The following is a 57083-nucleotide window of genomic DNA, read 5'->3' as shown; positions in this document are numbered from 1 at the left end:
GGCCGGTCGCGGAGCTGGAGGGGGCGTCAGCCCAGACGGCTCACCAGCGCCCGGTACTCGTCCCACAACTCCTTCGGTGTGTGATCACCGAACGTGTTGAGGTGCTCGGGCACGAGCGCCGCCTCCTCCCGCCACACCTCCTTGTCGACGGTCAGCAGGAAGTCCAGGTCGGACGAGGAGAGATCCAGCCCCTCCGTGTCCAGCGCCTCCCGCGTCGGGAGGATGCCGATCGGCGTCTCCACCCCGTCCGCCTTGCCGTCCAGCCGGTCCACGATCCACTTCAGGACCCGGCTGTTCTCACCGAACCCGGGCCAGACGAACTTGCCCGCGTCGTTCTTGCGGAACCAGTTGACGTAGTAGATCTTCGGCAGCTTGGACGGGTCCTTGCCCTTGGCGACATCGACCCAGTGGCCCATGTAGTCGCCCATGTTGTAGCCGCAGAAGGGCAGCATGGCGAAGGGGTCGCGGCGCAGTTCGCCGACCTTGCCCTCGGCCGCCGCGGTCTTCTCGGACGCCACGTTCGCGCCCAGGAACACCCCGTGGTTCCAGTCGAAGGACTCCGTCACCAGCGGCACGGCCGTGGCCCGACGACCGCCGAAGAGGATCGCCGAGATCGGCACGCCCTTGGGGTTCTCCCACTCCGGCGCGATGATCGGGCACTGCGCCGCCGGCACCGTGAAGCGGGCGTTCGGGTGGGCGGCCGGCGTCTCGCTGTCCGGCGTCCAGTCGTTGCCCTTCCAGTCGGTCAGGTGCGCCGGGGTCTCCTCCGTCATCCCCTCCCACCAGACGTCACCGTCGTCCGTGAGGGCCACGTTCGTGAAGACCGAGTTGCCCCAGAGGGTCTTCATCGCGTTGGCGTTGGTGTGCTCACCGGTTCCGGGCGCGACACCGAAGAACCCGGCCTCGGGGTTGATGGCGTAGAGCTGCCCGTCCTCGTCGAAGCGCATCCACGCGATGTCGTCGCCGATCGTCTCGACGGTCCAGCCGGAGATCGTCGGCTCCAGCATCGCGAGGTTGGTCTTGCCGCAGGCCGACGGGAAGGCGGCGGCCACGTACTTGGACTCGCCCTGCGGCGGGGTCAGCTTCAGGATCAGCATGTGCTCGGCCAGCCAGCCCTCGTCGCGCGCCATCACCGAGGCGATGCGCAGGGCGTAGCACTTCTTGCCGAGCAGCGCGTTGCCGCCGTAGCCGGAGCCGTACGACCAGATCTCGCGGCTCTCGGGGAAGTGGGAGATGTACTTGGTGCTGTTGCAGGGCCAGGGCACGTCGGCCTGGCCGGGCTCCAGCGGGGCGCCGAGGGTGTGCACGGCCTTCACGAAGAATCCCTCGGAGCCGAGCTCGTCCAGCACGGGCTGTCCCATGCGGGTCATCGTGCGCATGGAGACGGCGACGTACGCGGAGTCGGTGATCTCGACGCCGATGGCGGAGAGCGGCGAGCCGAGCGGGCCCATGCAGAACGGGACGACGTACATGGTCCGGCCGCGCATCGAGCCCCGGAACAGGCCCTTCTCGCCCTGGAAGATCTCCCGCATCTCGGCGGGGGCCTTCCAGTGGTTGGTCGGACCCGCGTCCTCCTCCTTCTCCGAACAGATGAACGTGCGGTCCTCGACCCGGGCGACATCGGTCGGGTCGGACGCGGCGTAGTAGGAGTTCGGACGCTTGATCGGGTCGAGTTTCCGGAAGGTGCCCTTCTCGACGAGCTCCCCGCACAGGCGCTCGTACTCGGCCTCGGATCCATCGCACCAGACCACGTTGTCCGGCTCGGTCAGTTCGGCGATCTCGTTCACCCACGCCACGAGTTCTCGGTGGGCGGTCGGAACGTTTGAAGGGGGAGCCGCGATGTCGCGCGCCACGATTGCTCCTAAATGAGGGATTTTTTGTTGGAGGCCCCGTGGGGGCTGCGACCCGGATGCTTCACGGTGGGATCTCTGGGCGCTCATCCGGTGCCGACCACACTCATTTGATCATCCGACGAGAGTGCCCATCTGTCCAGAGGGCCGCCCACGTGAGCATCGTGAGCATCGCCACTCCACCGATTTCGCCCGAGAGGTTTCCCTGTGTCACGCCCGCTTCACCGTGGGTATCCGGATGAGCGCTCGGATATCCCCATGAGCCCACCGCGTGAGACGATGGCCACTTCAGGATGCGCGAACAGACCGCATGCTCCCGTAAGTTACGGTTCCGTAGGTACGATGCAAGACATGACAGCGTCCGCCCCCGATGCGCACGCGGAGACGTCGGCCGACAGCCGCGATCCCGACGCGCGTTCCCTGCCGCATCAGATCGCCGACCAGATCACCGACGAGATCCACCAGATCACCGGTGAGATCAAGCCCCGACTCCGGGGCTGGCTCCATCTCGGCATGTTCCCAGCCGCGCTCGTCGCCGGCCTGGTCCTCACCGCCCTCGCGGGGTCCACCCGCGGCCGCATCGCCTGCGGGATCTTCACCTTCACCGCCTGCCTGCTGTTCGGCGTCAGCGCGCTGTACCACCGGGGCGACTGGAGTCCGCGCATGGACGGCATCCTGCGCAGGCTGGATCACGCCAACATCTTCCTGATCATCGCGGGCACCTACACCCCCCTGACGATGCTGCTCCTCCCGGGCGCCAAGGGTCAGTGGCTGCTGTGGAGCATCTGGGCGGCGGCACTCGCCGGCATCATCTTCCGCGTCTTCTGGGTCGGCGCCCCGCGCTGGCTCTACACCCCCTGTTACATCGCGATGGGCTGGGCGGCCGTCTTCTTCCTGCCCGACTTCATGCGCACCGGCGGCATCGCCGTCCTCGTCCTGGTGATCGTCGGCGGCGTCCTCTACAGCGTCGGCGGAGTCATCTACGGCCTCAAGCGCCCGGACCCGTCACCGCGCTGGTTCGGCTTCCACGAGGTCTTCCACTCCCTGACGCTGGCGGCGTTCATCGCGCACTACGTGGGCATCTCGCTGGTGGCGTACCAGCACGGATGACGCGTAGTCCCCTCGCCCCTCCCCGGCCACGGCTCTCCAGCCGTGGCCGTTCCCGTACGCCCGCACGCGCGTCGGCGGAGTACGACGGACACGGACTGGCGGGGGTGCCGGGACGCACGCGAACGAGCGGGGACGCCGGGACGCGCGCGGACGGGCAGGGGCCCCGGGAGCGGCGGGGCACCGGCCCTGACCTGGCCCCGTCCAGCGCCGGTGTCCGACAATGACCGCATGACGGCCGCACGCCCCACCCTCCCCACGACCTCCGCTCCCCCAGCCGACCGCCCCCGCGTCGGACTGCGTGAACGGAAGAAGATCAAGACACGCGAGACGATCCGGTCCGCGCTGTACGCACTGGTCCGGGAGCAGGGCTACGACGCCACGACGATCGAGCAGATCGCCGACCGCGCGGAGGTCTCACCGTCGACCGTCGTCCGCTACTTCCCGACCAAGGAGGACATCGTCCTCGCCGACGAGTACGACCCGCTCCTCCTGGAGGAACTACGGGCCCGCCCGGCGGACGAACCCTGGCAGGACAGCGTCCGGCAGGTGATGCGGGAGGCCGTCCGCAGCGGCGTCGAGGAGGACGCGGAGGGCGCCCGGCTGCGCACCCGCCTGATGGTCCAGGTCCCGGCGGTGCGCTCGCGCATGAGGGAGAGCATGTCGGTCACGGGCCGCGTGCTCCGCACCGCGATCGGCGAACGCACCGGCCGCGACCCGGACAGCCTGGAGGTCAGGGTCTGGGCGATGTCGCTGATCGCCGGCCTGATGGAGACGTCGCTCCACTGGGCGGAGAACGACCACCGCGACGACCTCGGCGACCTGGTGGACCGCACCCTGAACACCCTCCAGCACGGCCTCGGCACGGAAAACCCCTGAGCCTCCGCTGCTCTCGCATGCCATCCTGACCAGGTGAAACCCGCCGAGATCCGCATCGAAGTCGCCCCCGAACTGGCCCTGTTCGTCCCCTACGCCCACCGCACGGGCGCGACGCCGCTGGCCACCGACGGGGTCTCCACGCTGGGCCATGTCGTGGAGTCCCTGGGCGTACCGCTGACGGAGGTGGGCGCGCTGGTCGTGGACGGCCACGAGGTCCGGGTGTCCCATGTCCCGGCAGACGGCGAATCGGTCGCCGTACGGCCGGTGCGACGCCCCCAGCAGGTACAGGGCGCCCCGCTCCGCTTCCTCCTCGACGTCCACCTGGGCACCCTCGCCCGCCGGTTGCGCCTGCTGGGTGTCGACGCGGCCTACGAGTCCACGGACCTCGGTGACCCGGCCCTGGCCACGCTCTCCGCCGCCGAGCGCCGGGTGATGCTCAGCCGTGACCGGGGGCTGCTGCGGCGCCGCGAACTGTGGGCCGGGGCGTACGTCTACAGCACGCGGCCGGACGAACAACTGCGAGAGGTGCTGGCCCGGTTCGCACCGGAGCTGCGCCCCTGGACCCGCTGCACCGCCTGCAACGGCCTGCTGGAGCCGGCCACGAAGGAGGAGGTCGCGGACCGTCTGGAGGGCGGCACGCAGCGGTCGTACGACGTGTTCGCCCAGTGCGGTTCGTGCGGTCGGGCGTACTGGAAGGGCGCGCACCACGAGCAGTTGGAGGCGATCGTGCGGGAGGCCCTGCGGACGCGCGGCGGATGAGCGGGGAACCGGGCCCCGACCTGGCGGGTCGGCGGAGCCCCGCTCCCGCGCCAGCTCATCCGAACTGGTCGACCGCGAGTTTGATCACCAACGCGGTGACGACCACGAGCAGGACGCTGCGGACGAAGCCGGAGCCCCGCTTCAACGCGGTCCGGGCCCCGAGGGTGGCGCCCACGACGTTGCAGACGGCCATCCCGGCGCCGAGGGTCCACAGGACGTGGCCCTGCACGGCGAAGACCGTGAGCGCGCCGAAGTTCGTCCCCACGTTCACGATCTTCGCCAGTGCCGAGCTCTGGAGGAACTCCATGGACAGCAGGGCGGTGAAGCTCATGATGAGGAAGGTCCCGGTACCGGGTCCGAAGACCCCGTCGTAGAAACCCACGCCGCAGCCGGCCACGCCGACGGCCATCAGCCTCCGCCGTCCGCTGACGGCGTCGGCGGTCTCGATCACGGATCCGAAGTTCGGGCGCAACGTCACGAACGCCGCCACTCCGATGAGCAGGGCCATGATCAACGGCCGGAACCAGTCGGCCGGCAGGCTCGAGGCGGAGAGGGCGCCGATACCGGCGGAGGGGATCGCGAGGCCGGCCGCGGACAGCGCCACCGACCGGTCCAGTTTGGTGCGCCGCGCGTAGGTGACGGCGGCGACACTGGTGCCCGTGATCGCCGTCAGTTTGTTGGTGCCCAGCACGGTGGCGGGCGCCATGGTGGGAAACGCCACCAGCAGCACCGGGATCAGAATCAGCCCGCCGCCCCCCACCACGGCGTCCACCCACCCGGCCGCGGTCGCGGCCACCAGGAGGGCGGCGACTATCTCTGGATCCATCCCGGTCCTTTCGTGCCGGCGGCGGGCCCGCCGGAGAGACAGCGATAACGGCCCTCACGAAACCCTAAGGACATGACAAAGCTCCACGTCACGGGCGGGCCGTAAGGACCTGAATAGCTTGCTGCATATTACCCGCAAGAGGGAGCTGTTCGCCTTGTGGCCCATCTCCCCGGCCTGGCATCGGAGTTGGGTGGGACAGAAGTTCGACGGATGTGGTGGAACAGCGTGCGGTCGCAGCGACGGGTGGGGGTACGGGCATCGCAGCCGCCCGTGTCCGGGTCCGGCTGTTGCGGAAGGCGGGGCGCCCACGCCTCGATCCGTCTGCTTCTGTCGACCACGGACCGAAGGCGGCTAGGGCTGACCCAAGGGCCAACCGTGTTCGCCTGGCCGGTCTTCTGATCCGTAGCTCGACAGAGATCGGTCAACGGGGTTCATAGCAAGCAGGGCGGCCGTGGGGGCTCGCTACGACGAGGCATCCGGGCGCCGACACCCGGAGAGCCGGCGCCAAGCCACCAGAAGATTGATCACGAGTAGCCCCGCTCCCGCCAGGGGCCAACCCACGGATCCACCGTCACGGTAGGTCTGGATGCCCACTGCCAGCACAATGACGCCGATCACCGGACCCATCAGGTCCATGACGGCGTCCAGACGATCTGCGATCTTCGACAGGTTGGCCACAGCTCGATGGTGACAGGTCAACGCTGTGTCTTACACAGAGGCACTTTGCGACGGCCGGACGCTGTCGCAGATCCAGCGCTCTCAGCTTGGGGAGCTGTGATCATTTAGGGCGGGTAAGACCGCTGAACTGGGCGTTCGCGCCTGGGACCGGGTCATCGCCCCTGGTCGCCTTCACCGTGGTTCCCGCCTGTTCCCCGCTCCATCTGCTGCGCTTGTGGTGCGTCGGTCGTGGCCTGACCTGGTGCCGTCGACTCGTCGGCGCCGCCGTACAGATCGGCGCGGAGCCGCTCCTTGGCTGCTTCAAGGCGCGGTCCGTAGTCGGGCATGAAGATCTCGCTCAGCGTCTTGTCCAGCGTTCCGGAGATCGCGTAGATCGGCGACCAGACGGCTCTGTCGTGCACGATCCCCTCCAGGTCGTCGGACTGGAAAATGACTTGGTAGAGCCAGTCCGACAGCACGAACGCTTGATCGCGCGTGAGCCTGATGGTGATCGCTTCCTCGTCCACGCCCTCAACGTAGCCGTCTCGACTGGTGCCTCGGGCCGAGCTTCCGTTGCGGACCAACGTGCTTTCCGACTGCGTTGGTGGGTTCTTGGGCGTCGTTCGGGGCCGTTCACCTGGGCTCATGGGCGGATGGCCCACTGGCGTGGGGACGGCTCCGGGTCTCGCCTGAACGACCGCGAGCGGGGCTGAATGAGACGGAAACCGAGACGGCCGCGCTCCTCGGCAGCACCGGAGACGGCCTGTGGCCGGCTGCCGAACTCACCCCCATTCGTGGAACTAAGCCGCCTTGGGGCGCGCCGCACGCATGCCTGATGCGGGCTCCTGTGCATCGTCGTCGAGTAGGAAGATCTCGTCTTCCCTGAAGTCTGGGGCCTGGAAGGGGTTTGTCGTCGGAGGCGGCGACGCTGCAGTGGAGCAGCGGGGTTGCTCTTCCATAGCGGAGAACAGCGACGATGGCTCGATGAGAGGTCTCTCTTTCGTCACAGGTCCCTGATGGGGCCTGGCGTGCCGTGACCCGGCACAGTGGTCCTACAGCTTGGTCATCTTGGCGTACGGGCTCAGGATCCGCATGTGCGCCGAGCCGAAATCCACCAGCGCCGCGATTCCGTCCTCGATGCCGATTACCCGGCCGAGACCGTACACGTCATGTGTGACCTGGTCGTCCATGGCGAAGTGCCTGGGAGCCGGTGTGACCGGGGCCTTGAAGGGGCTGGTAGGCAAGTGACGCTTCCGCGCAGCAGGCTTTGTCATGACTCAGTATGAGCCTACGCGTATCCCGCTCGCTGTGGCCGTCGACACAAATCCGGACGAGAGTAACCACGTCATGCCACTGACCTGCGGTTTCGAGACCTGGTGAGGCGAAACTCGGCCATGGGCTCCTTCGCTAACCGTGGCTGATCTCTGCACCTGACACGGTCGGGCACGGGCCTCAGCCGACGACAGCAAGCCACGATGGTGAATGTGCCGACCGATCAGGCGCGCGGGCGCTCCAGCCCCGCCCACAGGCTGCGGTCAGCTCCCGGCTCGTGTCGTCGACCGGAGCAAGCCTCGGCGGCCGGCCCGTGAAAGCAACTCGCAGGGCGCCTGACCCGCAAGGCTCTCAGCTTGGGAAGCTGCGGGCATCGGGGCCTGCTGTGAGGGCTGCCCTGCACGAACGGCCGGTTCGCGGCTGCTGCGGCCTCGGGTGTTTTCACCGTGATCCCCCCCCCGGTTCCCCGCTCGATCTGGTGCGCTTGTGGTGCGCCCTGTGCCCGGAGTACGTGACGCAACGTGTCTCCGCGGCTGACTGGCGGGCCTACAAGTTCACCCGCGTTTCGCCGTCGCCGTGCTTCAGAAGGACGTGCGCCGGCCTGAACGGCAGACTGCGCAGAGTCGGCTCCATGACCTTGAAGAGAGCCCCGGCGTCCGGCCCATAGGCGTACACCACGGCTTCGCCTCCTCCGAACTCGTTGCCGTCGACCTCCCCGGCATCAGCGTCCTCGACCGCTGCCGCCATCGCCTGCCGAGCTTCGCGAACCAGCTCGCGTTGGTCGGCCTCGCCGAAGCCGTCGCGGGCAAGGCGGAAGTGAGCGATGACGGCATGCTCCTCATCCGCGAAGGCAGGGGCCACGGGTGTCTCCATGCCGGACAGATTCTCATCAGAAGTCGGCATCGTCACAGTGCCCAGCGCTTCTGAATCTCAGCACGTCCAACACGCTTTCCAACTGTGGTGGTGGGGCGGTGGGCATCGTACGGCGTCGTTCACCTGGGTGCATGGGTGGCTGGTCGCCGTGCCGGGATGGCTCCGGGTCTCGCCTGAACGCCGGTGAACGGGGCTGAATGAGACGGAAACTGAGACGGCCCGCCCGACGGCCGTTGTCAGCGGCCCCGCTTAGTCTCCGGCTATGAGCATGATCGGTGAGTACCTGCGTGTCACGGCTGCTGAGCTTGACCGAGCGATCCAAGACCCCGACTGGGCTCTGGACTTCGTCGAAGAGGTCCAAGACGCCGAGGAGGAATCGGAGCCTGCGCCGGCCGAAGCGCGTCACTTCAGCACGTACAAGACCTGGGACATGCTCCGCTTCCTGCTGGCGCGCGCTGAGTTCCCCGTGAACGTGATCCACGGTGAGGAGCCGTTCGCCGAGGATGAGGATTGGGGGTACGGGCCTCCGAGGTACCTGCGGCCTGAGCGGGTCCAGCTCGCGGCGGAAGCACTGCGGGCTACAAGCTATGCCCAGCTCATCAGTGGCGTGGATCCTGCTGAACTGAGCAGCGCCGAGGTGTATCCGCTCGGATGGAGTGAGCCCGGCTCGCTGGAGTGGGGGCGTCCTTGGTACGACGGCCTCACACAGTTCTTCGAGGCTGCTGCCGGGGCGGACAACGCGATGCTCGTCTGGCTGGACTGATGGGCCACGACGGCGGTGAGACCTCAGCTTGGGAAGCTAAGGGCGTCAAGGGCCTACTCCTGGCCTGAACTGCGGCGGAGGTGTGCAGAAGCCTTGGTGGACGGTCGGCTAGCTCCCCGCTGTTCCCCGTGGTTACCCGCACGATCTGGCACGCCTCTGGCACGGATGATTAGTCGTTGCACCTCTCCAGAACCAGGCTCGCGGAGCCCTCTTCAAGTCCGTTGTTCTCCTCCAGGTGGAGGTGTGCGCCATCCGGTGTGCCGTCCTGGGCGAGTGTGAGGAGGTGGCCAGCCAGAGTCTTAAGCCCCGCGGCGTTGGCCTCGATTACGATCTCTCCGCCCAGGTTGCGGACATCGATGCGTGCGCTTTCCTCCCACGTGAAGACTCTGGTGGTTCCATCGGTTACCGCACTCACGTGTGTGGTCGTCGGCGGAGCAGCGCTGGGTTCAGGGGCCATACCCAAGCATCCCGTACTCAGCGACCGCCAGGCACTGAGGCGCACGCTTCCAACTGTATTCGTGGCCCCACAGGCATTGGACGGGCCGCCCCAAGGCTCAGGACGGGTGTGCGGAAGGGCGGCAACTGTGGGGCACCTACCGCCTCACCCGCATCGGAAAGGACGGGGGGACGCCATGGGTTGGGCCATCGAGCGCACGCCCGAGCGGCCGGTACGGCGCACCGGCGACCACCGTCTCGCCGTACCGCTCCGACTGACCCGTACCGGCGGAGACCCGACAGACACCGAGCTGACACTCACCCTCGCCGAAGCCGAGCACCTGCACGCCGGCCTCCGCCGAGCCCTCGACAGCCGGCCTCCGCCACCAGCCGCACCGGACTGTCGACAGTCTGTCCGAGCCTCGCCCGACGCCGCGCACATCGTCGAGCGCGCGTAACCGACACGGCCCCGTGCCCGGCGGTTGTCCACCGGGCACGGGGGCCGATCACGCCGATGTGGTGAGCGTCAGCGGCGCTTCACATCCCCCTTCCCGCAAGCCAGACCGTCCCTGTCGCGGTCCAGCTTCAGCGGATCGTCCTTGCCGTTGACCTTCAGGCGCCCGTAGTCGTTCTCCTTCAGCCACGCGCACCGCGACGCCGTCGTCTTCTTGACCTCCGCCGGGAAGGCCGTCGGCACGCAGACGTTCGCCGTGCCGTAGTGCCGGTCACACCCGGCGATCGTCGGGCTGACCTTCTTGGACTTGGCCTTCTTCCCCGGCCCCGTGACCTTGCCCGCCGGGGCGTCCGCGAAGTCGTGGACGTGGGCCGAAGGGGCCTCGCCGGAGGCCTGCGCCAGCGCGGAGGGGCCCTGGAGGTGGACCCATTCGGCCACCGAGGGGACGCCATTGGCGTCGACCGCGAAGAGCATGTACCAGCCCGGCGGGGCCAGGTTCGGGTTGCTCGTCACGTTCAGGTCCACGTTGTTGCCGTCCACCGACAGGGGGAGATCCACGAAGCGCTGGTTCGGGTCCGAGGAGTGCGTCACCGCCGCCGGGCGGATCAGTTCCGCCTTCACGATCGGACGGTCGACCGTGATGCGTTGCGTGTCGCCGTACACCCACTCCTTGTCGATCACCGAGGTGATGGCCGGGCGGTCGCCCTTCAGGAGGTACGGCGGGGTGTAGATCGACACGTCGTGGTTCCAGGTGCCGTTGCCCGGGTTGTCGCCCGTCGTCATGACGCGGCCGTCGGGCAGGAGGAAGGCCGAGGAGTGGTAGCCGCGCTCCTCCGGGTCCGTCGCCACCTGGTCGAACGTGTTGGTGGCCGGGTCGTAGATCGACGTCTCGAAGACCGGGTCGGCCCGGTTGTGCAGGGCGCCGCCCGTCTCCAGGACCTTGCCGTCGGGCAGCAGTACGGCCGAGACGTACATCTTGCCCTGGCTGCCCGTCTGGGCGACCTTGCCGTTGCCGAGGTCCACCGTGCCCTGCGGGATCGGCGGGCCGGCGACGTACGCCGGGTTCGCGGCCTTGAGGTCGATGACGTCCGTCAGGCGGTTCGCCGCCGGGTTGGACTCGATGTTGCCGCCGCCGAGCGTGAGGACCTTCTGGTCCTGGGCCGGGGGCAGCAGCACGCTCGCGGACTGGTCACGCTCGTCCTTGTTCTGCAGGCCGGGGACGGAGGTGATGGTGTTGGCGCCGTAGTCGTAGATCGCCGAGCCCGTCCCGGGGATGTTGTTGCCGAAGACGTGGCTGCCCGAGTAGAAGAGGCGGCCGTCCTGCATGAGGATCATCGACGGGTACAGGCCCCAGTACGACCAGGTCTGGTTGACCTTCCAGAGTTCGAGCCACTTCTGCTCGGCGTCCGACCACAGTTCGGCCGTCACCGAGCCCGTGGAGTCCTCGCGCAGACCGCCGAACGAGATGACGTCACCGTTGCCGAGGATCGTCGCCGACGGGTACCAGTGGCCGTCGTTCATGTCGTTGGTCTTCGAGTACGTCTCCGTCACCGGGTCGAAGACGTACGAGTCCTTGTAGCCCTCGTAGCCGTGCGAGCCGTCGGCCGCCGGATACGCCTTGTTGCCGCTCATCACCAGCACGCGGCCGTCGTCCAACTGCACATGGCCCGCGCAGAACATGTCGTCCGGCGTCGGGATCTGCTTGTACGTGCCGTTCTTCGGGTCGTACACCGCCGAGGTGAAGGTGCCCGCCTCGAACATCTGCTCGCTGTTGCCGGAGCCGGCGATCAGCAGCACCTTGCCGTTGTTGAGGACGACCGAGTGCATGGAGCGGACCGGGTTCTTGGTGGGCAGGACGTCCCAGCGGCCGTTCAGGCACTCGTCCGGGGTGCCCGTGCACTCCGGCTCGGGGACGGGGTCGGCGACCACGTCCATCGTGTAGTCGTCGGTGGTGACGGAGCCGGTGCCGTAGACGGAGACGCCCCAGGTGATCCGGTCGGTGCCCGCCGGGATCGCGGGGGTGCGGACCGACGCCTCGGTCCAGCTCCCGGCCATCTCCAGCGTCTTGAGGTCCGTCCAGTACTGCCAGCCGGCCGTGGTGTCGTGCCGGAACAGGGTGACGGAGGTGTCCGGGGTCGTCGACTTGTACCAGAGCGACAGGTCGTACTGCTTGCCGACGGCGACCGACGGCGCGCAGGCCGCCGACTCGGTGATCAGGGCCTTGCGGTCGCCGGAGACCCGGCGGGTCAGCTCGACCTTCATGGCCTTGGAGCCCGTGTGGGCGCCCCCCACCGTCGTGAAGGTGAAGTCGTTGTCGCCCCAGCCGGACTTCTCCCAGCAGTACGGCATGTCGCCACTGCCGGCCGTCTCGAAGCCGGGGTTCTTGATGAGGTTGGCGGCGGACGCGGGCTGGGGCGAGATCAGCAGGAGGCCGGAGGCGAGTGCTCCGACCGCCAGCAGGGCGGTTCTGCGTCTGACCCTGGGTCTCGGTCCGGGTCTCCCCCGGACCGCCGATCTGCCCCAGACCGTCAAGCGGTCCTTCAGGTGGTTCTTCACGCGGCTCTCCTTGCCGGTTCGGCTGCCTGCTCGGCTGCCTTCCTCTCCTCGCCCTCCTCCTCGCCGCGCTCCCCGCGGCGGGATTTCTTGCGAGGCAGATAGACGAGCGCCTCGGTCCCCACGAAGCGCAGGACGAACGTCGTCACCAGGGCGAGCGCGGTCGCGGGCAGCGCGCCCATGCCGAACTCGCCCACGAACAGGGCGATCAGCGGGATACGCAGCAGCAGATCGGCGTTGGCGAGCAGCGCGAACCTGCCGATGCGGTCCCACCCCTTGCGGTGCTTGCGCCGCTCGCGGAAGCACAGGTGCTCGATGAGGAGGAAGTTCCAGGCCACCCCGAGCTGGTTGGCGAGGATCTCCGCCGGGACGTAGTGCATGCCGGCCGAGGTCAGCGCGTAGAGACCGGCGAGGTTCGGGACGAATCCCGTGACACCGATCAGCCCGAAGACGATCATCCGGGCGAGCGGCGAGGCCGTCCGCAGCCCCATGAGGTGGCGCAGGAACCTGAACCCCTCCTGCGCGGTCGACTTGGACTCGCCCGCGTACCGGTCCTGGAAGACGAAGGGCACCTCCGTGACCTGCCGCGGCCGGCTGCGCACGGCCAGTTCGAGGAGGATCTTGTAGCCGAGCGGCTGGAGGACGTCCGCGGTGACCGCGCTGCGGCGGATGGCGAAGAAGCCGCTCATCGGGTCGCTGATGCCGTGCAGACGGCGCGGGAAGAGGGACTTGGTGAGCCAGGTCGCGCCGCGCGAGACGGCCACGCGGTAGCTGCCCGCGAGTCCGGCCCGGCTGCCGCCCTTGATGTAGCGGGAGGCGACCACCAGACCCGCCGACGACCGCTCCCCGGTCGCCACCAGATCCGGTACCAGCGACGGCGGGTGCTGCAGGTCGCCGTCCATGACGACGACCCAGTCGGAGGTGGCCGCCTTGATGCCCTCGACCACCGCGCCGCCCAGGCCGCCGACCGGTTCGTCGCGGTGCAGCACGGTCACCGGGAACGGGCAGTCCTGCGCGGCCTCGTTGATGACCTCGGGGGTGTCGTCGGTGGAGTCGTCCACGAAGACGACCTCGCAGGGCAGCCGCCCGGGGACGGTCTCGGTGATCTGGTGCAGCAACTCCCGTACGTTCGCCGACTCGTTGAAGGTCGGGACGACGATGGTGACGGCACCCGGTTCGGGGACCTCGGCAGCCCGCACGGCCGGATCACCGAGTGTGCCGGGCGCGGTGGACTCGTAGCTTCCGCTGTTCATCGGTCGCCTCCAGCGGCCTCGGTCTCGCGGATCCGGTCGTCGTCGCCGGTGGCGTCGGCGCCACTCGTGCGGTTGTCGCCGCCGTTCTCGATCCTGCGGATCTCGATACGGTCGTCACCGGTGCCGAAGGTGGCCACCGGGGTCGAGTTCTCCATCGCGTCCTTGACGTTGGGCAGGTCGACCGCGTCACGCCGTACGGTCGGGGAGGCGACCACGTAGTCGAGGTCGCGCCAGCCGCGCGGCATCGTCTTCGTCACCGCCGGGTCGAGGTCGGCCTTGTAGAACCAGATGACGCCGAGTCCCGGCCGGTAGCCCTCGTGGACGAGGTCGAGCCAGAGCGCGTCGTCGACGAGGACCCGGGTGCCCGCCGGGTCCTCGATCTCGCTGCCGAGCCACTTCGCGGCCTGTTGGTAGGGGGCGTTGGCGTTGAAGGTCATCGCGGTGTGGTTGCCGTCGTACCAGCGGGGCACGACGTACACCGCCGCGGCGGCGGCCAGGGCGAGGGCCACCCCGTGCCGTGCCCAGGTCAGGGCCCGGTGCTCGCTCGTGCTGCGCCATCTGCGCAGGACACCGTGGGCGACGCTCGCCGTGCCGCCCGCGAGGACGAGGGCGAGGAAGGGCAGCGCCTGGAGGACGTACATCGCGGGCAGATAGCCGGGGCGCAGGGCCATTGCGGCGAGGATGGCGACGGCGAGCGCGGGTCCGGCGAGGGCCCGCGCGGTCACCGACCAGCGCCAGGTGACCAGGAGCAGCAGGGCGCCCGCGAGCCCGCCGAGCGGCAGCACCCGGTCGTAGTACAGCCAGGACTGCAGGACGCCGTACGAGCCGGTGCCCTCGCTGAGGATGAAGCCGGAGCCGGGTCGGCTCATCTGGTAGACGATGCCGTCCCAGAGGGACACATGGCCGGCGCCCGGCAGCAACTCGCCCTTGAGCAGGGCGAACAGCGGGTACGAGATGCCGATCAGGGTGCAGGCGGTGACGGCGCCGGTGATGGCGAACTTCCTGGTGTCCCGGTGGCTGTGCCGCCACATGGTGAGCAGCACGGCCGGCAGGACGAGGAGCATCGTCTCCTTGGTGAGCACGGCCGCGGCGGCGGCGATGCCTGCGCCGAAGTGGTGCCAGAGGTGACGGTTGGGCGAGGCGGCGAGGCAGAACGCCAGCAGCGTCCACATCACCGCGATGTTGTCGAGGAAGATCTCCCGCTGGAGCACCACCGACAGCGGGGACAGCCCGAAGAGCGCCATGCCGAGGCCGGCGGCCCAGCGGGGCAGCGACAGACGGCGGCCGAGGACGTAGACGAGGACGGCGCTGACCGCGCTGACCAGCAGCATCACCGCGCGCATCGAGCCGACGGTCATCGACTCGGGGGCGAGCTGGGCGGGGAGCCAGGTCAGGAGGGCGAGCTGGATCCAGCCGAGGGGCGGGTGGTCGTACCAGTAGGTGTAGTGGGCGAGGCCCCTGCCCTCCTGGACGGCCCAGGCCTGCGCGAGGTAGGTGCCCTCGTCGTCGCTGAGGGTCGGGTAGTCGGCGATGTTCCATCCCTGCACGATCATGATCGCGACGAGGAGGAGACCGCAGAGGAGCAGGTCGGGGCGCGAGTCCCGCAGGCGCTTGGGCGGTGACCCGGGCGCGGAGGAAGTGGAAGAGGAATCGTTTGTTCGACCTGTCGAACCGGCTGTGGGCGCAGCTGTCCGCTGCGCGGGGACCTTGACTTTCGTCTTGGTCGCCGCGGGAAGTGTGGAGGTCACGCAGGAACGTCCTCTCGGTTCACGTTCGCGAGATGTGCGCCGACGTGGCTGGTCAACTCCCAGTCGTTGCGGCCGCGTTGCTCGCGCCACACCGCGCGTACGGCGGCGAAGGCGAGGAGCACCTGGTAGAAGGGGCCGCCCACGACGAGCTTGACGTAGTGGACGAACCGGACGCGCAGTCCGTACTGCTTGCCGAAGTCGTGGAGTCCGACGACCTCGAACACGAAGGTGACGAGGGCGGTGACGGCCGGCAGGAAGGTGATGAAGGCGACGCCGACGGGGACGTCGAGGAAGAGCGCGATGGCGACGTTGAGCGGGATGATGACCCCGGAGACGGCCTGGAGATAGGGCGTCATCAGGGTGTAGCGGGCGAGCAACCGCTGCCGGAAACCGGGCAGTTGGCGCCAGTCCCTCTTCCGGTAGACCTGGAGGAAGCCCTGGTTCCAGCGGGTGCGCTGTTTCATCAGCGACATCAGGCTGCCGGGGGTCTCCTCCCGGGTCACCATGTCGGAGTCGTACGCGACGACGACCTTCTTGCCCACGCTCGACAGCCGGACGCCCAGGTCGCAGTCCTCGGCGAGGCACTCGGGGTCCCAGCCGTCGGCCTCGCGCAGCACATCGGTGCGGACGAAGACGGTGTTGCCGCCCAGCGGGATGAACCCTTTCTGCGCGTGCAGATGGAGCCGGGACCGGAACCAGAAGAAGTACTCCAGGCAGTTGCGCAGGCTGTACCAGCTGGAGTTGTAGTTGATGAGCTGCACCCCGCCCTGCACGACGTCCGCGCCCGTGGTGCGGAAGGCGTGGTCGACATGGGACAGCAGCTCCGGATGGACCTGGTCCTCGGCGTCGAAGACCCCGACGACATCGCCGCGGCAGTGCGGCAACGCCGTGTTCATGGCCTTCGGCTTGTTCTTCTTCTCGTGGTGGTCGACCACCACGCGGACGCGCGGGTCGCGCTCCTCGGCGTCCCGGGCCACCGCGGTGGTCTCCGGGTCGTCGTGCCCGACGATCACGATGATCTCGAAGTCGTCGTGGCTGGATTCGAGCAGTCGTTGGATGGTGTGGTCCAGCACGGCCTGTTCATGGCGTGCCGGCAGCAGCAGTGAGAACGACACATGCTCGTCGCCGTCCGGTCTGCTGAACCGGGTGGAGGCCAGCACTTCGGGCGTTCGCCACGCGTGCATCTGCCACCACAGAGTGAAGGCCGCCATCCAGAACAAGGCCAGCGAGACGACGGCTATGAAGACAGACGTCAGCAAAATAGATCCCCCCGGATCCCAATACCCCCTGTCGCGCTGGGAGTTACTCCCGGCGCGTCACTGTGGAGAGACTAGGGGGAAACTGTGAACCCTGGGGGCCCTTCCGATAAAAAGCGTGTTTCCGTTCGAGGGAACACGTAATCGGACGTGTCCGCACACCGGCCCGTATCAAGCCAGTTGTTCGATCTTGCCCCACTTCTCTGACCGGCGAGTTTCAGCCGATCGAGGCCACCCCCAGAGCCGTACGCAAACGGTCGACATCGGTCACGGGAGCGTCACATGTGAAATTACGGCAGACATACACAGTCGGTTCACCGCCGACGAGCGGACGGTCGGCCAGCAGCGGAAGCTCGTCGCTGTCCGCGGTGCCCACGGCCACCACCGCACCCGGCGCGGTCCCCAGCAACGCCGTCCGATGCAGCTCCCTCGTCCCCGGATGCCCCTGCGGTCCGACGACCGCCACCTCACGCGGCCCGTCGAGCAGGGCCTCCGCCGTGGCCAACCCCCACCCGATGAACCGGGGCGCCCTCGGCCCCAGCGCCTTCACCACGCCCAACGCCCGTTCGGCGGCTGTCCGGTGCGGCTCGGAACCGGTGTGCGCGGCATAACTCAGCAGTGCTCCCGCCGCCGCGCTCCACCCCGACGGCGTGGCGTTGTCGGTCGGATCCTGCGGCCGCCGGATCAGCTTCTCCGCGTCGGCGGCGGTGTCGAAGAGCGCCCCCGACTCCTCGTCGACGAACCGGACGAGCACATGGTCGAGCAGGAACCCGGCGAACTCCAGCCACACCCCCTCCCCCGTGACCGACGCCAGCGCCAGGAACCCCTCGGCGACGTCCGCGTAGTCCTCCAGCACCCCCGCGTTGGCCCCGACCTGCCCGTCCTTGCTGGTCCGCGCGAGCCTCGCCCTCTCGTCCAGATGCAGTCGTACGAGGAGGTCGGCGGCGGCGATGGCGGCGTCCACCAGGTCGGGGCGGTCGAAGTAGGCACCGGTCTCTGCGAGCGCGGCGACGGCGAGGCCGTTCCAGGCGGCCACCACCTTGTCGTCACGGCCGGGGGCTGGCCGGCGCGCACGCGCCTCCTTCAGCCGGCTCCTCACCGACTCGATCCGGTCGGCGTCGAACACGCCCTCCTGCTGCGGCAGTTGCAGGACGGACGCCCCTTCCTCGAACGTCCCCTCCTCCGTGACGCCGAAGTGCTGCGCGGCGAGCGCCGCGTCCTCCTCACCGAGCACCTCGGTCAGCTGCTCGGGCGTCCAGACGTAGTAGGCGCCCTCGACGTGCTTCCCGGAACCGGTCCCGTCGTCGCTGTCGGCGTCCAGCGCCGAGGCGAAACCGCCCTCGTCCGTGCGGAGTTCGCGGACCATGAAGTCGGCCGTCTCCAGGGCGACGCGTCGGGCCAGCTCGGAACCGGTGGCACGCCAGAGATGGGCGTACACGCGGCACAGCAGGGCGTTGTCGTACAGCATCTTCTCGAAGTGCGGCACGACCCACTCACGGTCGACGGAGTACCGGGCGAAGCCGCCGCCGAGCTGGTCGTAGATGCCGCCGCGGGCCATCCGCTCGCACGTGTCCCGCGCCATCTGCAGCGCGCCCTCGGATCCGGTGCGCGCCGCGTGCCGCAGCAGGAACTCGATCACCATCGAGGGCGGGAACTTGGGCGCCCTGCCGAAGCCGCCCCGCGCCGCGTCGTACTCCCGGGTGAGCCCCAGCAGCGCCTGCGCCAGCTCGTCCTCCCCGGGCGCGTCGACCGCCGCGAACTTCAGCTCCCGCCCCGCCAGGTCCCGCACGATCTTCCCGGCGACCTCGGCGACCTCGTCCCGCCGGTCCGCCCAGGCGGCCCGCACCCCCTCCAGGACCTGCCGGAAGGAGGGCATGCCGTGGCGGGGGGCGGGCGGGAAGTAGGTGCCGAAGTAGAACGGCTCCCCCTCCGGCGTCAGGAACACGGTCATGGGCCAGCCGCCCTGCCCGGTCGCCGCCTGTACGGCCTCCATGTACACCGCGTCGACGTCCGGGCGCTCCTCCCGGTCGACCTTGACGTTCACGAAGTGCGCGTTCAGGTACTCGGCGGTCTCCCGGTCCTCGAACGACTCGTGCGCCATCACATGACACCAGTGGCAACTCGAGTAGCCGACGCTGAGCAGCACCGGCACCCCCCGCCTGCGCGCCTCCTCGAACGCCTCGGCCGACCAGGGCCACCAGTCGACCGGGTTGTCGGCGTGCTGGAGGAGGTAGGGAGATGTCTCGTGGGCCAGTCGGTTCGCCATGGGCACCATCATTCCCCAGTACCCGGGAATCGCAGTTCAGCACGGGGGCGCGTCCCGCTCCCGCCCCCGACGGCCCCGCGGTCGGCCGACAGCCCGGGCCCCGCCACGGCCCCCGCTCCCCGCGCACGCGCACCCACCGCCCGCGCACACGCCCCCTCCCTGATCCACGCCCTCTCGCCTCCGCGCCCCGATCGGCCCACACTTGCCCCAGGCAGCCGTTTCAACGAAGGGGGACGTTGTGATGCGGGACAGCCACCGGGGGGAGGCCGAACGGCTGTTGATCCGGGCGGTCGAGGAGGAGGTCCGCAGGTCGGGCGGCCGTACCGACGGAGTCGTCCTGCTCGGCCGTGCCCGCGCCGCCCTGGACGCGATGGCGCAGCACGCGGCCGAGGAGTACGAGACGTACACCCGGGCACTGGACGAGTCCGAGGCCGGGCGCCTCACCTTCGGCCAGCGCTACGCGAAGGAGGGCTCCGGAACCCCCCTGCTGATCGCGGCCGTCGCCGCCGGCACGGCGGTGGTCGCCGACCTCTCCTTCGGCGTCGCCCCCGGCACCGCCGTCAGCACGGGGGTGATCGTCGGCATCGCCAGCGCCGTGGCCACCGTCCTGAAGGTCACCGCCTCCCACCTCCCCGCCGCCCACCATCACGCGGGCGCCCTGAGCCAGCCCGGCGGCCCCGAGCAGCTGCGGCTGCAGTGGCTGACGGCACTGGAGGTACGCGGCATACGCCCGTTCCTCGACCAGCAGCGCGTCCTCGCCGCGTCGACGGCGACGGCGAAGAAGAAGGCGCCCCAACTGCGCGGCGCCGACAAGAGCGCGGCGGCCCGGCGGCGCAATGTGCTGGAGCAGTCGTTCGCCCAACTCCCCGAGTCCGACGACCGGTTCGCGGGCCGACGGACGGAGATGGGGAAGATCCGCCAGTGGGTGCAGGCGGCCCGCGCGGAGACCGAGACCCGGCCGACCGTCGTCGTGCTGCACGGCGCGTCCGGCTCCGGCCGCACCGCTCTCGCCGTCCGCGCCACCCATGAACTGCGGGACTACTTCCGCGGCGCCTGCGTGGTCGATCTGCGCGCCGACAGCCCCGAGGAGCCGCCGCTGTCGACCCGGGACGCGCTGATGCATCTGCTGAATCGTCTCGGCGCACCCCGCGACCAGCTGCTCTTCCGGGAGCGCACCTCCCAGGACCAGCAGGTCAAACGGCTCAGCGAGCTGTACCACCAGCATCTGACCGCCCTGCCGGTGACGATCGTCCTGGACGACGCCTCCGATCCCGAGCAGGTCAGCGCCCTCGTCCCCGAGCGCTCCGACAGCCTCGTCCTGGTCACCGCCCGCTCCCCGCTCGCCCTCCCCGCCGACCTGCCCGCCTGGGTCCACCAGCTCCCCGTCGAGGCGCTCGACGGCGACGGCACGCACGAACTGCTGAGCACGGCGGCCCAGGACGGCTCTGCGCTGTCGACGGAAGCTGCCCCGGGTGCGGCCACGGGTGCCGCCGCCGGACCGTCCTCGGGGGCGCGGCCCGCCTCGTACGACGCGGAATCCGTCGCCCGGATCCGGCACCTGTGCGGCGGCCTGCCCCTCGCCCTGCGCGTCGCCGGCTCGTCCCTGGGACCGCGCACGCCCGGCCAACTGGCCACGGACCTGGGCGCGTACGGCCCGGTCGAGCCGATCGAGAGGGCCCTCTGGCTCCGCTACACCGACCAGTCGGAACTCTCCCGCCGGCTGCTGCGCCGACTGGCACTGGCGGGGCGGGCCTCACTGGGCGCGGCGGCGGCCGCCTCGCTCCTCGCCACCGACGAGACGGAGGCGACCCGTCACCTCACCGCGCTCGCCCGCGCCGGTCTGATCGACCACGTCCACGGCAACCGCTACCGCCTGCACGACCTGGTCCGCGCCTTCGCCCACGCCCGCCTCCTCGACGAGGAGGAGCCGAGCGAGCGCACGGCCGCGCAGGAACGCCTCATCGTCACGTACGCCGACCTGGCCGACTCCGTCCTGCGTCTCGTCGACGGCAACATGTCGACCCGCTCTGACCGCTTCGGCCAGCACGGCTTCGTGTCGCTGGAGGAGGCGCTGCGCTGGCTGGACGACGAGACCAGCTTCATCACCTCCACGCTCCGGCACGCGGAGGGCGTGAACCAGGCGGCCGTGCTCAGTCTGCTGGGCGCCCTGTGCGACTACTGTCTGCTGCGCGGCGACCTCTACCGCCTCGGCGAACTCAACGAGCTGGCGCAGTCGGTGGACCAGGGCCTGCTGACCCGCTCGGTCCAGTGGCGTACGGGTATCGCGGCCCGTCAACTGGGCGAGCTGGACAAGTCGCGTACGACGCTGGCGTCGGTGGTCAACCTGTACATGGAGACGAACCACGACGCGGGCGCCGCCCGTGCCCTGTGCTCCCTGGGCATCACCCTCCACCACCAGGGCAATCTGACCGAGGCGGCGGAGAAGCTCCTGGAGGCCCTGCAGATGCAGTCGGCCCCCGAGCTGGCGGCGGACCGCGCGTGGACGATGCACGCCCTCGCGGCGGTGGAACGCGACCGCTCCCATCTGGCCGACTCCCTGGACCTGTTGAACCGGGCCCTGGTCCTGCACCGTCAGCAGGAGTCCCTGCACGGCGAGGGCTGGGCCTACTTCCAACTGGGCCAACTGCTGCTGCGCATGGGCGAGGTACCGCGTGCGGAGACCGAACTGCGCACGGCGCTCGACCTGTTCGGCCGCACCCGCGACCCGCGGGGCGAGGCCTGGTCGATGACCCAGCTGGCCCGCGCCCGACTCGTCGCCGGTGACCCCTCCGCCGCCGTCGACGGTCTGCGCCAGGCCCTCGCCCGTCACCGCGACAACGAGGACGCCCGCGGGGAGGCCTGGTCCGGCTACTACCTGGGCCAGGCCCTGGAGGAGACCGGCACCCTCGACCAGGCGGTCCGCGAGCTGGAGCGCTCCCGCACCATGTTCTCCCGGATGCGGGACGTGTACGGCCTGGCCTGCGCCCGCCACCACTCGGCCCGCGTCACCCGCGACCAGCGGGCCGTGCAGACCGGCTCGCTGCGCAACTCCGGCTTCGCCCGCCAGCTCCTCGTCGACGCCCGCGCCGACTTCCAGCGCATCGGCGTCGCCCACGGAGAGGCCTGGACCTGCCTGGAACTGGCGGTCGTGGACGCGGGCAACACCCGCACCCCCCAGGCACTGGCCCTCTGCGAGGAGGCCACTCGCCTCTTCGCCTCCTACGGCGACCGCCGCGGCGAGGACTGGGCCCGCTTCCTCAAGTGCACCCTGCTGCCCTACGCGGCTCCCGGCGGCGTGGAGATCGGCACGGCCGTCGCCCAGGAGGACCTGGCCCATCTCTCCCGCACGGCCCACCCCCTGCGTGACGAGAAACTCACCGAGTACATCGAGGCCTACCAGCTCCTCCTGGAACGTGGCGTCAACCTGGAGAGCGGCTGGCGGGCCTGGACCCTCGGCATGGTCCCGAACCGCCATGCGCGCGAGGTGATGGGCGTGCCGGTGTCGGGCGGGCACGGGTGAGCGGAGCCGCTCCGTGCCGCGTGACCCCGCGAGGACAGGGCGTGACCGCGCGGCACCTCGGCGGTGTCGCGCGGTCAGCCCGCCAAGCCGTCGCGCCGGCGGTCAGCCCTTCGCCGGGGTCGCCTTCCCGGCCACGTCCGTCGCCGTCTCCTCGACGGAGGCGTCAGGGTCCGGCGACTCCTTGAAGTCGACCTTGCCCATGTGCTTGCTCATGGACTTCATCAGGCCCCAGACGGCCAGGGCCATCACCGCGAAGACGATGAAACCGAGGACGCCGGGGGTGACCTTGTCCTCGTCCACCTCCTTGGCGAGGGGGACGAGGTGTGTGACTGCCAGGCTTACGCTCATGCCTGGCATTGTCCCCCAGGGCTAGCGGATGCCCGCAAAGAGGTCGTCCTCCGGGAGCGAGGTGTCCACGAGGGACTTCGCGAGCTCGTACTCCTCGGTCGGCCAGACCTCCTTCTGGATCTCCATCGGGACCCGGAACCAGCCGCCGTCGGGGTCGATCTGCGTGGCGTGGGCGATGAGGGCCTTGTCACGGATCTCGAAGAACTCGGCGCAGGGCACATGCGTGGTCAGGGTGCGGTTCTTGTGGTCGGACTCGTCCCAGCGCTTGAGCCACTCGCCGTACGGGGACTCCAGGCCGCGCTCCAGCAGGGCGTTGTGCAGCGCCTCGGTGCGCGGGCGGTTGAAGCCCTGGTTGTAGTAGAGCTTCTGCGGCTGGTACGCCGGGCCGTACTCGGCCTCGGGGTACCGCTCGGTGTCCGCCGCGCCCTCGAACGCCACCATCGAGATCTTGTGGGTCATGATGTGGTCGGGGTGCGGGTACCCGCCGTTCTCGTCGTAGGTGGTGATCACCTGGGGACGGAACGCGCGGATCTTCCGGACCAGCTCACCCGCAGCCTTGTCGACGTCCTCCAGGGCGAAGCAGCCGTCGGGAAGGGGCGGCAGGGGGTCGCCCTCGGGGAGGCCGGAGTCGACGAAGCCGAGCCACTCCTGGCCGACGCCGAGGATCTCGCGGGCCTCGTCCATCTCCTTCTTGCGTACCTCGTGAATGTGCTCCTCGATGTACTTGTCGCCCTGCAGTTTCGGATTGAGGATGGAGCCGCGCTCGCCGCCCGTGCAGGTCACGACCAGCACGTCCACCCCCTCGGACACATACTTCGCCATGGTGGCCGCACCCTTGCTCGACTCGTCGTCGGGGTGCGCGTGCACGGCCATCAGTCGCAGCTGGTCAGTCAAGACTCATTCCCTCGTCACTCGGCGCCCGGCCTGAAATTCGGTGACTCGGCCCGGCGCGATCCGGTGAGTCCATACTGCCGTCCCGCTCGGACACCCGTGTGGGGCGGCCGTCAGGCGCTGGGCGGGGGCTTCTATAGTGACGGCATCGGGGGACGGGATATTCCCCGATCCGGATCAGAGAGGGCGACCATGACGACGGCGAGCACGCGGCTTCCCGAGGGTCGCTACGGCCGCTCCGCGGACGAGCGCGCCGACCGCAAGCTCAAGGTCATCGGCAGCGTCCTCGGCGCGGCCCTCCTCGTCCTCATCGGCTGGTTCGCCTACCACTACGTCGCCGACAACAAGATCAGCGTCGAGATCTACACCTTCGATACCTCGGCGACCTCGGTGGAGGTGCACCTCAGGGGCGACAAGGACGCCGGCGTCGAGGGCTACTGCACCGTGCGCTCCCAGTCCGAGGACGGCGCCGAGGTGGGCCGCGCGGACTTCCGCTTCGACGCCGCCACCACCGACATCGACGAGGTCGTCACCCTGAAGACGACGGCGCGCGGCACCACCGCCGAACTGCTCGGCTGTCACGCCGGCTGACCCCGGCCTGCCAAAGCTCCCGGCCCGAGCCGCCGACCGAACCGTCCGGCTCTCCGCATCTCCACCCTGACCTGCGTCGACGTAACGCTTGTGGTTTATGTCCTCCCCCTTCCGCCGGTGAATTGTTAGGCTCGTGGTTTCGCCCACTCGTGAAGGAACATTCTTCTGTGTAGGGCGATGCTTTGTATTCCCAGTACCTACGAGGAGCACCTGTGACCCAGACCAGCGAGAACGTCACCTGGCTGACCCAGGAGGCGTACAACCAGCTCAGGGCCGAGCTGGAGTACCTGTCTGGTCCCGCGCGCACGGAGATCGCCGCCAAGATCGCGGCCGCGCGCGAGGAGGGCGACCTGCGCGAGAACGGCGGGTACCACGCGGCCAAGGAGGAGCAGGGCAAGCAGGAGCTCCGTGTGCGCCAGCTGACCCAGCTCCTGGAGAACGCGAAGGTCGGCGAGGCGCCGGCCTCGGCGGACGGCGCGGTCGCGCCCGGCATGGTCGTGACGATCGCCTTCGACGGCGACGAGGACGACACCGTGACCTTCCTGCTCGCCTCCCGGGAGTACGCCAGCTCCGACATCGAGACCTACTCGCCGCAGTCCCCGCTCGGCTCGGGCGTGATCGGCAAGAAGGTCGGCCAGGACGCCCAGTACGAGCTGCCGAACGGCAAGTTCGCCTCGGTGAAGATCCTCAAGGCCGTGCCCTACCAGAGCTGACCGCGCGTCCCTCGCCCGACCCATGGCCCCCGGCACCCCTTCGGTGCCGGGGGCCCGGTCATGCGTGGGGACAGCAGCCGTTCACGCCGCCGCCGAGCGGTACTTCCGCACGGACAGGGTGCGGAATATGACGATGATGAGGACCGAGTAGATCAGCGAGGCCCACACCGGGTGCTGCATGGGCCAGGCGTCCGACGGCGACACCCCCGGGTTGCCGAAGAGCTCACGGCAGGCCTGGACGGTGGCACTGAACGGGTTCCAGTCGGCGACGTGCTGGAGCCAGGGCGTCATCCTGCTGGAGTCCACGAACGCGTTCGAGATGAAGGTGACCGGGAAGAGCCAGATCAGCCCGCCGGAGGTGGCCGCCTCGGGGGTGCGCACGGAGAGTCCGATCAGTGCGCCGACCCAGGTGAAGGCGTATCCGAGCAGGAGCAGCAGACCGAAAGCGCCGAGCACCTCGCCCGCGTTGGTGTGGGTGCGCCAGCCGACGAGCAGGGCGACCACGGCCAGCACGGCCAGGGTGAGGGCGGTCTGGACGAGGTCCGCGAGGGTCCGCCCGGTGAGCACGGCCCCGCGCGCCATGGGCAGCGAGCGGAAGCGGTCGATGAGCCCCTTGTGCATGTCGTCGGCGATACCGGCTCCGGCGCCGGCGGTGGCGAAGGTGACGGTCTGCGCGAAGATGCCGGCCATCAGGAACTCGGTGTAGACGTCCGGGTCGGTGGTCCCGCCGATGTTCATGGAGCCACCGAAGACATAGGTGAACAGCACCACGAACATGATGGGTTGAATAAGCCCGAAAATGACCATTTCCGGGATTCGGGACATACGAATCAGATTGCGCTTGGCGACGACCAACGAGTCCCGGACGGACCGGATGAACGGGTTGCCCGACGGTGCGACGCGCGCGGCTCCGGTGACGGCGCTCACTTGGACCCCTCCTTCCTGCGGCCGCGCCCTCTCGCCTCGGCCACCTCCTCCTGCCCCGCGGCCTCCGCCTCGCCCTTCACCTCGGCGACGTGTCCTGTCAGGGAGAGGAACACGTCGTCCAGGGTGGGGCGGCGCAGGCCGATGTCGTCGATCTCGATGCCTTCGCTGTCCAGTTCGCGGATGACCTCGGCAAGGAGCTTGGCGCCGCCGGTGACGGGCACGGTGAGCTTGCGGGTGTGCTCCTCGACGGTGGTCGCGCCCTTGCCGAAGCCGGTCAGCACCTCGACGGCGGCCGGGATGCGCTCGCGCTCGTGCACGACGACCTCGACGCGCTCACCGCCGGTGCGGGCCTTGAGCTGGTCGGAGGTCCCGCGGGCGATGACGCGGCCGTGGTCGACGACGGCGATGTCGTGCGCGAGGTGGTCGGCCTCCTCCAGGTACTGGGTGGTGAGCAGCAGGGTCGTACCGCCGGAGACCAGCTGCTTGATCACGTCCCACAGCTGCTGGCGGTTGCGCGGATCGAGTCCGGTGGTCGGCTCGTCCATGAACATCACCGGCGGCGACACCACGAGCGCGGCGGCGAGGTCGAGCCGGCGGCGCATTCCGCCGGAGTACGTCTTGGCCGGGCGGTCGGCGGCGTCGGCGAGGTGGAACTGCTCCAGCAGCTCCCCCGCGCGGATCTTCGCGTCCCTGGCCCGCATCTGGTAGAGCTGGCCGACCATCTGCAGGTTCTCACGGCCCGTCAGATACTCGTCGACCGCGGCGAACTGGCCGGAGAGGCCGACCGAGCGCCGTACGGCGTCGGGGTCCTTCAGCACGTCGATGCCGGCGACCACGGCCCTGCCACTGTCGGGCCGCAGCAGGGTGGTGAGGCAGCGGACGGTGGTCGTCTTGCCCGCGCCGTTCGGCCCGAGCAGACCCAGAACGGTGCCCTCGGGGACGTCGAGGTCGACGCCGTCGAGGGCTCTTACATCACCGAAGGTCTTCACCAGGCCTTCGGCATGGATGGCGCCTGGCATGTGTTTTCTCCACGTCTTTTCGGTTCTTTCGCAGCGGAACAACGGGACGGCGGAACAGACGGACCTGAAGTCCGAGGGAGGGGCACGAGACACACCATAACGCGATGTATCGCGTCCCTCAATGGACTTACCCGAACGGGTGACGAGTGAAGATCGAAGAGGCGCCGACCTCAGTCGATGACGGTGTAACCCGCCTCGCGCAGGGCGGAGTTGACCTCGGCGCAGTGCTTCGGGCCCCTCGTCTCCAGGTGCAGTTCGACCTCCACCTCCGTGAGCCCGAGCCGGGGGTCGGTCCGTACGTGGCTCACGTCCAGGACATTAGCGTCGACCGCTGACAACACCCCCAGAAGTGTCGCGAGGGCACCGGGGCGGTCGGTGAGGCGGAGGCGTACCTGGAGGTAGCGGCCACCGGCGGCCATGCCGTGCCGCAGGATGCGCTGCATCAGCAGCGGGTCGACGTTGCCGCCGGAGAGCACCGCGACGACCGGCCCCTCGAAGGCCTTCGGGTCGCGCAGCAGGGCGGCGACCGGGCTGGCGCCCGCCGGTTCCACGACCAGCTTCGCCCGCTCCAGGCAGAGCAGCAGGGCGCTGGAGAGGTCGTACTCCGAGACCGTGCGGATCTCGTCCACCAGTTCGGCGACGATGCGGAACGGCACGTCGCCGGGCCGTCCGACCTTGATGCCGTCGGCCATCGTCGCCGGGTTCTCCACCGCCAGGGGCAGTCCGGCGGCCAGCGACGGCGGATACGCGGCGGCGCCCTCCGCCTGGACGCCGATGACCCGCACGTCCGGCCGCAGTGCCTTCACCGCGACCGCGATGCCCGCCGCGAGCCCTCCGCCGCCGACCCCGACCACGATCGTGCGCACCTCCGGGCACTGCTCCAGGATCTCCAGGCCGACCGTGCCCTGACCAGCGATGACGTCATGGTGGTCGAACGGGTGGATGAACACCGCGCCGGTTCCGGCCGCGTACTCCTGGGCCGCGGCCAGCGTCTCGTCGACCACCGTGCCGTGCAGCCGCACCTCGGCGCCGTACTCCTCGGTCGCGCTGATCTTCGGCAGCGGGGCGCCCTTCGGCATGAAGACCGTGGACCGCACCCCGAGCAGGGAGGAGGCGAGGGCGACCCCCTGGGCGTGGTTGCCCGCGCTCGCGGCGACGACACCGGCGGCGCGTTCCTCGGGCAGCAGCCCCGCGATCCGGACGTACGCGCCGCGCAGCTTGAACGAGCCCGTCCGCTGGAGGTTCTCGCACTTGAGGTGCACCGGCGCGCCGACGAGCTGCGACAAATGCCTGCTGCCCTCCATCGCGGTGACACGTGAGACGCCGGTAAGCATCTTCTGGGCGCCTCGCACGTCGTCGAGCGTCACCACCGGAAAGGAGTCAGCCGTGCTGTAGCTCATGACCACCAGTCTCGCAGTTCACAGCGGTGGAACGCGGGTGTGACCAAGGCGCGGGACTGGTTTCAGCGGCGCCGGTACACCCCGCGCCCGGTCCGCGTACTCTGTCCCCCAACCCAGCGCCCCACGCATGAATTGAGCCTTTGGCCATGCCCACAACACCTGAAATGTCGATGGACATGACGACCGCCGGTGACAACGGTCTTCTCGACACGCTGCAGCACGAGGTCGCGGTGTTCGCACGCCGTGCCGAACAGACCCGGCTCGGCGGCGTCGGGCAGGTGCGCAACTCCATGGACCGTGCCGCGTACCTGCTGCTCAACCGCCTCGACAAGGAAGGCCCGATGGGCGTCAAGGCGCTCGCGGCGAGCATGGGGATCGACTCCTCGACGGTCACCCGGCAGGTGGCGCCGCTCGTGGACACGGGACTCGTCAAGCGCACCTCGCACCCGGAGGACGGCCGGGCGGTGGTGCTCCAGTTGTCGCCCCGTGGGCTCGCCCGCCTTGAGGAGGTACGTTCCTCCAGGCGCCAGTTGATGGCCGAACTCACCGAGGACTGGGCCCCTGAGGAGCGCGAGGCGTTCTGCTCCCTCCTCACCCGTTTCAACACGGCGCTCTCGACCCGTATGGCGGCGGCGCCGGAGGCACCGTCGCCTTCCTGACCCTTGACCGCGCGCCCGCTCCTGGCCTCATATGAGATCGGGCCCTCGTCGTGGACGGCGGACGAAGCCGTGGACGGCGGACGACACCGTACGCGGCGGAGCGAACCGTGGGCGGACGGGCCCCGTTCCCCTCAGGGTCGGCCTCAGGCGGGAGGCGCGGTGCGAGATCGGCGTGTGGTGCAAGGTGCCCGCCGGGCCCGGGAGTTCGAGGCGTTCGTCGCGGGTGCGGCGGGGCGGCTGTTGCAGACCGCCACCCTGTTCACGGCGGAGGCGCCGGACGACAACCCGCGCGCGCGGCGACTGCTGACGCATGCCCTCGCCCACACGTACGCCACGTGGGACCGGCTGCGCGGTGAGGACCCCTACGACCGGACCCGTCAGCAGCTGGCCGTCCGTTTCGCGCGCGCGGCGTGGCACCATCACGCGCTCTTCCGCCACGCGCGCGTGGGTGTCCTGGGCGTTCTCAGCCCCCAGGAGCGGCTGATCCTGGTCCTGCGGCTCTACGAGGGGGTCGCCGAGGAACAGACGGCGGCGCTCCTCGGGCTGCCCGTCGAGCGGGTACGGACGATCTGTCTGCGCGCGATGGCGACCGTTCTGCATCCGCCGCGCGAGGTCGCCTCCCAGAAGGTGGTGGAGGTGGTGCCGTCATGAGTCTGCGGGAGCGCGAGACGGCCGTACGGCGGATCCTGGAGCGCGGGCCGGCGAAGGTGCCGCCCGATCTGTGCGCGGCGGCGATGCGGCGGGGCGGGCGCATGCTGCGGCGCCGGACGGTGGCCCGTCGTCTGCTGTGGCTGGCGCTGACGGCCGCCGTGGTGGCGTTCTTCGTGTGGGCGCTGAGCACCCAGCCCTGGGTGGAGCCGCCGTCGACGACGACCCCACCGGTGGTGGACTGGTGAGCGCCCGTGGCCGGGACCGGTCCCGGCCGGGGGTGCTCAGCCGAGCGCCTGCTGGAGGTCCTCCAGGAGGTCGTCGACGTTCTCGATGCCCACGGAGAGGCGGACGAGGTCGGCCGGCACCTCCAGGGCCGAACCGGCCGCCGAGGCGTGCGTCATGCGGCCCGGGTGCTCGATCAGGGATTCGACGCCGCCCAGGGACTCGCCGAGGGTGAACACCTTGGCGCGGTTGCAGACCTCCAGGGCCGCCTCCTCGCCGCCGGTGACGCGGAACGACACCATGCCGCCGAAGGCCTTCATCTGCTTGGCGGCGACCTCGTGCCCGGGGTGCTCGGGCAGGCCGGGGTAGTAGACGCCGGCCACGCGCGGGTGCCGGGTCAGCATGTCGGCGATCTTGGTGGCGTTCTCGCTGTGCCGGTCCATGCGGACGGCGAGCGTCTTGGTGCCGCGCAGCACGAGCCAGGAGTCGAAGGGCCCGGCGACCGCGCCCAAGGCGTTCTGGTGGTAGGCCAGTTCCTCGCCCAGCTCCTGGTCGCCCACGATCAGGGCGCCGCCGACGACGTCGGAGTGGCCGCCCATGTACTTGGTGAGCGAGTGCACGACGACGTCCGCGCCGAGCCCGAGGGGCTGCTGGAGGTAGGGGGTGGCGAAGGTGTTGTCGACGACCAGCTTCGCGCCGGCCTCGCGGGCGACCTGGGCGACGGCCGGGATGTCGGTGATCCCGAGCAGCGGGTTGGAGGGGGTCTCCACCCAGACGACCTTGGTCTTGGGGGTGATGGCGGCGCGGACGGCGGCGGGGTCGGAGGTGTCGGCCACCGACCAGTCCACGCCCCACCGGGAGACGACCTTCGCGAAGAGACGGAACGTGCCGCCGTACGCGTCGTTGGGGATGACCACGTGGTCACCGGGGCTGAGCAGCGTACGCAGCAGGCAGTCCTCGGCGGCCAGCCCGGACGCGAAGGCGAGGCCGCGGCGCCCGCCCTCCAGGGCCGCGAGGTTCTCCTCCAGCGCGGTGCGGGTGGGGTTGGCGCTGCGGCTGTACTCGTAGCCGCCGCGCAGGCCTCCGACGCCGTCCTGCTTGAAGGTCGAGACCTGGTAGATCGGCGGGACGACGGCGCCGGTGAGGGGATCCGCGGTGTTGCCCGCGTGGATCGCGAGGGTCTCGAAGTGTTGGCTGGTGTGGGTGTCGCTCATGGGTATCGAGCCTAAGCGGTGCGCCGGGTGTTGGGTGCCCAATGGCTCGGGGGGCCTGTGAACGGTGGATGACAGGTGCTCGTGGCCGGTCCTGCCCACGGGGCGGGGCCGCGCGTCGGGCCCGGAACCGCGCCCCTGGCCATGGCCCGGTTTCGGGAGTTGTCCACAGGTCCGCGACCGGGTTGGGCAATTGTCGGCGGCGTCTGGAACCCTTGTGGCATGGAGATTCTCTGGGTCCTGATGGCGATGCTCATGGTCGGGTTCGTGGTGTGGCCGATCGTGGCGCGGCGGCGGGCCGGTATTCAGCAGGTCGAGGCGGGGCATCCGGACGCGGCGGACCCGGCGGACTACGGGTTCATGCGCCAGGAGCTGCTGGACGTGCGGATGCCGGGGCCCGACCAGGATCTGCTGGACGTGCTGGACGTGGTGCAGCGTTCCCAGGACTACCGCGCGGCTAAGCAGTTGCTGGCCGGTACGGAGGCGGCCGGCGAGGTCAGATGGCAGCGGGTGCAGGCGTTCGCGGGCGCGGCGGCGCTGGAGCTGGCGCAGCGTCCCGGCGGGGTGGGTGAGACGCCGGGCGGGCAGTGGTTGCGGGTGTGGCGCGCGGAGGCGCCCAAGGACGCGGGCGGCGCGGCGGTGCACGCGGAGTTCCTGGTGCAGCAGGCGTGGCGGACGTCGACGCCGGGCACGGACGACTTCCGGATCATCATGGAGGAGGCCAGGTCGGCGTGTGCCGACGCGGCGCTGTTGGCCCCCGGTGACCCGATCCCGTACATCGTCGAGCTGTCCGTGGCGCGTGGGCTGGCGTACCCCCGTGCGGAGTTCGAGCAGCTCTGGCTGAAGATCCTGGACCGGGCGCCGGCGCACATGGGCGCCCATCTCGCGGCCCTGCACTACTGGTGCGAGAAGTGGCACGGTTCGCGGGAGCTGGCGTACTCCTTCGCCGAGGCGGCCGCCGCCCGCGCGCCGCAGGGCTCGCTCCTCGCGGCCATGCCGCTCTTCGCGGTCTTCGAGCACCTGCCCGAGGTGAATCTGGTGCAGGGCTTCTACGAGAGCGAGGTCGTCACCAAGGCGATCCACGGTGCGCTGTTCGCGGTGCACGCCGCGCGTCCCGACGACCCGATGCTGGCCCATGTCCGCCATCTGCTGATCTTCTTCCTGGTCCGCTCCGAGCGCTGGTCCGAGGCCATGGACCAGCTGGTCCACGTCGACGGCCACGTGGGTGCCCTCCCCTGGACCCTCACCTCCGACCCGGCCGCGGACTACGCGATATACCGGGCGCTGGCGGTGGCGGGATACGAGGCGAACGGCGGCAGCCCGGCGACGCTTCCGCACTGATCCCGTGAGACGCCCGGCCACCCGGTAAGCCCTTGCGACCCCGCACACCCGTGCGAAATACTCCGCCCCTCACGCATTGGTCATGGACACGTCCCAGACCGACCGTTTTCACCGTATAAATGATCGTTCGCGATCTTTCCGTGGGGGGAAATCTGCCCAATGGGCGCGACCCTGCGCGCACTGCGCGCTCTCGTGCTGCTCGCCGGCTTCTATCTGCTCGGCGTGATCCTGCTCGCGGCGCTCGCCGGCGCCGACTACCTGCTCCACCTGCACGCTCCGTCCGGCGTCGCCGCCAAGCTGTACGTGGTCTCCGCACTGCTCGCGATCCCGCTGGTCCGCGGTCTGTTCATGCTGCGGACGCCGAAGGGCGAGGAACTGCCGGGGCTGCCGGTGACGGAGGCCGACGAGCCCGAACTGTGGCGGACCGTAAGGGAGTTGGCCGACAAGGTCGGCACCCGGGCCCCGTCCCGGATCGTGCTGACGGCCGATGTCAACGCCGCGGTCAGCGAGGACGCCCGGCTGCTCGGCCTGCTCCCCGGTCCGCGCCGCCTCTACCTCGGCGTACCCCTGCTCCAGGGCCTGACCGAGGCGCAGCTGCGCGCGGTCCTCGCCCATGAGCTGGGCCACTACTCGAACTCCGACACCCGGCTCGCCGCCCTCACCGTGCGCGGCCGGGCCCAGGTGCTGCGCACCGTCCGGCACTTCGAGGAGCGGGCCGACCGGACCGCCGGACGCGAGCGGGCCCGGCAGGAGAAGAAGAACGCCAAGGCCGTGGCCAAGGGAAAGAAGACGAGGGAGATCGACACCGGGCACGCGGGCGTCACGTACCGCGCGATGGCGAAGATCTACATCGGCTACGCCAAGCTGTACATGCGCGCCACGCTCGCCGGTTCACGCCGCCAGGAGTACGCCGCCGACCTCGCGTCCGTCCGCGTCGCCGGCCGGGACGCCACCGCGTCGGCGCTGCGCGAGATCCCGGCGCTGGACGCGGCGTTCGGCTTCTACATGAACAGCTACGCCACGCTCGGCGCCGAGGCGCGGCTGATGCCGCCGCGCGGCGAGTTCATCGGCGGATACGGGCGGATGCTCTCCGCCCGCCAGCTGGAACTGGTCGGCCTGCGCACCGACCTGCCGACCGAGCCGGCCTCGCCGTACGACTCGCACCCGCCCATCGCCGACCGGGTCGAGCGGATCGAGGCACTGCCCGCCGACGGCCGCGCGGACGAGGCCAGGGGCGCGGCGCTCGGTCTGCTCGCCGACCCGGACCGGACCCTGGCAGCGCTGGAGGACGCGGTCCTCACCGAGGACGTGCTGCGGTTCCGGCGCGCCGACGACTGGCAGGAGCTGCTCGACGGTTCGATGGTCGCGAACTTCGCCTCCCTCGACACCCCGCTGCACCGGGCACTCGCCATGTACACCAAGGACCACCCGACGCTCGCCGCGCTGCTCAAGGTGATCGACGACGGTCAGCTGTGGCAGCTGGCGCGGCGGCTGCCCCTGTCCGACCAGGCGGCCGAGGCGCGGGGCCGGGCCTTCCGTGAGTTCGTGCGGCCCGCGCTGGCCGACGCGCTACAGGGCATGGTGCTGGCCGAGTTGAGCGCCCACTCGCGGCTGAGCTGGGAGTTCTCCTGGTCGGAGCCGGCCGCGGTGCGGCTGGCGCCCACGCCCGACGGCACGGAGACCGACCTCGCGGCCGCGATCGACGCGGCCGTCGCCGACCACCCCGACACGCGCCCGCTGCGCATGCTGCTGCCCACCCCCCAAGGCCCCGCCGCCCGAGAAACGGACGCACCGCGATGACCGTACTGCTGTGGATCCTGGCCGTCCTGGCGGTGCCGACCCTGCTCTTCGGGCTCTGGATCGCCGGAGTGTTCCTCAAGGAGTTCTTCCGCCCCGGCGGGGACGTCGACCCGGACGTCGCCGAGGCGATGGGGCTGCTGCCCGCGGAGCGGCAGAACACCAAGTACGCGGGTCCGCTGCCCGCCGGCTGGGACGCGACGCTCGCGGCCGTGCGCGGCGGCGACTGGAAGGCGGGCGCCAAGCTGATGCAGGACATCGGCCGCGACTGGGACCGGCGCTCCCGCGCGGCGGCCCTGCTGGGCGACATCGCCGCCGATGACGACGACTGGCTGCTCGCCTGGGAGGCCGACCGCCCCGACGACCCGGACGCGGCCGTGGTCCGCGCCCGCAGCACGGTCTTCCTCGCCGGGAACCTGCGGGGCGCGAAGAAGGCCAAGTACACGACCCAGGAGCAGTTCGCCGGATTCCACCGGATGCTGGAGCGCTCCCGGGAGGAGATCGCGCGGGCCGCCCTGCTGAACCCCGACGACCCCACGCCGTACGTCACGGAGATCACGGTCGCCCTCGGGCTCGGCTATCCGCACGCCGAGATGGACCGGCTCTGGACGGAGATCACCACCCGGGCGCCGCACCACTACGAGGCCCACTTCTCGGCACTGCAGTACTGGTGTGCGAAGTGGCGGGGCTCCGAGAAGCTGGCGACGGAGTTCGCCGAGCGGGCGGCGGCGAACGCGCCGCTGGGCGGGCTGCTGAGCGTCCTGCCGCTGATCGCGCACTTCGAGCACGACACGTCGGACGACGCGGAGGCGGACCGTACGCCGAAGATGATCGGCCGGGTGGACGCCGGACTCGCGGACGCCGCCGCAGCCGACCCGACCCACCCCCGCCTCCCGGAACTCCGGCACCTCCTCGCGTACTACCTCGCCCTCCAGGACCGCGACGACGCCGCGCTCGAACAGTTCAAGCTGGTCGACGGGTACGTCAACGCGCTGCCGTGGCGCTATCAGGGCGACGGCGAGGCGATGGCCGAGTACTACTGCCGCATCCGGAACGCGACGGCACAGGCGGTGGCGGCGGCGTCCTCGACCGACTGAGCGGGCGGGCCCTGGGGCCCAGGGATGCGGGCGGTACCCGGAGAACGTTCCGGATACCGCCCGCTCGTTCACAGCCCGGCTGCGGAGCCCCGCCTTCCGCCGGGCCGTCGGGCCGCCGGCCGCAGGGCCGTCTCGCGGTCAGCCCTCCGTGCGGGCGGGCAGCCGCCATCCCGGGCGGGGGAAGTGGCAGGTGTAGCCGTCCGGGTACCGCTGCAGGTAGTCCTGATGCTCGGGCTCGGCCTCCCAGAAGGGGCCGACCGGCTCCACCTCGGTGACGACCTTTCCGGGCCACAGGCCGGAGGCGTCCACATCCGCGATCGTGTCCTCGGCGATCCGCTTCTGCTCGTCGTCCACGTAGTAGATCGCCGAGCGGTAGCTGAGGCCGATGTCGTTGCCCTGGCGGTTCTTGGTGCTCGGGTCGTGGATCTGGAAGAAGAACTCCAGGATCGCGCGGAAGTCGGTCCGCTCGGGGTCGAACAGGATCTCGATGGCCTCCGCGTGCGTGCCGTGGTTGCGGTACGTGGCGTTCGGCACGTCGCCTCCGGTGTATCCGACCCGGGTCGCCGTCACTCCCGGGAGCCGACGGATCAAGTCCTGCATTCCCCAGAAACATCCGCCCGCCAGCACGGCCCTCTGCGTCTGCGCGGTCATCGCGACCCTCCCATGCATGTCAGCTCGGTGACTCGGCGTACTCGTCTCGCACCCCGCCGCCAATCCGATGCCCACCGTCCTCAACGCGCGAGGGCTCCGAGCGATTCCGCGCCGCCCAGTGTCGTGGCACGGCGGAGAGAAGCGCGCACGGCCCTCAGGGGCCGTGTCCGCCGCCCTTCGGCTCGAACTCCGCCAGCATCCGTTCCAGTCCCGCCTGGTCCGGGCCCGTGAAGGGCGGGGCGTCGGGGGCCGTGGTGAGGGTGTCGAGGAGGGAACCGGTGATGCCCGCGGCCGGGGGCAGGTGGGTGGACAGGACGAGGTCGGGCTTGCGGTCCTTCAGGGGCTGGAAGGTCGCGAGGTACTTGTCCATGTCGACCGTCCTCACCCAGGGGCTGTCCACCGTGGCCCAGAGCAGTTGGGCGTTGCGCAGATCGTCGACGGCGACGTCCCGGACGTCGACAGCCTGGGCGAGGTCGGCCGTGGGAAGCGGCGCGCCGAAGCAGTCCGAGCTGAAGCAGACACCGGAGAGGTCGTCGAAGAAGCCGACGGTGGCGGGGTTGTCGAACAGCGGCGGGCGGAAGCCGGTGAGGGTGCGGTCGCCGATGTCCATCGTCTCGCCGGGATTCAGGAGATAGCAGCGGTCCAGGGGCAGCGGGCGTTCGCAGGAGAGGATCCCCGCGCCGACGAAGGTCGTCACGACCCGTGCGTCGGGCGCCGCCGCGAGCAGGTCGAAGAGGCCGCCCGTGTGGTCGCGGTCGGGGTGCGTGAGCCAGATCCAGCGCACGTCCTCCGGATCCAGCACCGAACCGAGCGTCTCGACGAAGTTCCGGTCGGGCAGGCCCAGGCCGGTGTCGACCACGACCGGCTGGGCGGACAGCAGGACGAACGCGTTCACCGGGATGTACCCGATCCCCGGCACCTCCAGGCTGTCGGCGAGAACGCTGATGTCCGGGCGCAGCCGGTGGACCGTGCCCGGACGGGTCTTCTGCAGGGGCATGTCGCTCACACCTCGTAAGCCCCCCTGAGGGTGATCGCGTCGCGGCCGCCTGTGTCTCCTCCGTTCCCTCCATCCTCCGGCCGTCCCACGGCGCCCGCATCCGGGCGCCGTGGTCACCGGCGGAAGGGCGTCACCGGCAGAGGGGCGCCGACGTGTCGCCGCTCAGATCGTCGAGGTGTCGATCACGAACCGGTAGCGCACGTCGCTGGCCAGCACGCGCTCGTACGCCTCGTTGATCTGGTCCGCGCGGATCAGCTCGATCTCGGCGCCGAGGCCGTGCTCGGCGCAGAAGTCCAGCATCTCCTGGGTCTCCGGGATGCCGCCGATGCCGGAGCCCGCGAGGGTCTTGCGGCCGGCGATGACGGAGAAGAGGTTGAGGGCGACGGGCTCCTCGGGGGCGCCGACGTTCACGAAGGCGCCGTCGGTCTTCAGCAGGGAGAGGTAGGCGTCCAGGTTCAGGGGGGCCGAGACCGTCGACAGGATCAGGTCGAAGGTGCCCGCCAGCTCCTTGAACGTCGCCTCGTCGCTGGTCGCGTAGTAGTGGTCGGCGCCCAGCTTCAGGCCGTCCTCCCGCTTGCGGAGCGACTGCGAGAGCACGGTCACCTCGGCGCCGAGCGCGTGCGCGAGCTTGACCCCCATGTGCCCGAGCCCGCCGAGACCGACGACGGCGACCTTCTTGCCGGGGCCGGCGTTCCAGTGCTTGAGCGGGGAGTACGTGGTGATGCCGGCGCACAGCAGGGGCGCGGCCTCGTCGAGCGCGATGCCGTCGGGGATGCGTACGGTGAAGGCCTCGTCGACGACGATCTTCTCCGCGTAGCCGCCGTAGGTGGGCTCGCCGTCCTTGCCGATGGCGTTGTACGTGCCGACGTTGCCGTTGAGGCAGTACTGCTCCAGGCCCGCGCGGCAGTTCTCGCACTCGCGGCAGGAGTCGACCAGGCAGCCGACGCCGACCTTGTCGCCGACGGCGAACTTGGTGACGCCGGAGCCGACGGCCTCGACGACACCGGCGATCTCGTGGCCGGGGACCATCGGGAAGATCGCCTCGCCCCAGCCCTCGCGGGCCTGGTGGATGTCCGAGTGGCAGATACCCGCGTACTTGATGTCGATCAGAACGTCGAACTCACCGACCTCGCGACGCTCGATCGTGGTGCGCTCCAGCGGAGCCTTGGCGGCGGGTGCCGCGTAGGCGGCAACAGTCGTGGTCATGCCGGAATTCTCCTGATCATCGTCTCGCAGCCGGCCTGCCTTCCGGCCGGCTGCGAGAACCAGCCTGCCCGAGATCCCGTACATCACCCAGGCCACGGCTTTGCGTACGTCCGCCGGTCCTACCACTGGTGGGGTCAGGCTCACCGGCCTGCTCGGTCGTACGACCGTGAATACTTGCCGTATGGACGAACAGCCCGAAGCCGCACAGGAGCCCCAGGCCGGCCTGGCCGGTCAGGCCGCCGGGGCGCTGGACCGGCGTGCCGAGCTCAGCGAGTTCCTGCGCACCCGGCGGGCCCGGCTGCAGCCGGAGGACGTGGGCCTGCCGACCTTCGGACGGCACCGCCGGGTTCCCGGGCTGCGCCGGGAGGAGCTGGCGCAGCTCGCCGGGGTGTCGGTGGCGTACTACACGCGGCTGGAGCAGGGCAACGGGCGCAATGTGTCGGCGGAGGTGCTCGACTCCATCGCGCGTGCCCTCCGGCTGAACGACGCGGAGCACGCCCATCTCACGCATCTCGCGAAGCCGAAGGCGCACAAGAAGAAGCGGTCGGCCCGGCCGCAGCAGGTGCGGGGCGCCCTGCGGCAGCTGATCGACACCCTGGACGGCGTTCCGGCGTACGTCACGGGCCGGCGCTCGGACATCCTGGTGTGGAACCGGATGGCGGCGGCGGTGTTCGGGGACTGGTCGGCGCTGCCGGCTCAGGAACGGAACTGGGCGCGGATGGTGTTCCTGCGGCCCGACTACCGGGACCTGTACGTCGACTGGGACCAGAAGGCGGCCGACATCGTCAGCTATCTGCGGATGGACGCGGGCTGTCATCCGGACGATCCGCTGCTGTCGGCGTTGGTGGGCGAGCTGTCGGTGAAGAGCGAGGAGTTCCGGCGGCTGTGGGCGACGCACGACGTGAAGGAGAAGAGCCACGGGGTGAAGCGCATGCACCACCCTCTGGTCGGTGAACTCACCCTCTCCTTCGAGACGTTCCACCTGCCCGACGACCACGAGCAGAACCTGATCACCTACCACGCCGAACCGGGCTCCCCCTCCGCCGACGCCCTGCGTCTCCTGGCGAGCTGGGGCACGGACGCGACCCGCGCGTCGACGGCGACGCCGTAGCCGCTCGGCGCGGGCGACGCCGTAGCCGCCCGGCCACGGGGTCGCCCGCCCTGCCGGTGACAGCCCTCGACGCGCCGCTCACCTGCCGAAGTACGCGTCGTGGATCGTCACCGCCGACTTGTTCCCCTTCCTGTCGGTGACCACGGCTCGCAGCGAGACGCTCTTGCCCGCCGCCGGAGCCTTCTGGGTGAACCCGCTGTTCTTCAGGGCTGCCTTCGTCCACTTCTTGCCGTCACCGGACACGTACACGGCCAGCGACTTGAGGTTCTCGCCCCTGGCCGCACCCTGCACGGTGACGCGGACGGTGCCTTCGGTGCCGGCCGGGGCGGTGCTGTCGAGGCCGAGGAACGGGGCGCCGAAGCGGACGGTGGAGACCGGGAGTCTCGTGTCGCCCGCGGTCTTCCGCGATGTGAAGGTCCAGCTCGCGTCGATCCGGGAGGAGGCCCTGGCCAGGTCGGTGGACCGGGAGATGGACGTCGTCAGACGGTAGGTGGCGAGGCCCGCCGGTACCTTGAACTGCCCGGACCCGTCCAGCGCGTCCTCGCTCGACGCGAGCTTCTCGCCGTTGCGGTGGAGGACCGTCGTGACCTTCTCGTAGAAGGAGGCACCGGCGTGTCCGCGCCCGTCGGCGAACATCGGCAGCAGGCCGTACACATGGTTCCCGTCGCGGCGGATGCCGAGGGACCCGGTGATCTTGGGGCCGATGACACCGACGTTGAAGGTCCGTGCGTACGTCCGGCCCGCCTTGAAGGTGTGGCTGTCGCCGGTCGTGTAGTACGCGTCCAGGAGCGGGAAGCCCTGTTCGTCCTCGGCACCGTACTGCTCGAAGTCGAGGCTCCACTTCACTCCGCGCACGGCGGACAGGTGCAGCGTGCGGGTACCGGGCAGCGGCTGCGGGACACCGACGGCGGGTGAGCCCGGGCTGCCGGGGAGCCAGGCCCAGGGGATGACGGCGCCCGTCTTCCCCGCCGCGGAGGAGCCGAGGCCGGTCCGTACGGTGGACAGCTCGCCCTTCTTCCAGCGCTTGGTGAAGCCGGTGGCGAGCTTCGCGACCTCGCCGCCGGTGGCGACGGCCCACTGCTCGGTGTCGCCCGCGGTCCACTGGCCCACCCAGTTCTGGCTGAGCCGGCCGCCGGTGATCTGCGGACCGAGGTGCGCGGTGCTGAACCCCTCGTACGTGTCGAGCAGCCATCCGAAGGTGTACCCGCCGCCGCCGGCTCGCAGGGTGAACTCCGGTGCCGCGAAGGCCGGTTCGGCGGCGGTGTCGGGGACGGTGATGTCCACGGGTCTCGTCTCGCGGGCGTCCAGGGTGAGGGAGGTCTTCCGGTCGACGGTGAGCGTCGGCCGGGACAGCCAGGCCGCTCCCTTGGCGTGGTCCTTCGGGTCCACGACGATCCCGGCGTTGAAGATGTACGTCCCCTCCGGCACCCGCAGTTCGACGGTGCCGTCCTTGTCGTACGGGGTGAACCACGTGCCCTCGGCGAGCCCGGAGACCCCGGTGAGGTCGAGCATGTGGTGCACGGCGGGCCCGCCGTCCCGGTCGATCATCCTCAGCGTGACGTCGTACGACTCCTCCTCGCGGTGCACGGCCGCCGCCGTGCGGACGCCCTGGCCGCCGCCCTCGGCGACCACGTACGCCGAGTAGGCCCCGTCGAGCCCGCCGCCGAGCCTGGTGTCGACGGTGACCTTCACGGTGGCCCTGCCGCGCGCCGGGACGGTGACCTTCTTCGCGCCGAGCCTGAAGAAGCCGGCCGGGGCGGGCTTGCCGTTCGGGGCGGTGCCGGTGATCGTCAGGCCGAGCGTGACGGACTTGGTGCCGAGGTTCTCGTAGGTGAGCTTCCTGGTCACCGGCTTGTCGTCGGTGTGCGGCCACTTCTGGACGCCGAAGTCGAGCACCGGGTCGGCGACCACCCGCTGCTTGATCGCCCGGTCGACGCGGATCCGGCCCGAGCCCTGCTCGAACGGCGTGTACGGGCCGCCCTTGGCGGACGCGACGAGGGCGGCCTTCAGTTCGGCGTACGTCCAGTCCGGGTGCTGTTGCTTGAGGAGGGCGGCGGCGCCCGCGACGTGCGGGGTGGCCATCGACGTGCCGGAGATGGTCAGGTATCCCTCGGGCTTCTGGCCGACCTCCTCGTCGATGACGCTGCCCGGCGCCGCGGCGGCGGTGACGGCGACACCGGGCGCGGTCACGTCGGGCTTGATCCGGCCGTCCATCCCGGGGCCCCGGCTGGAGAACGGGGCGAGCCTGTCCTTGTCGTCGACGGCGCCGACGGTGAGGGCGGCGGCCGCGCTGCCCGGCGAGCCGACCGTCCGCTCCCCGTCGCCCTCGTTGCCGGCGGCGACCGCGAAGAGGATGCCCTTCTCGGCGGAGAGCTTGTTGATCTGCGCCTCCATCGGGTCGACCTCGGGGGTGTCGCCGCCGCCCAGACTGAGGTTGACCACGTCGGCGCCCTGCTCGGCGGCCCACTCCATGCCCGCGATGATGCCGGAGTCGTCGCCGTAGCCCTCGTCGCTCAGCACCTTGACGTTGAGCAGCTCGGCGCCGGGCGCGACGCCCTTGTACCGGCCCTTGGACTTCGCCCCCGTGCCCGCCGTGATGGAGGCGACGTGTGTGCCGTGACCGTATGCGTCGGTGGTGTCGGGCGAGGTGGAGAAGTTCTTGGCGGCCGTCACCTGGCCCTTGAGGTCGGGGTGGGTGGCGTCGACGCCCGTGTCCAGGACGGCGATGGTGACGCCTTTGCCGTCGAAGCCCGCTTTCCAGGCCTTGGGGGCGCCGATCCGGGAGACCGACGTGTCGAGGCTGACCTTGCGGACGCCGTCCAGCCAGAGGTTCGCGATCCCGGTGGCGGTGGTGCCGTCGGCGTCGGTGACCGCCTTCCACAGCTCGGCGGCATCGTCCCTCGGGGTGAGCACCGCGTCGGCGTTCAGGGTCTTCAGGGTGCGCCGGACCTTGGTGTCGCCGGCGTCCCGTACGTCGGCACGGGCGCCGGCGGCGGTTCCCGAGTAGCCGACGATCAGTTTGAGGCCCTGCTTCTGGGAGGTGCGGGTCGCCGCACGGTTCAGCACGGTGACGTCGAACAGCCGCTTGTCGACCCGTCCGGTGGCGATGAGCCGGGCGGCGTCGGCCGGCAGCACATAGGTGTGGCCGTCGGCCGTGCGCACCTGCACCGGCACACCCTCACGGCCCTTGGCCCGCTCCAGACCCCGCACCCGGCCCTCGGCGTCGACGAGCACACGGTCACCGGTGACGAGGGTGATGCGGTGGCTCGCCCCGGCTCCCGCGCCTCGGGCATCGGGGCCGGCCAGGTTCGATCCGGTGGCGCTCTCGGATATCGCGAACGCCGGGCTGGTCAGGCCCGCCGTCGTCCCCAGGGTCGTTCCCGCCGTCACCAGCACGGCCGACGCCATGGCGGTCGCGGCCGTACGCGCGCGCTTCGCATGTCTGCGCAAGTCTCCCCCTTGAGCCCGCTGGTCCGGTTGATCCGATGGACCGGTTGATCCGGGTAATCCAGGCAGGGGACCGTCCGCACACATACGCGTCAATTCCCCCCGGTCTACGCAGTATGACCGGGGGTCAACTCGTGCCACATGCCTCGCGGCTGGGCGCAAAGCGGCGAACTCCGGGCCACGCACGATCCGCACGCGCCCCGGATCTCGCGCCCACGCGCCCCGCGCCCGGGGAGCGCCCAAGGCGCCCGGGACACCCGAGGCGTCCGGGAGATCCCTCGGCTCACGCCCTGGCGTTCTCCTGCACCGTGATCCGCCCCTTGCGGATCGTCGCGACCCTGGGGGCCTTCTTCGCCAGGACGGAATCATGGGTGACCATGACGAAGGTGAGCCCGTGCTCCTTCCACAGCGTCTCCAGGACGTCCATGATCTCGTCGCGCGTGGACTCGTCGAGGTTGCCGGTGGGCTCGTCCGCGAGCAGCACCTTCGGCCGCTTCACCAGCGCGCGGGCGATCGCGACGCGCTGCTGCTGACCACCCGACAGTTCGGCCGGCAGATGCCCCAGCCGCTCGCCCAGCCCCACCGACTCGAGCGCCTCGGCGGCTCGGTCCCGCCGCTCCTTGGTCTTCACCCCGAGCGGCACCAGAGCCGTCTCGACGTTCTCCTGCGCGGTCAACGTCGGGATCAGATTGAAGCTCTGGAACACGAACCCGATGTTCTCGCTCCGCACCTTCGTGAGCTTCGCCTCCGACAGCTTCGCCAGATCGGTCCCGTCGAGCTCGACGCTCCCGTCGGACGGCTTGTCCAACCCCCCGAGCATCTGGAGCAGGGTGGACTTTCCGCCGCCGGTGGGCCCCTGGATGACCAGCCGATCCCCGTCGGCGATGGTGAGGTCGACCCCGTCGAGCGCGGTCACGGTGTCCTTGCCGCGCGCGTACCGCTTGGTGACGCCACTGAGTACGTACATGTGCAACTCCCGGAAGACGTAAGAGGGTTGGTAGCTGATCCAGCCGCGGGCGGCCGTGCCGCCGGGCGCGCCTACTCCACGCGCCGCAACGCGTCCGCCGGCCGCAACCGGGAGGCGCGCCAACCTCCGAACGCCCCCGCGGTCAGCCCACCCGCGACGGCGAGCCCCACCGCCGTACCGATCGTCGTGACGCTGACGGGTGCCGTGAGCGCCACTTCCAGCGCCTTCGAAGCGGCCTGGCCTCCGCCACCGGGTCCACCCCCGCCGGGTCCGCCGCCGAACCCACCACCGGTCGCCGCGACCTCCGCCTGCAACGTCGGACTGATCGCCGTCACCACGTAGGCCCCACCGAGCCCCAGCGCGATCCCGAGCACACCGCCCACGAGCCCGTTGACGACGGCCTCACCGACGACCTGCCGGGTCACCCGCCCCGACTTCCACCCCAGCGCCTTGAGCGTGCCGAACTCCCGCACCCGCCGGGACACGGCCGACGAGGTGAGCAGTCCGGCCACCAGGAACGCGGCCACGAGCACCGCGATCGACAGCCACCTGCCGACGTCGGAGGCGAGATCGGACGCGGTGGACAGCGATCCGGAGACCGTGTCGGCGAGATCGGCGGAGGTGGTGACGGTCGTCCCGGAGATGTTCTTCTGGATGGCCGCCTTGACGCTGTCGATCTGCTGCGAGTCGCTCGCCCTGACGTAGATCGTGGTGACCTTGTCCTGGGAGTCGCTGAGCGTCTGCGCCTGCTTCAGCGGCATGTAGAGGTTGGCCGCCGCGTCCCCGCTGTCGGGCGTCGCGATCCCGATGACCTCGTACTCGACGCTGTTGATCGTGACGCTGCCCCCGACCTTCAGCTCCTTCTCCTTGGCGTACGACTTGTCCGCGACGACCACCTTGGCGTTCGTCTCGGACGTCTTGAACGTACGACCGCTGGTGATCTTCGAGGAGGTCAGCGGGCCCAGCGCGGGCTCGGTGACGTCCGTCCCGTAGACGGAGTAGTTGTCGACGTCGAACTCGGCGCCGCCGCCCTCGACCCGCCCCTGGGGCTGCCCGGTGCCGCCGTTCTGACCGGCGCCGGGTCCGCCCTGCTGCTGGCCCCCCGCCCCCTCGTCCTGCTGGAACTGCCCCTGCCGGAACTGCCCGTCCACCTTGATGACCTGGAGGCTGAGCCCACCGACGGCCTGCGCGACGCCCTCCTGCTCACCGACCTCGGTGACGGTCGAGCTCGCCAGCGTCTGGAAGCCCTGGACCCGGACGAGATCGCTGCTCTGCTGCTCGTCGGAGTCGTCGTCCTGGGCGTCGAACTCGAACCGGGGGCGTTCGCCGCCGTTCTCGCCGGGCGCGGCGGCGGCCTTGGTGACGGTCATGTCCGTGCCCAGGCCGTACAGGGATTGGAGCACTGTGCCCTGGGCCTTCTCCATGCCCGAGGACACGGAACTGACGACGATCACCAGCGCGATGCCCAGGGCGAGGCCGGAGGCGACGACGAGCGCCGCCTTTCTGCGGCGGCGCAGTTCGCGCCTCAGGTAGGTGAAGAACATGACGGCAAGCTAGGTACGCCGCGTGATGAAGGGATAAGCCCGCGATAAGAGCCTGATGAGAACCCTGTGGGCGACCCCGCGGACAGCGATGCCGTCCCCAGGGGTGGAGCACCCCCGGGGACGGCATCGACGTCGTAGGGCCGGCGATCGAAGTCGTACGGCCCCGGCGGATCAGACCGCCGAGCCCGCCTTCCAGTCGGCCCAGTTCAGGTTCCAGCCGTTGAGGCCGTTGTCCGGGGCGACCGTCTTGTCACCGGTGTTCCGGATGTCCACGACGTCACCGACGATCGAGTTGTTGTAGAACCAGTAGCCGGCCGTGCCCTTGTCGTTGGCACCCTTGGTGTCGTTCAGACCGACGCAGCCGTGGCTGGTGTTCACGTTGCCGAAGACGGAGTCGGCGCCCCAGTAGTTGCCGTGGATGAACGTCCCGGACGTGGTGAGGCGGATGGCGTGCGGCACGTCCTTGATGTCGTACTCGCCCTTGCCGTCGTCGTCGGTGAAGCCCACGGTCGCGCCGTTCATGCGCGTCTCCTTGAACTTCTCCGACATCACCATGACGCCCTTGTACGTCTTGTTCTCGGGCGAACCGGCGGAGATCGGGATGGTCTTGACGACCTTTCCGTCCTGCATGACCTTCATCGTCTTGGTCTTGGCGTCGACCACGGAGACCTGGTTGCGGCCGATCTTGAAGGTGACCGTCTTCTGCTGCACACCGTAGACGCCCTCGGCGCCCTCGACTCCGTCGAGCGCGAGCTTCAGGGTGACGGTGGAGTTCTCCTGCCAGTAGTCCTCGGGGCGGAAGTCGAGGCGGTTGGCGTTGAACCAGTGCCCCACGACCTCCTGGCCGGAGCTGCTGGAGACGGTGATCCCCTTCTGGACCTCGGCCTTGTTGGTGATCGCCTTGTCGAAGTTGATCGAGACCGGCATGCCGACGCCGACCGTGGAGCCGTCCTCCGGCGTGAAGTTGCCGATGAAGCTGTTGGCCGGGGAGACCGTGGTGAACGAGGAGTTCTCGTGGGCCTCGCGCCCCTCGGAGTCCTGGGCAGCGGCCGTGATCTTGTAGCTGGTGGACCGCTCCAGCTGTGCGCTCGGGGCCCAGCTCTTCTTGTCGGCGGATATCTCACCCTCGACGGCGGCGCCCTCGGAGGTGGTCATCTTCACGTCCGTGAGGGTTCCCTTGCTCACGGTGACCTTGGCCGAGTTGTTGATGGAGGCGTTGTCCGAGCCGTCCTTCGGCGTGATCTTGATGTCCGCCTCGGAGGTCTTCTCGGCCGCCGCCTTGTCGGCCTGAGCCTGCGAGGAGTCCCCACTGTCGTTCCCGGACCCGTTGTCGCTGTCACCCCCGCTGCACGCAGAGAGCACCAGCACCCCGCCGAGCAGTGCGGACGCGACCGTGAGGCCCCTGCGCCGCTTACTGTTCGTCATCACACGCTTCTCCATCGTTGCCGAATCCCCAAAACCCCGAAGATCCCCGTAAGCACTTAAACACCACTACGGCACTGAGCCGTTCCGCCGGAGCGGATATGTGGGATACGCCACTCCACCCGCAACGGATCGACGGCGACCCGGCGGCGGTGCGCTAGTGACTGGTGCGACTCATGAGACGAAAGAACCCCGGGTGGCGGTTGCCGCCCGGGGTTATCAATCTCCCAAGCCGCTCAGCCGAGTCCGTCTTCCTCCTCGTCCTCCCGATCATCATCCTCGTCGAGACCCCATTCCGGCGAATCGGGGTCGTAGTCGATACCTTCGCTGCTCCAGGAGGCCTGGGCGAGTTCGACCCCCGGCACGTCTCCGACCAGGTCGAACGGGTCGACCAGATAGGCGAGGGCCTCCGCAGTGTCCTCCGTCACCGCGCTCTCGGCGTGTACCCGCTCATCGGCGGGCATATCGGAGTCCTCCGCGATCCGTCGCAATGCGGCCCCGGTGATGGCCTCGACGTTCTCGACTTCGACCACCAACTCCACGCGAAGGCGGACAAACTGTGATGTCTCCGTAGTACTCATGCTCCGGAGCGTACGGCTCACAGGTCACGCGACTTTCCCACGACCCGCGCCTTTCATTAGCATCGCTCCCTACGGCCAATTCGCCAGCGCCACAAGGGGATCGATATTCCGTGTCCGTCGCACGTCGCGCGTCGTCCACCGCCCGCCGATCGCTGCTGACCGCCACCGCCGCGGGCACCCTCCTGGGTGCCCTCTGGTTCGTGCCGTCCGCCAACGCGACCCAGGACGAGGCGGCCATACGCGACCGGACGACCACGACGACCGACACATCGGCCGCCGGTGACGAGGACGCGGACGCGAGCAGCGGCGAAACCCGCGAACTCGCCGACACCGGCAGCCCGAACACGACCCCCTACGTCATCGGCGGCACCGCCATGCTGGGCGTCGGCGCGGGTTTCCTCGCGTACGCGATCCGCCGCGAACGCGAGGATTTCGGCCCGGTGGGCGGCGTGTAACCCTCTGCCGTCCCGGTCGGGTTGGCTCGTCATGAAATGCACATGAAAACGCAGGGGGGGCGCAGCCCCTGCGTTTCAGGGGCGCGGGGAACTGCGCGAGAACCCCCACGAACCCGCACCCGAAGAACACACCGGGGCGGGAAACTCAGGCGAGCACCCCGGTGACGGACTCCGCGGCCTCCACCAACCGCCCGTCCCGCACGAACCCCTCGGCCAACGCCAGATCGGGCGCGAGGAACCGATCCGGCCCGGGCCCCTCGACCCCGGCCCCGCGCAACGCCTCCACCACGGCCCGCGTCGCCGGCGCGGCCACCAGCCCCTCCCGCAGCTCCACGCCCCGCGTCCCCGCGTACAACTCGACCGCCAGCACCCGCGCCAGGCCGTCCACGGCGGTCCGCAGCTTCCGCGCCGCCGCCCACCCCATCGACACATGGTCCTCCTGCATCGCGGAGGACGGGATCGAGTCGGCCGACGCCGGCACGGCCAGCCGCTTCAGCTCGCTGACCAGCGCCGCCTGCGTGTACTGCGCGATCATCAGCCCGGAGTCGACCCCGGCGTCGTCCGCGAGGAACGGCGGCAGCCCGTGCGACCGGTTCTTGTCGAGCAGCCGATCGGTCCGCCGCTCGGCGATCGACGCGAGGTCCGCCACCGCGATGGCGAGGAAGTCGAGGACATACGCGACCGGCGCGCCGTGGAAGTTCCCGTTGGACTCCACCCTGCCTCCCCCACTCTCGGCTTCGCTCGAGCGGGAGGTGCCCCCAGGCAGGACCACGGGGTTGTCGACCGCCGCCGCCAACTCCCGCTCCGCGACGAGCCGGGCGTACGCGACGGTGTCCCGTCCGGCCCCGGCCACCTGCGGGGCGCACCGCACGGAGTAGGCGTCCTGGACCCGGGGCGCGTCGTCCTGGTGGTGCCCGGTGAGCCCCGACCCCTTCAGCACGGCGAGCATGTTGGCCGCGGAGGCGGCCTGTCCCGGGTGGGGGCGAATGGCGTGCAACTCGGGTGCGAGGACCCGGTCCGTGCCGAGCAGCGCCTCCAGCGAGATCGCGGCGGTGATGTCGGCCGACGTGTACAGCAGCTCCAGGTCGGCGAGCGCCATGACCAGCATGCCGAGCATGCCGTCGGTGCCGTTGAGGAGGGCCAGCCCCTCCTTCTCGCGCAGCTCGACGGGCGCGATGCCGTGTTCGGCGAGCAGCTCGCCGGCCGGCCGTACGACGCCGTCCGGGCCCTCGGCGTCGCCCTCGCCCATCAGGGTGAGCGCGCAGTGGGAGAGCGGCGCCAGGTCGCCGGAGCAGCCGAGGGAGCCGTACTCGTGGACGACGGGGGTGATGCCGGCGTTGAGCACGTCGGCCATGGTCTGCGCGATCTCGGGCCGTACGCCGGTCCGGCCGGAGCAGACGGTCTTCAGCCGCAGGAACATCAGTGCGCGGACGACCTCGCGCTCCACGCGCGGCCCCATTCCGGCCGCGTGGGAGCGGACGATGTTGCGCTGGAGCCGGGCGCGCAGCTCCTGGCTGATGTGCCGGGTCGCGAGGGCGCCGAAGCCGGTGGAGACGCCGTAGACGGGCTCCGGCTTGGCCGCCAGCGCGTCCACGATCTCGCGCGCGGCGGCGAGGGCCGCCACCGCCTCGTCGGAGAGTTCGACCCGGGCGCCGGCGCGCGCCACGGCGAGGACGTCCGCCGCGGTGACCCCGGACGTCCCGAGGACCACCGTGTCCACAGAGTGCATATCCATATTCAGGATCGTAGGGACTGAATCGCCGAATGTCACGACCGAACGCCGGAGGGGCTCCTTACCCACCGCTTTCCGCAATCCGCGTAGATCGGAATCCGCTCCGAGAACGATCGGAGATTTATCCGGGATCGCTCAGAGATTGATCAGAATCCCCAGGTCAGAGCCTTGGCGGTCCTGATGCGCGAGTAGGGTCGAGGCATCGGACGAAGCGGGCCGCACCCCTCACCGGACCACGTCCGACCCTCGCACCGTCCTTGCCCGCCCCTCCGACCTCGGACCGGCCCACGGCCCACTCCCCCCCTTGGCCGTGGGCAGCCCAGGTCCGCGCGCCGACTCGACCCGACGCGCGGCCCGCCCTAGGACCGGCGCCCTCGAATGCGGCGCCGGTCCCCCGGGTGCGCGGGGTCGACCGGCGGGGGCGGCCGGTCGGCGAGACTCACCACCGGATCCTCGGCGCCCTCCCCCTCACGTCCCGCGACGACCGGTTCGACGGAGCCCGCGGCCTTGGCCCGGTACTGCGCCGCGTCGGCCAGCCGGAAGAGCCGCCGGGCCGAGCGCAGGGGCCCGATCGCGTCCCCGGTGGACGCGACCCCGCAGGCGACGCCGTCCCCCGGCTCCAGCTCCCGCGCCCGCACGCACAGGTCGCCGGCGACCCGCACCACGTCGTCCGACGACGGCCCCACCGTGAGCAGACAGAACTCGTCCCCGCCCAGCCGCGCCACCAGCACACCGTGCAGTTCGGCCGCGCACCGCGACAACACGGAGCCGAATCGCTCCAGCAGCTGATCGCCCATCGCGTGCCCGTAGGAGTCGTTGACCTTCTTCAGCCCGTTGAGGTCGCAGACGACGAGGCTGATCACCGTGCCGTCACGCCGGTGCGCCTCCATCGCCTCGTCGAGCCGGAGGTCGACCGCGCGCCGGTTGCCCAGCCCGGTCAGGGGGTCGGTGAAGGCGAGCCGCCGGGCCTCCTCCAGCCGCTCGGACTGGGCGAGCCCGGCCGCCACGACCGAGGCGAGCACGGTGGCGAACGCGGCGTCGTCACCATGGAAGACGGGCTCCCCGGCGGGCCTGGCCACATACAGTTCGCCCCACGCCCGGCCGTTCAGCACGACGGGCGCCACCACGCAGCAGCCGCGTCCACGCCGGCGCAGCGCGGCGACCCGCTGGTGGCAGTAGCCGCCGGGCCGCCGCCCGCCGACCGGCCCCGCGGCCGTCTCCACCCAGGCGTTGGGCTCACCGCCCTCCAGCCACCGCTCGTGCAGGAACTCCGCGATCTCCGGGAACTGGTGCACGGGATATGTCTCGTCCTCCGGAAACTCCTCCTCGTCCGCCGCCCGGTTCCCCACGTTCACCAGCACCCGCAGCAGCCCACGCTCCCGCTCCCACACGGACAGCGCGGCGAAGCTCCCCGACAACGCCCGGCACGATCCGTCCGCGGCCGCCCACCACGTCTCACGCGGCGTGCGCGCCCCCGCCATCCCCCGCGCCAACGCCACCACGGCCCTCAGCCGCCTGTCCTCTCCCATCACCCCAGGCTAGGTAGCTTTGCCCTGATTCGGGACGTTAGTGGGGCGAACAGGGGTACGGACCACGAGCGCCGAAGCCGGAACGGCGGGGTGCGGGGCCCTCCCCGCACCCCGCCGGGGCGCACGGCCCCGTGCCACCGCCTCCGCACGCCCCGGTTCCACCGCCTCCGCACGGCCGGCGAGCGCCGCTCACGCCCCCCGGCACGAAGCGCACCTCATCCGCCGACCGATGACATCCGAGCCGCGCCGGGCCGAACACCCACTTCCACGGCAGTCGGACCTTCCCGACCGCACCGCACTCCCGCACCGCACTCCCGGCCCGCCCCGGCACGCTCCTCCGCTTCCGCCGCCACACAGATGCCCCGCCATTGCACCCCCGGCGCGCCCGGCAGGCGCTCGCTCACTCCCCCGGCCAGGCCGGCTTGCGCTTCTCGTTGAAGGCGGCCACGCCCTCGGCCCGGTCGCCGGAGAACGCGACCGAACGCCAGGCCGCGTCCTCGACCTCCAGACCGGCCCGCAGATCGAGGCCGTGCCCCAGCCGCAGCGCGCGCTTGGCCGCGCGCAGCCCGACGGGTGAGTTCGCGGCGATCCGCTCGGCCAGTGCCAAGGCCTCCGCCCGGTCCTGCCCCGCCTCCACCAACTGGTCCACGAGCCCCAGCTCCCGCGCCTCCTCGGCCTCCAGCCGCCGCGCGGTGAAGATCAGCTCGGCGGCCCGCGCGGCCCCCACCCGACGCGGCAGCAACTGCGTGCCCCCGCCGCCCGGGATCACCCCCACCGACACCTCGGGCAGCCCCACCACCGCCGTACGGTCGGCCACGATCAGATCGCAGGACAGGGCGAGTTCGAAGCCACCGCCCAGCGCGAAGCCGTGCACGGCGGCGATCGTGGGCATCGGCAGCTCCAGCACGCCGGTGTACGCGCCCCGGGCGACGGGCCGCTGCCGCACCAGGTCGGCATCGCTGAAGGAGTTCCGCTCCTTCAGATCCGCGCCCACGCAGAACGCCCGCTCATGCGTCGACGTCACCACGACGACGCGGACGTCCCGGTCGGCGGCGAGCGCGTCGCACGCCGCCGCGACCGAGCGGGCCATGTCGGTCGACACGGCGTTCATGGCCTTGGGCCGGTCCAGCGCGAGTTCGGCGACATAGCCGTGCCGCCGCACCACGACGAACTCCCCGAACCGCCGCTCCCCCGCCTGCCCCGCAGCCGCACCCGCACCCGCACCCGCACCCGCACCCATGACACCCTCCCGGTTAACGACAGTTAACAAACGTCACCTCGATCATCCCAGCCACCCTCGGTGGACGAAACCCTGCCCGACCGGCGGACACGTCGGGCCCGGCAGGCACTCGGCGGTGGTGTCACCCGTGAGCCCTGCGGCCACCCCAACGAGAGCCCCAGGGAAGCGGCCCATTGACAAACTCTGGCGACCTTTTCCCCGTACGGGTGACAGCCGGGCCTTCTCCGCCCACACCCCCCATCCCGGCGCATAACCTGCGCTCCGCCATAGGCGCACCGAGGGACGGGGGCGCGCAGGGGAGGGACGAACCATGACGACGACCACGGCTACCCGGCCGACGCAGACCACACCACGGGCGCCACAGCCACCGCAGCCACCGCAGCCACCGACGCGAGCAGTGCCCCCCGCGGCAGCGCAGACGGCCCCACCGCGCTGGCAGCCGTCCGCAGCGCCGGCCGACCGCACGACGCCCTTCGCCCCGACCCTGGCCGGGACCTCCACGGGACCCCCGAACCAGGCCGGTCACACCCCCGATCACCCCGCCCCCCGCCCGCGAGGCCGGCACCGGCGGCCTCGCCCCCGGAAGCTGCTGTTCGCGGTGGGCGGGATGGCGCTGGCGGCGGGGGCGCTGAGCCTCGTACGGCTGACGTCGGACCCGGTCGGCGGCGCCGGTGCCGTGGGCCCGGCACCGAGTGCGGCGGACGACGTCACGGACGGGACGACCGAGGCCGGGGCCACCGTGGGCGGCGAGCCCTCGACCGACGCGGGTACCCCGACCGCCGACACCCCGATGGGCGGCGGAAACCCCGAGCCCGGACAGCAGCCCCCGTCATCGGGAGCGCCCGCCCCCACGCCGACCCCGTCCGCCTATCAGCCTGCCCCGTCCATCGGCGTCGACATCCCCTCCGCCCCCGGCGCCCGCGACGTCCCCAGGACCCCGCCGGCCCCGGACACGCCCACGGCGCCCCGCGCCCCGGAGGCCCCCCGCCCCACCGCTCCCGCACCCACGCAGCCCGCGGCGGCGGCCCCACAGCAGCCGACCACACCCGACTCCCCGACCACACCGACGGCGCCCGGCGACACGGCCACCACGCCCACGAAGCCCGCGAAGCCGGGCCTCTGCGTCCCGATCGTCGGCCTGTGCGTCGACGACGCCCTGAGCAGGTAACGGAAATCGGCCGCCACAGCCACAGCCACAGCCACAGCCACAGCCACAGCCACACAACGAAAAGGAGCCGCCCACCCGGCGGCCCCTCACCCTCACGTCTTCCCGGGCCTCCGCGTGAGCAGCCACGGCTGGACCACTCCCAGCCCGCGCACCGGTCGTTGCCACATCGGCTGGAGGGCGAAGCGGTAGGTCGGAGGTTCCTCGCCCTCCTTCTCCGCCGCGGCCGCGGCTTCGGCGGCCTCGGCCTCGGAGGCGGGCGCCTCGCCCGTACGGATCAGTTCCTCGGCGAAGGCCCCGTCGACGAGGACCGCGTCCTTCGGCGCTATCGAGGTCAGCCGGCTCGCGAGGTTCACCGTGGAACCGAAGACGTCGCCCATTCGCGTCGTCACCGTGCCGAAAGCCATGCCGACGCGCAGCTCCGGCATGGTCTCGTCATTGGCCATGGTCTCGATGAGGCGCAGCGCGATCTCGGCGGCGACACCTGCGTCGTCCGTGGCGTACAGCACCTCGTCCCCGAGGGTCTTGATGAGCCGCCCCCCGTTCGCCGCCACCAGGTCCGCCGCCGTGGTCTCGAAGGCCTCGACCAGCTCGCCGAGTTCCTCCTCCTCCATCCGACGGGTCAGCCGTGTGAATCCGACGAGGTCCGCGAAGCAGACCGCGAGGCGCCGGTCGACCATCTCCTCGTCGTCCGCGGCCTGGACGACCCGGCCGGTGGCCGCGGCCAGCTGACGCCGCCAGACGTAGACGAGGAACTCCTCCAGCTCCGGCAGCAACAGCTCGATCAGCGGATACGTCACCTCGGTCCGGGTCATCCCCGGCTCCGGCGGCTCGGTCAGCCCCTCCAGGAAGGAGTCGATCTGCCATTCGGCCAGCCGGGCCGTGGTCTGCCCGGTCGAACGGGCCACCTGCACCGCCATGGCCTCACTCAGCAGCCCCGCCTCCACGAGACCGGCGAGTCGCCGCAGCGCGAGTACGTCGGCCTCGGTCAGCGCCTTGGCCTGACCGATGTCCGCGAAGCCCATGGCCCGCCAGAAGCGGGACGCCAGCTCCATGGAAACCCCGGCGCTGCGCGCCGCCTGAAAAGGGGTGTACCGGCGCTCGGCCCCGAGGATCAACCCTTCGAGCCGCAGCGCCAGCGGGTCCTCCTCGTCGGCGTCCACGCCGTGGGGCTCGCCCCGCTCGAGCGAAGCCGAGAGAGGGGGCGGCTCCACGCGGCCATCCGCGTCCGTGCCGGAGCCCGTGTCCTCGACGCTCACTCCTGCTGCCCTTCCGATCTCCCGCGGTCACGTACTCGACCGGCCTCAACTCTACGGCAGGTGTGCGCCAGCTCACTCCGTCAGGTGGGGCCGATGGTGGCTACCCCCCACCGTCACAGCCCTTGACGCCGCCGTCCCGGCAGCCGCGCACAGCCACTCGGCCGCCCCGACCGCGGGCGGCATGCAGCCGCCCCCCGAGCTGCGCGCAGTCGTGCCGCCGGGGCGGCACGGGTGAGCGCAGACGGCGCCCGGCAAGCGCCGGTGAGCCAGACCCACCCACCCGGACCACCCCCGAGTCCCCAGCCCCCACCCCACCCACACATCACCTGGCACACCACTCACACCGGCCCCACAGCACGCACCGGTCACACAGCCCGCACGTGCACGCACACCGCCCGGCAGACCTCCGTCACACCACCCCACCCGCACCCATCCACCCATCCATCAGCCCCCGTCACACAGCCCGCAGATGCACGATGTCCCCCGCCCCCACCGGCTCCTGCACCCCGTCCTCCGTGGCGAGAACCAGCCGCCCGTCGCCGTCCACGGCCACGGCCTCCCCCACCACCGACCGGTCCCCGGGCAGCTCGGCGCGCACGGTGCGCCCGAGCGTCGCGCAGCCCGCGGCGTAGGTCTCCTGGAGGCCGCTCTCGGACGGATCGCCCCCGGCGGCCCGCCACCGCCGGTACCACTCCTCCAGCGACCGCAGCACGGCCCGCAGCAGGGGGTCACGATCCGTGGTCACGGCGCCGGCGAGCGCCAGCGACCCGGCCGCGGGCACCGGCAACTCGTCCTCGCGCAGGCTGACGTTGATGCCGATCCCGATGACGACACCCTCCGCGCCCGCGCGCTCGGCGAGGATGCCGCCGGCCTTGCGCTCCTCGCCCCGCACGGTCACCAGCAGGTCGTTGGGCCACTTGAGTGCCGTGTCGATGCCGGCGGCCCGGGACAGCCCGGTCGCGACGGCGACGCCGGTGAGGAGCGGCAGCCAGCCCCAGTGCCGGACGGGCACCTCGGTCGGCTTGAGGAGGACGGAGAAGAAGAGGCCGGAGCGCGGTGGCGCGGTCCAGAGGCGGTCGAGGCGGCCCCGGCCCGCGTTCTGCTCCTCGGCGACGAGTACCGCGCCCTCCGGAAGCCCGTCCGCCCGCCCAGCGAGATCGGTGTTGGTGGAACCGATGACGGGCACCACGTCCAGGGAGCTCCACAGCCCTCCCGCCCGGACCAGGGCCCGGCGCAGGGAGGCGGAGTTGAGGGGCGGCCGGTCCAGGTCGGACCAGCGTCCGTCGGACTCGTGGTTACCGTCGTCTGAGGCATCTCGCGGCGTCATGCAACCCACCCTAGGTGTGGTAAACGCCGCACTGCCGAACGGTAGGCACACCACTACGCTACGGATGAGTAACCCCACCCACGTCTGAGCACGCCGCGCAGTACGTACGACCGATCCCTCACGTCCCCATGAGCAGGCAGGGAGCCGCATCCCGATGTCCGAGCCGGAAGCGCCAGCAAGCACCGACATTCACACGACCGCGGGGAAGCTCGCGGATCTGCAGCGCCGTATCCATGAGGCGACGCACGCCGGCTCCGAGCGCGCGGTGGAGAAGCAGCACGCCAAGGGCAAGCTGACGGCCCGTGAGCGGATCGAACTGCTCCTCGACGACGACTCCTTCATGGAGTTCGACGAGTTCGCCCGGCACCGCTCCACCGACTTCGGCATGGAGAACAACCGCCCCTACGGCGACGGCGTCGTCACCGGTTACGGCACGGTCGACGGCCGCCCGGTGGCCGTGTTCTCGCAGGACTTCACCGTTCTGGGCGGATCCCTCGGCGAGGTCTTCGGCCAGAAGATCATGAAGGCGATGGACTTCGCGCTGAAGACGGGCTGTCCGGTGATCGGGATCAACGACTCCGGGGGTGCCCGTATCCAGGAGGGCGTCATGGCCCTGGGCATGTACGGGGAGATCTTCCGCCGCAACACCCACGCCTCCGGTGTCATCCCCCAGATCAGTCTCGTGGTGGGCCCGTGCGCGGGCGGCGCGGTGTACTCGCCGGCGATCACCGACTTCACGGTGATGGTCGACCAGACCTCGCACATGTTCATCACCGGCCCGGACGTCATCAAGACGGTCACCGGTGAGGACGTCGGCTTCGAGGAACTGGGCGGTGCCCGCACGCACAACGCCACCTCGGGCGTGGCCCATCACATGGCGGGTGACGAGAAGGACGCCATCGAGTACGTCAAGCAGCTGCTGTCGTACCTGCCCTCGAACAACCTCAGCGAGCCCCCGGCGTTCCCCGAGCAGGCGGACCTCGCGCTGAGCGACGAGGACCGCGAACTCGACACGCTCGTGCCGGACAGTGCCAACCAGCCGTACGACATGCACACGGTGATCGAACACGTCCTGGACGACGGGGAGTTCTTCGAGACCCAGGCCCTGTTCG

General features: G+C 70.5%; 49 protein-coding genes. 18 read left to right on the top strand and 31 right to left on the bottom strand.

The window, feature by feature from the left end:
* Nucleotides 1-26: 26 nt before the first annotated feature.
* Entirely contained in the window at nucleotides 27-1853 is a 1827-nt protein-coding gene (locus tag RM704_RS02735) for a phosphoenolpyruvate carboxykinase (GTP) (protein WP_033528022.1), read from the bottom strand.
* A gap of 348 nt (nucleotides 1854-2201) precedes the next feature.
* Here RM704_RS02735 and trhA point away from each other — a divergent pair, with 348 nt between their 5' ends.
* The 3 genes from trhA to RM704_RS02720 all read left to right on the top strand — a co-directional run bounded on the left by trhA (nucleotide 2202) and on the right by RM704_RS02720 (nucleotide 4595).
* Nucleotides 2202-2960, top strand: coding sequence for a PAQR family membrane homeostasis protein TrhA (trhA, locus tag RM704_RS02730; protein ID WP_033528021.1), 759 nt, complete (start codon nucleotides 2202-2204; stop codon nucleotides 2958-2960).
* A gap of 228 nt (nucleotides 2961-3188) precedes the next feature.
* Nucleotides 3189-3836: a TetR/AcrR family transcriptional regulator gene (locus RM704_RS02725; RefSeq protein WP_033528020.1), complete on the top strand. Its 648-nt coding sequence runs from the start codon at nucleotides 3189-3191 to the stop codon at nucleotides 3834-3836.
* Between the two features lie 33 nt (nucleotides 3837-3869).
* A complete protein-coding gene (locus RM704_RS02720; protein ID WP_033528019.1) occupies nucleotides 3870-4595 on the top strand; it encodes a Mut7-C RNAse domain-containing protein in 726 nt (241 codons plus the stop codon).
* A gap of 55 nt (nucleotides 4596-4650) precedes the next feature.
* Here RM704_RS02720 and RM704_RS02715 read toward each other — a convergent pair whose 3' ends face one another.
* The 5 genes from RM704_RS02715 to RM704_RS02695 form a co-directional block, all read right to left on the bottom strand.
* On the bottom strand, nucleotides 4651-5421 hold the full coding sequence (locus tag RM704_RS02715) for a TSUP family transporter (protein ID WP_033528018.1): 771 nt from the start codon (nucleotides 5419-5421) through the stop codon (nucleotides 4651-4653).
* A 462-nt stretch (nucleotides 5422-5883) separates the two neighbouring features.
* Complete coding sequence (locus RM704_RS02710) at nucleotides 5884-6099, bottom strand: hypothetical protein (RefSeq protein ID WP_033528017.1); 216 nt, start codon at nucleotides 6097-6099, stop codon at nucleotides 5884-5886.
* Nucleotides 6100-6251: 152 nt separating this feature from the next.
* Nucleotides 6252-6605 carry a hypothetical protein gene (locus RM704_RS02705; RefSeq protein ID WP_033528016.1) on the bottom strand — a complete coding sequence of 118 codons (354 nt, stop codon included), beginning with the start codon at nucleotides 6603-6605 and terminating at the stop codon, nucleotides 6252-6254.
* Between the two features lie 525 nt (nucleotides 6606-7130).
* Nucleotides 7131-7352, bottom strand: coding sequence for a hypothetical protein (locus RM704_RS02700; RefSeq protein ID WP_033528015.1), 222 nt, complete (start codon nucleotides 7350-7352; stop codon nucleotides 7131-7133).
* A gap of 544 nt (nucleotides 7353-7896) precedes the next feature.
* A complete protein-coding gene (locus RM704_RS02695) occupies nucleotides 7897-8223 on the bottom strand; it encodes a hypothetical protein (RefSeq protein WP_311589090.1) in 327 nt (108 codons plus the stop codon).
* A gap of 262 nt (nucleotides 8224-8485) precedes the next feature.
* On the opposite strand from RM704_RS02695, the gene RM704_RS02690 reads away from it, so the two are divergent.
* Nucleotides 8486-8986, top strand: coding sequence for a YfbM family protein (locus RM704_RS02690; RefSeq protein ID WP_033528014.1), 501 nt, complete (start codon nucleotides 8486-8488; stop codon nucleotides 8984-8986).
* 169 nt (nucleotides 8987-9155) lie between these two features.
* Here the strand turns inward: RM704_RS02690 and RM704_RS02685 are convergent, their stop codons facing one another.
* Nucleotides 9156-9443, bottom strand: a complete 288-nt coding sequence (locus RM704_RS02685) for an Imm32 family immunity protein (protein WP_078937171.1) — start codon at nucleotides 9441-9443, stop codon at nucleotides 9156-9158.
* A gap of 175 nt (nucleotides 9444-9618) precedes the next feature.
* On the opposite strand from RM704_RS02685, the gene RM704_RS02680 reads away from it, so the two are divergent.
* Complete coding sequence (locus RM704_RS02680) at nucleotides 9619-9879, top strand: hypothetical protein (protein WP_052146108.1); 261 nt, start codon at nucleotides 9619-9621, stop codon at nucleotides 9877-9879.
* Nucleotides 9880-9947: 68 nt separating this feature from the next.
* On the opposite strand, the gene RM704_RS02675 is transcribed toward RM704_RS02680, so the two are convergent.
* The 5 genes from RM704_RS02675 to RM704_RS02655 form a co-directional block, all read right to left on the bottom strand.
* On the bottom strand, nucleotides 9948-12407 hold the full coding sequence (locus RM704_RS02675; RefSeq protein ID WP_052146110.1) for a galactose oxidase early set domain-containing protein: 2460 nt from the start codon (nucleotides 12405-12407) through the stop codon (nucleotides 9948-9950).
* Nucleotides 12408-12427: 20 nt separating this feature from the next.
* Nucleotides 12428-13681 (bottom strand): glycosyltransferase, encoded by a 1254-nt coding sequence (locus RM704_RS02670; RefSeq protein ID WP_033528011.1) that lies wholly within the window; start codon nucleotides 13679-13681, stop codon nucleotides 12428-12430.
* On the bottom strand, nucleotides 13678-15429 hold the full coding sequence (locus RM704_RS02665; protein ID WP_033528010.1) for an ArnT family glycosyltransferase: 1752 nt from the start codon (nucleotides 15427-15429) through the stop codon (nucleotides 13678-13680). Before RM704_RS02665 ends, RM704_RS02670 begins: the two co-directional genes overlap by 4 nt.
* Nucleotides 15426-16688 (bottom strand): glycosyltransferase, encoded by a 1263-nt coding sequence (locus tag RM704_RS02660; RefSeq protein ID WP_033528009.1) that lies wholly within the window; start codon nucleotides 16686-16688, stop codon nucleotides 15426-15428. The genes RM704_RS02665 and RM704_RS02660 overlap by 4 nt, the downstream gene beginning before the upstream one ends.
* 214 nt (nucleotides 16689-16902) lie before the next feature.
* Nucleotides 16903-18951, bottom strand: a complete 2049-nt coding sequence (locus tag RM704_RS02655) for a thioredoxin domain-containing protein (RefSeq protein ID WP_033528008.1) — start codon at nucleotides 18949-18951, stop codon at nucleotides 16903-16905.
* Nucleotides 18952-19192: 241 nt separating this feature from the next.
* On the opposite strand from RM704_RS02655, the gene RM704_RS02650 reads away from it, so the two are divergent.
* On the top strand, nucleotides 19193-22471 hold the full coding sequence (locus RM704_RS02650; RefSeq protein WP_033528007.1) for a tetratricopeptide repeat protein: 3279 nt from the start codon (nucleotides 19193-19195) through the stop codon (nucleotides 22469-22471).
* A 102-nt stretch (nucleotides 22472-22573) separates the two neighbouring features.
* On the opposite strand, the gene RM704_RS02645 is transcribed toward RM704_RS02650, so the two are convergent.
* Together RM704_RS02645 and mca are read right to left on the bottom strand one after the other, a co-directional pair.
* On the bottom strand, nucleotides 22574-22819 hold the full coding sequence (locus tag RM704_RS02645; RefSeq protein WP_033528006.1) for a hypothetical protein: 246 nt from the start codon (nucleotides 22817-22819) through the stop codon (nucleotides 22574-22576).
* A 21-nt stretch (nucleotides 22820-22840) separates the two neighbouring features.
* Nucleotides 22841-23692, bottom strand: coding sequence for a mycothiol conjugate amidase Mca (mca, locus tag RM704_RS02640; protein ID WP_033528005.1), 852 nt, complete (start codon nucleotides 23690-23692; stop codon nucleotides 22841-22843).
* A 210-nt stretch (nucleotides 23693-23902) separates the two neighbouring features.
* Between mca and RM704_RS02635 the strand changes: the two genes are divergently transcribed.
* Nucleotides 23903-24301: a DUF4307 domain-containing protein gene (locus tag RM704_RS02635; RefSeq protein WP_033528004.1), complete on the top strand. Its 399-nt coding sequence runs from the start codon at nucleotides 23903-23905 to the stop codon at nucleotides 24299-24301.
* A 212-nt stretch (nucleotides 24302-24513) separates the two neighbouring features.
* Nucleotides 24514-25014: a transcription elongation factor GreA gene (gene greA, locus RM704_RS02630; protein WP_033528003.1), complete on the top strand. Its 501-nt coding sequence runs from the start codon at nucleotides 24514-24516 to the stop codon at nucleotides 25012-25014.
* 81 nt (nucleotides 25015-25095) lie between these two features.
* Here the strand turns inward: greA and RM704_RS02625 are convergent, their stop codons facing one another.
* The 3 genes from RM704_RS02625 to ilvA all read right to left on the bottom strand — a co-directional run bounded on the left by RM704_RS02625 (nucleotide 25096) and on the right by ilvA (nucleotide 28360).
* The gene (locus RM704_RS02625; protein WP_033528002.1) at nucleotides 25096-25941 is read right to left on the bottom strand and encodes an ABC transporter permease; all 846 of its coding nucleotides are present in this window, start codon (nucleotides 25939-25941) and stop codon (nucleotides 25096-25098) included.
* Complete coding sequence (locus RM704_RS02620; RefSeq protein WP_033528001.1) at nucleotides 25938-26960, bottom strand: daunorubicin resistance protein DrrA family ABC transporter ATP-binding protein; 1023 nt, start codon at nucleotides 26958-26960, stop codon at nucleotides 25938-25940. The genes RM704_RS02625 and RM704_RS02620 overlap by 4 nt, the downstream gene beginning before the upstream one ends.
* Nucleotides 26961-27130: 170 nt before the next feature.
* Complete coding sequence (gene ilvA, locus RM704_RS02615) at nucleotides 27131-28360, bottom strand: threonine ammonia-lyase (protein ID WP_033528029.1); 1230 nt, start codon at nucleotides 28358-28360, stop codon at nucleotides 27131-27133.
* Nucleotides 28361-28524: 164 nt separating this feature from the next.
* On the opposite strand from ilvA, the gene RM704_RS02610 reads away from it, so the two are divergent.
* From RM704_RS02610 to RM704_RS02600, 3 genes are all read left to right on the top strand, one after another.
* Nucleotides 28525-29019 (top strand): MarR family winged helix-turn-helix transcriptional regulator, encoded by a 495-nt coding sequence (locus RM704_RS02610; RefSeq protein WP_192829686.1) that lies wholly within the window; start codon nucleotides 28525-28527, stop codon nucleotides 29017-29019.
* Between the two features lie 159 nt (nucleotides 29020-29178).
* A complete protein-coding gene (locus RM704_RS02605; RefSeq protein WP_192829683.1) occupies nucleotides 29179-29670 on the top strand; it encodes a sigma factor-like helix-turn-helix DNA-binding protein in 492 nt (163 codons plus the stop codon).
* Nucleotides 29667-29915, top strand: a complete 249-nt coding sequence (locus RM704_RS02600; protein WP_033527999.1) for a hypothetical protein — start codon at nucleotides 29667-29669, stop codon at nucleotides 29913-29915. The genes RM704_RS02605 and RM704_RS02600 overlap by 4 nt, the downstream gene beginning before the upstream one ends.
* Nucleotides 29916-29951: 36 nt before the next feature.
* Here the strand turns inward: RM704_RS02600 and RM704_RS02595 are convergent, their stop codons facing one another.
* Nucleotides 29952-31106 (bottom strand): cystathionine gamma-synthase, encoded by a 1155-nt coding sequence (locus RM704_RS02595; RefSeq protein WP_033527998.1) that lies wholly within the window; start codon nucleotides 31104-31106, stop codon nucleotides 29952-29954.
* A gap of 219 nt (nucleotides 31107-31325) precedes the next feature.
* On the opposite strand from RM704_RS02595, the gene RM704_RS02590 reads away from it, so the two are divergent.
* From RM704_RS02590 to RM704_RS02580, 3 genes are all read left to right on the top strand, one after another.
* The gene (locus RM704_RS02590) at nucleotides 31326-32444 is read left to right on the top strand and encodes a hypothetical protein (RefSeq protein ID WP_033527997.1); all 1119 of its coding nucleotides are present in this window, start codon (nucleotides 31326-31328) and stop codon (nucleotides 32442-32444) included.
* Between the two features lie 159 nt (nucleotides 32445-32603).
* Nucleotides 32604-34244, top strand: a complete 1641-nt coding sequence (locus RM704_RS02585; protein ID WP_033527996.1) for a M48 family metalloprotease — start codon at nucleotides 32604-32606, stop codon at nucleotides 34242-34244.
* The gene (locus RM704_RS02580; protein ID WP_033527995.1) at nucleotides 34241-35338 is read left to right on the top strand and encodes a hypothetical protein; all 1098 of its coding nucleotides are present in this window, start codon (nucleotides 34241-34243) and stop codon (nucleotides 35336-35338) included. Before RM704_RS02585 ends, RM704_RS02580 begins: the two co-directional genes overlap by 4 nt.
* 138 nt (nucleotides 35339-35476) lie before the next feature.
* On the opposite strand, the gene msrA is transcribed toward RM704_RS02580, so the two are convergent.
* The 3 genes from msrA to RM704_RS02565 all read right to left on the bottom strand — a co-directional run bounded on the left by msrA (nucleotide 35477) and on the right by RM704_RS02565 (nucleotide 38192).
* A complete protein-coding gene (gene msrA, locus RM704_RS02575) occupies nucleotides 35477-35989 on the bottom strand; it encodes a peptide-methionine (S)-S-oxide reductase MsrA (RefSeq protein WP_033527994.1) in 513 nt (170 codons plus the stop codon).
* 154 nt (nucleotides 35990-36143) lie between these two features.
* Nucleotides 36144-36986 carry an MBL fold metallo-hydrolase gene (locus tag RM704_RS02570; RefSeq protein WP_033527993.1) on the bottom strand — a complete coding sequence of 281 codons (843 nt, stop codon included), beginning with the start codon at nucleotides 36984-36986 and terminating at the stop codon, nucleotides 36144-36146.
* Nucleotides 36987-37148: 162 nt separating this feature from the next.
* Nucleotides 37149-38192 carry an NAD(P)-dependent alcohol dehydrogenase gene (locus RM704_RS02565; RefSeq protein WP_033527992.1) on the bottom strand — a complete coding sequence of 348 codons (1044 nt, stop codon included), beginning with the start codon at nucleotides 38190-38192 and terminating at the stop codon, nucleotides 37149-37151.
* Between the two features lie 181 nt (nucleotides 38193-38373).
* Between RM704_RS02565 and RM704_RS02560 the strand changes: the two genes are divergently transcribed.
* Nucleotides 38374-39303, top strand: coding sequence for a helix-turn-helix domain-containing protein (locus RM704_RS02560; RefSeq protein ID WP_033527991.1), 930 nt, complete (start codon nucleotides 38374-38376; stop codon nucleotides 39301-39303).
* Between the two features lie 78 nt (nucleotides 39304-39381).
* Here RM704_RS02560 and RM704_RS02555 read toward each other — a convergent pair whose 3' ends face one another.
* The 5 genes from RM704_RS02555 to RM704_RS02535 form a co-directional block, all read right to left on the bottom strand.
* Nucleotides 39382-42711 (bottom strand): S8 family peptidase, encoded by a 3330-nt coding sequence (locus tag RM704_RS02555; RefSeq protein WP_192829685.1) that lies wholly within the window; start codon nucleotides 42709-42711, stop codon nucleotides 39382-39384.
* A 322-nt stretch (nucleotides 42712-43033) separates the two neighbouring features.
* Complete coding sequence (locus RM704_RS02550; RefSeq protein WP_033527989.1) at nucleotides 43034-43717, bottom strand: ABC transporter ATP-binding protein; 684 nt, start codon at nucleotides 43715-43717, stop codon at nucleotides 43034-43036.
* 71 nt (nucleotides 43718-43788) lie between these two features.
* Nucleotides 43789-45261: an ABC transporter permease gene (locus RM704_RS02545; RefSeq protein WP_033527988.1), complete on the bottom strand. Its 1473-nt coding sequence runs from the start codon at nucleotides 45259-45261 to the stop codon at nucleotides 43789-43791.
* 171 nt (nucleotides 45262-45432) lie between these two features.
* Nucleotides 45433-46701, bottom strand: coding sequence for a L,D-transpeptidase (locus RM704_RS02540; RefSeq protein ID WP_033527987.1), 1269 nt, complete (start codon nucleotides 46699-46701; stop codon nucleotides 45433-45435).
* A gap of 218 nt (nucleotides 46702-46919) precedes the next feature.
* Entirely contained in the window at nucleotides 46920-47264 is a 345-nt protein-coding gene (locus RM704_RS02535; protein WP_033528027.1) for a hypothetical protein, read from the bottom strand.
* A 110-nt stretch (nucleotides 47265-47374) separates the two neighbouring features.
* On the opposite strand from RM704_RS02535, the gene RM704_RS02530 reads away from it, so the two are divergent.
* Entirely contained in the window at nucleotides 47375-47719 is a 345-nt protein-coding gene (locus tag RM704_RS02530) for a hypothetical protein (protein ID WP_033527986.1), read from the top strand.
* A gap of 145 nt (nucleotides 47720-47864) precedes the next feature.
* Here RM704_RS02530 and hutH read toward each other — a convergent pair whose 3' ends face one another.
* From hutH to RM704_RS02515, 3 genes are all read right to left on the bottom strand, one after another.
* Nucleotides 47865-49454, bottom strand: a complete 1590-nt coding sequence (gene hutH, locus RM704_RS02525; RefSeq protein ID WP_311589067.1) for a histidine ammonia-lyase — start codon at nucleotides 49452-49454, stop codon at nucleotides 47865-47867.
* A 356-nt stretch (nucleotides 49455-49810) separates the two neighbouring features.
* A complete protein-coding gene (locus tag RM704_RS02520; protein ID WP_033527984.1) occupies nucleotides 49811-50980 on the bottom strand; it encodes a GGDEF domain-containing protein in 1170 nt (389 codons plus the stop codon).
* Between the two features lie 400 nt (nucleotides 50981-51380).
* Nucleotides 51381-52220: an enoyl-CoA hydratase/isomerase family protein gene (locus tag RM704_RS02515; RefSeq protein WP_052146107.1), complete on the bottom strand. Its 840-nt coding sequence runs from the start codon at nucleotides 52218-52220 to the stop codon at nucleotides 51381-51383.
* Nucleotides 52221-52827: 607 nt separating this feature from the next.
* Between RM704_RS02515 and RM704_RS02510 the strand changes: the two genes are divergently transcribed.
* Nucleotides 52828-53388, top strand: a complete 561-nt coding sequence (locus tag RM704_RS02510) for a hypothetical protein (protein WP_052146106.1) — start codon at nucleotides 52828-52830, stop codon at nucleotides 53386-53388.
* A gap of 92 nt (nucleotides 53389-53480) precedes the next feature.
* Here the strand turns inward: RM704_RS02510 and RM704_RS02505 are convergent, their stop codons facing one another.
* The gene (locus RM704_RS02505) at nucleotides 53481-54644 is read right to left on the bottom strand and encodes an adenylate/guanylate cyclase domain-containing protein (RefSeq protein ID WP_033527983.1); all 1164 of its coding nucleotides are present in this window, start codon (nucleotides 54642-54644) and stop codon (nucleotides 53481-53483) included.
* Between the two features lie 454 nt (nucleotides 54645-55098).
* Nucleotides 55099-55971 (bottom strand): biotin--[acetyl-CoA-carboxylase] ligase, encoded by an 873-nt coding sequence (locus RM704_RS02500; RefSeq protein WP_033527982.1) that lies wholly within the window; start codon nucleotides 55969-55971, stop codon nucleotides 55099-55101.
* Nucleotides 55972-56125: 154 nt separating this feature from the next.
* Here RM704_RS02500 and RM704_RS02495 point away from each other — a divergent pair.
* Nucleotides 56126-57083: acyl-CoA carboxylase subunit beta (locus RM704_RS02495; RefSeq protein WP_311589058.1), on the top strand; the 958-nt coding region annotated here is incomplete at its 3' end.

This window comes from Streptomyces gottesmaniae (assembly GCF_031845845.1).
In the GTDB taxonomy this organism is placed as follows: domain Bacteria; phylum Actinomycetota; class Actinomycetes; order Streptomycetales; family Streptomycetaceae; genus Streptomyces; species Streptomyces akebiae.
Note: the sequence above shows the minus strand (reverse complement) of the source record. Positions and strands in the feature narration are given on the sequence as shown.

What these genes read in the sequence shown, in the direction of transcription:
- trhA (WP_033528021.1), top strand. Translation starts at nt 2,202, where the DNA reads ATGACAGCGTCCGCCCCCGATGCGCACGCGGAGACGTCGGCCGACAGC.
- RM704_RS02725 (WP_033528020.1), top strand. Translation starts at nt 3,189, where the DNA reads ATGACGGCCGCACGCCCCACCCTCCCCACGACCTCCGCTCCCCCAGCC.
- RM704_RS02715 (WP_033528018.1), bottom strand. Translation starts at nt 5,421, where the DNA reads ATGGATCCAGAGATAGTCGCCGCCCTCCTGGTGGCCGCGACCGCGGCC.
- RM704_RS02700 (WP_033528015.1), bottom strand. Translation starts at nt 7,352, where the DNA reads ATGACAAAGCCTGCTGCGCGGAAGCGTCACTTGCCTACCAGCCCCTTC.
- RM704_RS02695 (WP_311589090.1), bottom strand. Translation starts at nt 8,223, where the DNA reads ATGGAGACACCCGTGGCCCCTGCCTTCGCGGATGAGGAGCATGCCGTC.
- RM704_RS02690 (WP_033528014.1), top strand. Translation starts at nt 8,486, where the DNA reads ATGAGCATGATCGGTGAGTACCTGCGTGTCACGGCTGCTGAGCTTGAC.
- RM704_RS02685 (WP_078937171.1), bottom strand. Translation starts at nt 9,443, where the DNA reads ATGGCCCCTGAACCCAGCGCTGCTCCGCCGACGACCACACACGTGAGT.
- RM704_RS02680 (WP_052146108.1), top strand. Translation starts at nt 9,619, where the DNA reads ATGGGTTGGGCCATCGAGCGCACGCCCGAGCGGCCGGTACGGCGCACC.
- RM704_RS02670 (WP_033528011.1), bottom strand. Translation starts at nt 13,681, where the DNA reads ATGAACAGCGGAAGCTACGAGTCCACCGCGCCCGGCACACTCGGTGAT.
- RM704_RS02655 (WP_033528008.1), bottom strand. Translation starts at nt 18,951, where the DNA reads ATGGCGAACCGACTGGCCCACGAGACATCTCCCTACCTCCTCCAGCAC.
- RM704_RS02650 (WP_033528007.1), top strand. Translation starts at nt 19,193, where the DNA reads ATGCGGGACAGCCACCGGGGGGAGGCCGAACGGCTGTTGATCCGGGCG.
- RM704_RS02645 (WP_033528006.1), bottom strand. Translation starts at nt 22,819, where the DNA reads ATGAGCGTAAGCCTGGCAGTCACACACCTCGTCCCCCTCGCCAAGGAG.
- mca (WP_033528005.1), bottom strand. Translation starts at nt 23,692, where the DNA reads ATGGCCGTGCACGCGCACCCCGACGACGAGTCGAGCAAGGGTGCGGCC.
- RM704_RS02635 (WP_033528004.1), top strand. Translation starts at nt 23,903, where the DNA reads ATGACGACGGCGAGCACGCGGCTTCCCGAGGGTCGCTACGGCCGCTCC.
- RM704_RS02620 (WP_033528001.1), bottom strand. Translation starts at nt 26,960, where the DNA reads ATGCCAGGCGCCATCCATGCCGAAGGCCTGGTGAAGACCTTCGGTGAT.
- ilvA (WP_033528029.1), bottom strand. Translation starts at nt 28,360, where the DNA reads ATGAGCTACAGCACGGCTGACTCCTTTCCGGTGGTGACGCTCGACGAC.
- RM704_RS02610 (WP_192829686.1), top strand. Translation starts at nt 28,525, where the DNA reads ATGTCGATGGACATGACGACCGCCGGTGACAACGGTCTTCTCGACACG.
- RM704_RS02600 (WP_033527999.1), top strand. Translation starts at nt 29,667, where the DNA reads ATGAGTCTGCGGGAGCGCGAGACGGCCGTACGGCGGATCCTGGAGCGC.
- RM704_RS02595 (WP_033527998.1), bottom strand. Translation starts at nt 31,106, where the DNA reads ATGAGCGACACCCACACCAGCCAACACTTCGAGACCCTCGCGATCCAC.
- RM704_RS02590 (WP_033527997.1), top strand. Translation starts at nt 31,326, where the DNA reads ATGGAGATTCTCTGGGTCCTGATGGCGATGCTCATGGTCGGGTTCGTG.
- RM704_RS02585 (WP_033527996.1), top strand. Translation starts at nt 32,604, where the DNA reads ATGGGCGCGACCCTGCGCGCACTGCGCGCTCTCGTGCTGCTCGCCGGC.
- RM704_RS02580 (WP_033527995.1), top strand. Translation starts at nt 34,241, where the DNA reads ATGACCGTACTGCTGTGGATCCTGGCCGTCCTGGCGGTGCCGACCCTG.
- msrA (WP_033527994.1), bottom strand. Translation starts at nt 35,989, where the DNA reads ATGACCGCGCAGACGCAGAGGGCCGTGCTGGCGGGCGGATGTTTCTGG.
- RM704_RS02570 (WP_033527993.1), bottom strand. Translation starts at nt 36,986, where the DNA reads ATGCCCCTGCAGAAGACCCGTCCGGGCACGGTCCACCGGCTGCGCCCG.
- RM704_RS02565 (WP_033527992.1), bottom strand. Translation starts at nt 38,192, where the DNA reads ATGACCACGACTGTTGCCGCCTACGCGGCACCCGCCGCCAAGGCTCCG.
- RM704_RS02560 (WP_033527991.1), top strand. Translation starts at nt 38,374, where the DNA reads ATGGACGAACAGCCCGAAGCCGCACAGGAGCCCCAGGCCGGCCTGGCC.
- RM704_RS02555 (WP_192829685.1), bottom strand. Translation starts at nt 42,711, where the DNA reads ATGGCGTCGGCCGTGCTGGTGACGGCGGGAACGACCCTGGGGACGACG.
- RM704_RS02550 (WP_033527989.1), bottom strand. Translation starts at nt 43,717, where the DNA reads ATGTACGTACTCAGTGGCGTCACCAAGCGGTACGCGCGCGGCAAGGAC.
- RM704_RS02545 (WP_033527988.1), bottom strand. Translation starts at nt 45,261, where the DNA reads ATGTTCTTCACCTACCTGAGGCGCGAACTGCGCCGCCGCAGAAAGGCG.
- RM704_RS02540 (WP_033527987.1), bottom strand. Translation starts at nt 46,701, where the DNA reads ATGGAGAAGCGTGTGATGACGAACAGTAAGCGGCGCAGGGGCCTCACG.
- RM704_RS02535 (WP_033528027.1), bottom strand. Translation starts at nt 47,264, where the DNA reads ATGAGTACTACGGAGACATCACAGTTTGTCCGCCTTCGCGTGGAGTTG.
- hutH (WP_311589067.1), bottom strand. Translation starts at nt 49,454, where the DNA reads ATGGATATGCACTCTGTGGACACGGTGGTCCTCGGGACGTCCGGGGTC.
- RM704_RS02520 (WP_033527984.1), bottom strand. Translation starts at nt 50,980, where the DNA reads ATGGGAGAGGACAGGCGGCTGAGGGCCGTGGTGGCGTTGGCGCGGGGG.
- RM704_RS02515 (WP_052146107.1), bottom strand. Translation starts at nt 52,220, where the DNA reads ATGGGTGCGGGTGCGGGTGCGGGTGCGGGTGCGGCTGCGGGGCAGGCG.
- RM704_RS02510 (WP_052146106.1), top strand. Translation starts at nt 52,828, where the DNA reads ATGGCGCTGGCGGCGGGGGCGCTGAGCCTCGTACGGCTGACGTCGGAC.
- RM704_RS02500 (WP_033527982.1), bottom strand. Translation starts at nt 55,971, where the DNA reads ATGACGCCGCGAGATGCCTCAGACGACGGTAACCACGAGTCCGACGGA.